This window comes from Alteromonas gracilis (assembly GCF_043642145.1).
In the GTDB taxonomy this organism is placed as follows: Bacteria; Pseudomonadota; Gammaproteobacteria; order Enterobacterales; family Alteromonadaceae; genus Alteromonas; species Alteromonas gracilis_B.
Genome location: NZ_JBHZRZ010000015.1, coordinates 1 through 57,671 on the forward strand (window position 1 = coordinate 1; position 57,671 = coordinate 57,671).

Sequence of the window (57,671 nt, forward strand, 5' to 3'; positions counted from 1 at the left end):
GTAAACGCCGCATTTAATGCCACATCCGTTGCACCATTTTTCGGGCTGTAACTTATCAATGAGCCGGTTTGTGTGTCAGTTTGAGTGCCTGTGGAGAAAGAAGTTGATAGTGCAGATTCAAGCAGATTACCACTAAGATCAGAAATACCGTCTACAACTAGGGTATAGACTGTCTCAGGCTCCAAGTTTAACTTAGGCTTTAAGGTTGCTGTGCGCAGGTCACTGCTATTGGTAAGGTCTACTGCAACAACTTCATCACCTTTAAAGAGTTTTATATTCTTAGTTGAATAGCTGTTTATCGCTTCATCAAACTTTATATTGAACTTGGCATTAACAGGTACAGATGTTTCTCCTTCATTAACACTGATACTATTGATCAGTGGAGCAACACCATCAGCATCAAACGCTGTAGTAAAATAGTAATTATGGTTAGACATGGAATTACCAAAGAGGTCTTTAATTCCACTTCTTAAATATATTCTGTGTTTCCTTCCTACAAGGAACGCCGCATTAGGGGTAAAAGTGATAGTTGTGCTATCGTCCTTAACATCTATTAACCCTTCGATACGTTCTCTTGTTGAGTTATCTTCGATATAGAAGCTATCATTGGTTACACTTTCCGGATCGATCCGTTCACTCATCACTACAGTTAATGCAATATTAACAGGAACATCTTTTGCGTTTTGAATTGGGTTAATATTGCTAACAGTCGGTCTAACTGTATCAACTGTATTTCCGGTTTCGAAATTAAACTTCTGTTCTTCTGCCAATGGGTTGCCCGCAGTGTCTTTTACAATACCGACAACAACCTCATGCAATGTGTAGTCTGCCATTAGTGCATCTGGCGTAAACAATACCTGCGTATCACCGCCAATTAACTTAACGTTACCCTGAACTGGTACACCACCGTCTCCGTATACACGAATAGAATTAGCGTCGATAGATTTACGCGATAGAGCCTCTGAAAAAGTTACGATAATAGCACTGTTTTCCGCGACCTCAGTTTGATCAGCTGTCGGCTCAGTTGCAATTATGGTAGGCGCAACAATATCGGGGTTTGCCGGGTCAGTGCCTGCTGCAACCTCATCACCGTCTTTTCTGCCATCGCCATCGGAATCCTGATTATTAGGGTTAATCCCACGCGCGACTTCTTCCCCGTCTGTCAGGTTATCCCCATCAGTGTCAGGGTTATTGGCATCCGTCATCCACGTACTAGCTTCTTCTTCATCACCGAGACCGTCACCGTCTTCATCATTTTGCACTTCAAGCGTAACGGTAACTGTTGTTGCACTATTAGAGCCCAGATCTGTAGCCACTGCTTTAACCGCAATATTTCCAACATCCTGAGGTACGGTGAATGGAACGGAGTATGGATAGGTTGTGTCTTGTGCAACGAGCAGATTATTGACATAAAAATCGACTTTGCCAACGGCAATGTCATCTTGTGCATCTGCAGTTAACGTTAACCTTGCACCTTCAACTGTAACGCCATCTGATGCAGGCTCAACGAGCGAGACCGTTGGAGATATTCCATTCGCATCATTTAGCTCTCTATATTGTGCGATAAACAGTTTCGTATCACCCGTCGCTTTGTAGTCTGAGCCCACAACAAATCTTTCTTCTGTAATAAAAGCATGGGTCGCGTTAAGCGCAATACCGGTACCTGCGTAATCACCTAAAGGAGAAAGGTTAATCGTATCCTGGAAGAAAGGCTCGTCAGGATTTTTAGTGTTCACATAGGCAACAACATTTGGGAATAATTGCTCAGCAAAGAAGGTAAAGCCATTTGTCACCGCAACATCGCGTGGAACAAAGGTCCTGTCTCCGCCCTTGAGCTCTAACATTCCAGCATCCGTAATCTTATAAATACGATAGCCAGTGCTGTATGCTGCAACATAAACATATTCATTACTAATTTCGACATCTTTAACTGTGCCGATATTGACAGAAGAAAGGTGTAAGGGCGCTGAAGGGTCTTCAATATCAAACAAAGATAAGGTTGTACCGCCCACTGCGACCATAAAGTTGTTTTCTACAGCAATCCCCTTTACATCAGTAAGGTGTTCAGTAGAACCAACTGCAAAAGGTTTGTTAGGATTCGCGACATTAAATATTTCGATTCCTGCAGAGCCATCAGCAACAAAAACGAAGTCACCTTTTACTGACAAGTCTTGTGCGATACCTGCAGTATCTGCTGTGGCAAGCAACGTAGGTTCGGTTACATCACTCACATCAACAACATGTAGCCCAGCTCCACCATCGGCAACAAATGCTAAGTCGCCTGCAACCTTAACGTCAATAGAGATGCCTTCGGTGTCCAATGCCCCGATTATCTCAGGATTAAAAGTATCTGCTGCATCCACAATTTGCAGTCCAGCGGCCCCAGCCGCAACAAATGCAAAGCTTTCTTTAAGATCGACGTTATTGGCGTAGCCAGGAATGGTTACTGTAGACTGAGCAACCGGGTCAAACTGAGTCACGGTCACATTAACAACAAAACTCTCATCACGGTTGGTCACCGTTATTCTAGTTTCACCCGATTGCCCTGCGAAAATCTCACCATCAGACGAGCCAAAATTGGCAATAGTAATATCATCTGTAGTATAGCGTGTGCCGCTAGATTGCTGTGTTAAATCTACAGAGGTGCCGTCAAGCATATAGCCCGTAACGGAAAGCTTGCCACTGGCTTCACCATCAATGGCATTATAAGTTAGGAATAAGTTCTCTGGGGATACCGTTATGAAATCAAGATAATCTGCTAAATCACCGCTTGATGAATCATTAGGATCTGAACCACCAGCTATTTCCAGCCCGTCAGAAATACCATCACCATCGGAATCAGCTAAAAGCGGATTGGTAATAATACCATTTGTTCCGCCAGTAAGTTCTTCCAAATCAGTAAGGCCATCACCATCTGTGTCGGCTTCAAAAATATTGGTACCCGCCTGATATTCCTCAAGCGCCGATAACCCATCGTTATCATGATCTTCTAACGCATCAATAGGGTCATTTGGATTAAGCCCAAGCGCACGTTCTGCATCATCCGGAATCCCGTCACCATCGAGATCACCGCCGATTTTGACCTCTACTCGACGGCTGGCTAGTACGCCGTCTTTCCGAGCACTGATTAGTGCAACACCGTTGGCTTTAGCTGTAACCAAACCATCTGGGCTAACAGTAGCAATATTCTCATTTGTACTAGAGTAGTTTGTACCTTTATCCCCTGCGGTTAAATCATCTACACTACTATCAGCAAAAAAGCCTGTGACAGTTAAAGGAAAGGTTTGTTCTGGATTGTTTAGAAGGAGCGTATCCGTTGTCGAGAAACTCAATGATACGGGGATAGGGTCCAATGTTTCAAATTTGATATCACCAACTTTTGTAATACCGTTACGTAACACATTAAAGTAATCACTTTGTCCAGAGACGGTGCGACCATCTTCCAATGTACAGGTCGCTCTCGCACGAATCTGTCCCATATTGGAAGGCACATTAGGTAACGCCCACCCACCATCTTCACTAACTTGGATAGTTCGGTTGAGTATATTAATTACGCACTTGTCGTCTAGCGTGACGGCTTGAGCTCCCGTTACTGCCAAAGGCAGAAAAAAGATTGTACTTAGTAGACGATAAGACCTAATTTTCATTTTATTTCCCTATTTAACCCTAGCACTGACTGCTCCTTTAGTGCTGGAGAACAAAAATCTTTTAACCGCAACTTTTAGAGCAACTTGTGGAAAGCCCTAACTTAAAAACACACAAAACTGCTCACTTATACTCAAAACAATTATTTGTCATATTTCATCTTGAAAACTAAAACATGAACTAGATAAAGAAAAACTACCCAAGAAATAAGGAAGCCAACAAGCAACATCGACATATGTTCCCAAATAATACTTTTGATAAAAATGGATTCTGACGAGTTATTCGGGTTTATGTATATTTCTATTGGTTCAGAAGTTACAAATTTTCTCTTTAGCTCATGCCCTATTTCAAGCATAAAGCCGTCGTCGTATGTTTCAGACCAAGTTACTTTGCTTCCGATATATTCTTTATCTCTGAATGTATACTTGTACTGAATGCGAGGCGTATATAGCGTATATTGACTTCGATTATCTCTCGTAGTTGTTGTAATCATTTCATCAATATATACATTTGTTAGCATCGCTTCATTGGGTAGCCAATTTATGGAAGAAATTGGGCCAGCTACTCCTTGAAATACTTTTATTGAGAATACGATTACAAATATTAGAGCTATTAAAGCGACAAAAAAGACACCCAATCTGGCTTTTCTGAGTTGTATACGGCTAACTTCTATAGTCATAGAAGCGCTCTATTTAATTTATTTGCTACAATATTGTTATAGAAGAACAGATATCCGTCTTCCCAATTCGAACCGTAAATCAACCTATTGGATTTTTTTGTCTCATCTATAGCAAAAGAAACAGCTTGAATTGGCTGAACACTGTTATCACTGATAAAAGGGCGAAAAATTACGAATCTGGTTGAATCACTATCTACATAACCTAGTAATTCTACTGATTGCCACTTATTCACTCGCGCTAAAAATGCATTTGAAGAAAAGATTATGCTTTGCACCATACCACCGCGATTCTCATTCATCATAACGCCATTTCCTTGTGGCTTAGCAGTGATTGACTTGACAAACTCTTCAACTGCAGCCTGATTTTCAGAGTCTACTTGATTGGACTCGTTTAAGAATTGACAAAAAGCAATCGTCTCTAAAGATTTGTAAATTGAGCAATCTTTTTTCCTGGAAACAGTCTGAGTTCCTTTGAATCGTTGCATTGCAAACTTAAAGTTAAATTCCTTCTTCTTACCTTGGTATAGTCCGCCCTCTGGATGTGAAACCGAGAATTCAATAGGCTTACTCTTGAATTTCAACTTGTCAGTCAGATCACCATTTAGACGTTTGGATTCTAAGTACGTCATCTTACTTAAATTCAGTAAGTCCGAAGCCTGAGAGTTGTCAGCGATAGCAAAAACCATGTAACACCTGATCTCACAAACAACCCGCTCCTGCCAGCTCATTGACTTGTTTTTTGCGTTGAAGAGCTTTACACCGAATACAGTAAAACTGTCCCACTGCTGTATGGAAGTAATTTGCACTCTGTTTAGTGTGGAATATTTTGTGAGGTTCAACTTATTTGTCGTTATCGCATTTTCAAACTTAGCTCTGCTGCCATCTTTATTTGTATAAAGTCTCGCTACCTGCTTTATTTTCTGCTCTTTCAACAGCCAATAGTAGTGAGATAGTAGATTCTGAGCGCTATCAAATCTTGCTTTACTTGACAGCTCCAGTTCAAAGCCCTTTCGCGTGGCTTCAATGTGTTGTGAGGCTGCAAACATCGACTCACCTTTGTGTGAGATAATGCTCCATTCTTTTCGTTCTGCGGCAATAGTTTGCTGTCCAAACGTAAAACCAAAAATTAAAAAAAGTACTAACTGCTTTATCTTCATTTTCATTCCTACAAGCAACTTCCGCCGTTTCCATCTGACACTTTAATTGGTTCTGGTTTATAATTGTACTCGAAATCGAAAAACAGGAACTTCACTTTTGCGCTTCCCTCAGCAAATAGCTCAACCGGTTTTATTTGCCATGCACATGACTTTGGCCCGGTGCAACTGTTCGAAGATGAGCTCACATTAGCCTCTACTTTAGCTCCACCCTTTATAGTTCCTGAAACCCCTTCTTCAACAGACCAGCAGTGATTATTGCTAGGCTTTTTCCTCGCTTCTCGACTATAGAAACTACAATGATATAACTCGTGATCAAAATCCCACTTTTGCATTGCAGCTTGTAGCAAACCATTCGCAGCGATTTCCCCACCTACAGCAACTTGAGCAGCAAATTCGTGACAGTTTTCATCATCTGGACATCCCAGTTTTTCTGTATACTCATACTTAGGTGAAGTGGCTCCCGTTACAGTCCCTCTCAACTCTGCATTAGCACCCACAATAAAACGCTCATCTCTATTGAAATAATGTTCGTATGACGGAAAAGGAAGTCTAGGCGTTGCAGCAGACGCAGTGGCTTTTATTTCTACGTCAACTGAATATTTATTTTGTATGACAGGCTCAGTCGTGACGCACGCGGTACAACAGGCTTCACCTTGCTCCATTGAACCTCCGCCAGTCACGTCAAGTGATAATGTGAATGGAGATACTTTTCGAAGCTTTTCTGAGCCACGATTTAGTACCGTTAAGAAATTTGTTATTTCGCCTGGAATTCCAACCTTGATAACTTCTTTATCTTTGCTCGCTTCACAGTGATTGCCACAAGAACCATCTTTACATGTATAACAGGCTGTATTCGTACCCGGTGTCCCACACGCTTTATCTTCTTTGCTTTCATCAGGTACTTTCTCACCATCAGAACACATAGCACATTTTTTATCTTCTTCTTTGATATCTCCATCATCAGGGACATCAAAAATTGGATTTTCCCCATCGCACCCTGGCTTTTTACAATCGTATTTCACATCTGCATTAACAGGAATATCGCTCGGATCTGGTTTGAAGCCCTTACACAACTGTGTTTTACAATCTTCTGGCGTCTGATTGGAAAGAGGTTTGTTATCCTGTGCTGGGTCTCTCACACATGAACTTCCTTGACACTTCTGACACTCTGGACAATTGTGAGCTGTGCCTGAACCGCCTGGTTGTGATCCACAGTGCCAGCCTGCTTTCACAACTCCCACACCAGGGTTAGATGAAACAACTGAACCATCTTCCGAAACTGTACCCAAGCCAATCGCTACGAATTCTTCCAAGTCGTGATCAAAAGAATACATTTCAACCTGTGCTCCTGGCGCATGCCCATCTACATTTGGTAGCGTTAATTTCGCAGCAGGAGAGAATGTCGCACCAACTGGCTGGATTGTTACGATAAATTGAGGTTGCATACCATTGGGCGGCGCCATTGGTACTTTTGAGGCGTTTACAGATGTAACTGAAACAATCCCTTCGCGCGAACCGTCTGGGAATGTCACTGAATCTTTTGCGATTTCCAGTTTAAATCCTGGGAAGTTATCAAGGGTAAGTACTACGTCTTCTTTACCCGCATAAACACCGTTATCTGTGTCTAGTTTGACCATGTAGACAGGGCCAGCAAGAGGGTTGTCCACACCTGACACGGTTACAACATGATAGCTTAATGTCGGGTACTCACCAAAAGCAGTCGTGGTCGAGCCATCAACGATTAAATGAACCGGTCCAACTGGCGCTTGAGTAATCGTGAACTGGCCTTGTTGATCAGTAAAGGCGGTTCTGTCTGTACCTTCTATACGAACCGTTACACCCGGTAAAGGCGTGTCCTGATTGTCCAGCACAACACCACTCACACTAGTGATTCCAGCGTCTGCTGGTACAAATGCTGTCGCAGAGAAACCCGCAAGTAAATCCATGCTCTCAGGGGAATCAATCAATACAGCTTCAACACGTTGGGCATCTATACCGGTGAGCGGGCCTAAAGTAAGTTGCGCCGACGCACGACCATCGCTGTCGGTCGAGGTTTCATAGCTGCTTTCTTCATTTTGAAAAACACCGTCGCCTTTAATCACATCAAATCGAACACGTGCTCCTTGCACTACATTGGCACCACTGTCTGTTACTGCAACAACAAACGGAGCTGGTAAGGTTTGTCCTACAACACCACGCTGATTATTACCTGAGTTTACGCTGATTTTGTCGCCTGTAACGCTGGTTGCTGACGCAGGGAAAATAACCTCGTTTTCAACGCCCACGACTTTAGCGCGAACCTTATGGTTAGCGACACCTGTGCGGTAGCCAACCTGAAATTCAGTGCGCGCCATACCTTCAGCGTCAGTCGTCGCAATGATAGCTCGACCGGATGTTTCTGGCGTGCTACCAACAATTCCCGCACCTTGCGTTACCCTGAAAACAACAGTTTCACCTGCGATTGGCGCATCAGAGCCATCAACCAATTTTACAATTAGTTGTTCAGGTAGTTTATTGCCGATTTGTGCAGTCTGGTTTTGGCCACTTACCAATACCAAGCGTTTTTCTGTTACGATTTTATAGACAACATTTTGGGATATAGATGCGCTGTTGCCGGATTCATCAATAGCGGTAACCGTAATAACATTTTCGCCCTCGTTTAACGGCACATCCGTTGCGGCATAGCTACGGTTAGACACGGTCGCTTTAATACCATTAACTTCAACCGATGCCTGCTCTTCGGAAACGGTGCCGCGAACAATATCATTAACTAGGCCAGTAACAGTAATTTTTTCACTATAAACTTCTTGTGCTTCCGTATGAGATTCGATTGTTACGTAAGGAGGGGTTAAGTCGAGTGATACTGAAATAGAATCGGTTATTTGCTCACCACTTGCATTGGTGGCTCGTGCTACGACGGTATTAAATCCTTCGCTTAGTTCAACATCGGCACTAAATTGTTTGCCATCATGAGCAATTACGGCACCATTTAATGTTAATTCCGCATTTTCCTGATTAATAGTACCCGTAACAGTTACTGGCGAGCTTCCAAAAGTGGATAACGTAGTAGGTGTTAGAATATCCACTTCCAGTGCAACTGGTTCCAGTGGTACCTGAACATAGGCAAAGCCCCTGATATCGAAACTACTGCGACCACCAACAATAGTGATGGGACCAACCGTCAGGCTTTGACCGACTGCCAAAACCTGATCTTCCGGAAGTGCTACAACATAGTCCAGTTCGCCTAACTTACCGTCAGCATTGCCTACCGTTATAGTAGCTGGCGTAAGCGATTCGATAACAAAGCGGATCGGGCCGTTTATCGGTTCATCACCATTGTTTGTGATTTGCGCAGTAACGGTAGCATCAGGTGAGCGCCTACTACGTATTGGGCTATTCCAGCTTACTTCTATTTTTGTATCTTTTACCCAACCATCTGAAGTCGTTTGCGCAGATACCTTACCTACGTTCACGAGTAAAGCAGCAACCGAACAAGCAAATATGAAAAGTAGTGACTTAACCGTGTTCAAACTTTTATCTCCCTGATAACTCGATCTTTTAAAAGAACGAGCGTCTTCCTTAAGAAGGGCCTAATTAGCCCCTATAATAAATTTGTTTTTTGTTTACGCCGACTTGCGACAGCGAGCTAACAGCGTGAGACCAACGAGAAACATGATGAAGGACTCGGGCTCCGGCACAGACACTGGGGTGTTATTGAAAGTAAAAAAGACATTGTCGACTGAGTAAGAACGATTAAACCCATCATCTTCATCGGCAAGTTCAAATGAAATGGCAATTTCTCTGCCTAACCAATCACTCATATCAAATAAGAAGGTTTCAGCTACGTTCCCAAGTGCAGGAATTTCAAACGCAGCGTCAAAGGTGACGTCGGCCGCATCATAAATTGCCAAAAACAGCGTATCACTGAAAGCAGAGCCGCCTAGCTCTGTTGGATCGAGAAGCGTACTTACTAGCGCTGCATCGACACTTAACATTGACACATTAGAAGCAACCATGATTGGAGAATCAAATAGGAAACTTCCATCATCGCCTTGTGTTAAGACGGCTGCAAACGGGTCAAAACTATCACCTGATGACAAGATAGCCTGACCGCCATTCTCTGTCACTGAACCAGTGAAACTCCCATCATTCCAGCCATTTAATCCTGATGAGAAATCACCATTATTAATTAGGGTCGCGCGTGCTACCGTGCTAAACGATAGAAGTTGCACAAGACAAAAAAGCACCATAAAGGCTTTAGTTACTTTACTACTTTTCATAAAACCGCATCCTTTCTATTATTATTTTTTCCCGTACAAACTACGACCAGCCTACACGAACACAGTTGTAAGTCATCAACCTTACAATCAAGTGCAAACCGCTGAAGTATAAGCCAAGTTTTAAAGAGTGTATATTTTTCATACCATTTTGAAAATGCTACAACTTTTACTTTTTCAAGTAAAGAATATTTTGTTCTTGTTGCAATTGTGTGAACAGAATAAACTTTCTCAAGAAGCATCTTCGCGTTAATGTACCGCCGTTTATCGAAAAACAAGGATTGTTGTGAAAAAAGCTCTGTCGAATAACAAAGTATTAACTACCTTTGGGCTAGCCAGTGTTGTCTGTTTGTCACTATATCTTATTGTTGTTTTTACTTTTTCAACATCCTCCAAGTCGTTAATTCCTAACAACTTTCAAACTGAACACACACCTGTACAGTTTGTAGAATCAGCCTTTGTAAAGGGTATCGTGTTCAAACATATTCATCGCACCGAAAAGCTATCAGGTATCAAAGATGCTTTGGGATCGGGTGTATGTGTAATAGATTTCAATCAAGATGGGTATGAAGACTTATTTATTGTAGGTGGCGAAGGCGTTACTCGTCGATATGGAAAAAAACATTGGTGGAACAACCCGACAGGTTCCAAGCTTTATCAGAATATCGCCGGACAGTATTTTACCGACGTCACCACATTAGCAGGTGAAGCACATTTACCTGGTGGATATGGCTGTGCTGTTGGCGATTTGAATGACGACGGATACCCAGAGCTAGCTTATGGAAAAACTAATGAACTGCTCCTGCTCACCAACCAAAATGGCATAACTTTTAGTCGGTCCACTATAGGTGAGATACCTAAACCTTACTGGCCGCTATCTATCACTATTTGGGATCACAATCAGGATGGCAAACAGGATATTCTCGTCGCAAACTTTTTAGATTATGAGAATGACATAAAGATAGGGAACCAGGAATACGGTTATGAAACCGATTCCCAATTTGATGCTAAAAATTACAATGGATTAAGAAATGCAATTTTGCTGAATAAGGGCGTCCAAACCAGCACATCCACTCCTCTATTCGAGACTCTACAACTATCAAGCTATGACCGAACTTTAAGTATCATCCCAAAACGAATGCTTACAGAAAATAAGTCTGCTTCAGCTGGCTACTATATTGCAAACGGCTCAGGTTCAAATTCAGACTTCATTGGTTTTGGCGACAACCAGTCAAGTGACCTTTTTACCAAACTGTTGAGTTTTAAGAAGTCCCCTAACGTTCAACTCAGTTCTATAAAGGTTGAAGACAAAACTGCATTGTTGTTCATCCCCTTTGGAGGGGGAAGCACTCAATTGCATTTTGTAGGAGAAAAAGTAAATAAGGACAGAGCTTGGCAATTATTTGCAACATCCGATAAGGACGCTTCAGTGCAAACTTGGGGGGCAATTGTTGAAGATTTAAATAATGATGGCAGTGATGACTTTATCATAGCAAAGGGCAACGCAGCTCCCCATATTGACACCCCTTATTTGCCTGTAGGAAATATAAATTCTGGAAGACTTCAAGTAGCCAATGGACAATTTGAGCCAACTTTGTTTTCCCAGTTTCCCACACTTAAACGTTCCTCCAGAGGGATTGCGTCTGCTGATTTTGACAACGATGGAAAACTTGATTATGTCGTAAACAATAACAATGGCGTGCTGTCACTGTATATGAATCACACTGACAACAACAATAATTGGATATCTTTCAACTGCCAGCCAATAAACCTCTGTAATCTAGTAGAATTTACGTTAAATGCTGAGTCAAACACGCAGTTAGCAACCAAAACCTTGGTTAAGCCTCAGCCCTTTCTGTCTTCAAGCCAACGTAGGGTACATTTCGGTCTAGGTCAATTTGATTCTGACGTATCGCTTAATGTGACAGGACCTGATAACAAATATATTTTTGAAAACTTAGCATTGAACAACGTTTATCAGTTGAATTTGACACTAGGTAAAATCGACCTTATCTCAAAAAAAACAAAGAGGCATACTGACTCAATTGAGGCCAGTCATTACAATTTGTTTGCGTATATAGATTTACCGTTGAATGAACTTATTCCCGCTTTATCGCAAACAATTGAGCCGTCGCTTAGCTCACTGCTGACATTTGCCAGACAATTAAACCATGATAAATTTGTAACCGTGAAAACTTCGCAGGCGAGGAGCCAGGAAGTCGTCACACTAATCAGTTGGTTATTCAACCAAATGCAGCGATTTCCGCCATCGCAGCAGCGTGCTGAACTCTATACCATGCTTATTGAGTTAATCAGCAAAACCGAAAGTGATTTGTTTGTCGAGCACTTGGATTACTTGATTCGTTCACTGCCAGAAACTCAATTTTGCCAACTAACAGATACCCTTAATTACTGGTTCTGGGAAGAAGAGGTGGCTCCCTTAAATAAGCCAGTACTTAAGTCTCAGTTGTTGCACCGCGCACTTAAAACGCCCTCTGAATCTGAGACCATTTGTGCACTTCACGCTTTGAGCGCAAGCGAAGACCCAACAATAGGCGCTTCGCTCATGTCATTTCTTCATCGGGAGCAACAGAATCAACACGCATCAAGCGCCCTGATTGCATCCGTCGTTAGAACGATTGGCTTTTTAAAGTACCGAAAAGCACTAGCCCCATTAACGCAGATCTGTTCCAACGTTTTCGAACCAGTACTTAAAGCCGAATGCGTAGTGACGTTGACCAAACTTAACGTAGAACGTGACAGGATAAAAACTATTGTTGAGCGGACTGAAAATGATGAGTTGGTATTCAGGCTTCATACTGACAGACTTACTTTACAAAACGTTTTTGGATCCCCTACGAGGACGGAATCAACCCCAGCTAAAATCTCCTGGGTCAACACCTATCTTAATTCGACACTGTTTAGCCATTTTTCCATTGCGCACACTATCGATATTCTCTCAGCAACAACAGAGCAGGATAAATTGAGAGCGATAAGTCAACTTAATCGGTTGCGCTCAGAAAAGGATATTGAACGTATTGCCTTAAAAATGAACCAACTCGGCCTGTCCCTGCCTGAAGATTACTCACGGTTACTACTGAAGCATTATCCTGACCAATCTTGGTTTATCCCTTTTTTAACTTCGCAAAGTTTAAAGTCCTTTTTCGAAAACCAAGATTTAAACCAGTACTCCCTAGCATTTCAATCAGCTTTATCGAAGGAATGTCGTATTCGCGCTTCTTTAACAGCGTATTGTGAGCATCGCTTTGAGCCAGACATGAAGCGCCTCAGAAGTGCTTTTAGTTCTATCTTGGAAGACAACCCTATGGCACTTAGTTACCTAATGCAATCCGACTCAAAAGTTAAAAAACGTGTAGTGATAAATCAATTGGCGCGTGCCGCGCGAGATACATCCAAAGAAGGATTAACAGGACAAAGCCCCCAGTTGACCAGAATTTTTGAGTTTTTGTATCTCCAACACAGTTACACTAATGTTTCTAATAATCAGGAAAATATTATTTGGGTTGATAGCTTTATCCGTTACGCGCAAACTAAAGGTTATGTACTTGATTCGCAGTGGCTCCAGCATTATGTGCTTACATTAAAAAAAGCTACTGACTCGCTGGCGCTTTGAGCACTTGGACGCTGACACTGTCTCGTGCAATATCTATAATTGGGTTGGTATCAACTGATTGTTTTAGGTTAACCCAATCTAAATACTTCTGGTTTAGTTTGCGAAACTTGAGTGTGGCTGAAATGGTAAGTGGTGATGTGGCCCAGTCTGGCACTGTGAGACCAAATTCTACGACGTCAGTAGAACCCGCAGGGATCACATTTACATAACTACGCCCAACCATATTGAACAAGTCGTGACGCCATACTTCTTTACCTTGTCTGTCGATTGCAATCTCTTTGTAAACAACCGTGTCTGCCCCTAGAGACCCGTCTGCTTGCAACTGACCACTGGAGGTGACAAGACGTTGTTGTCCGTCATATACCTTAAAGTCAATCCAAGCTTCATTTAAGTCTATGGTACCTCCGGGAAAACTATGCCCAACACCTTGATTCGTCAATAACACTTTGATTTTTTTGTGTTCTCCCCGATACATCGCAACCGGATATTTATGCTGATTTCTCAATTCAGCTTTAAGATACAGTGCGCTTTGTTTGGCCTGCTCATCTTCGGGAGGCTCAATCGATAACTGAATTTTGTCTTGTTGCAGGAACTCTTTAGTCATTTCAAATAATGTTTCATTGTCGAAATGTTTCGCCAACATCACGTTGGCACCGACAAAGTAGTGAGAACGTACTTTTCCTGCGCCATCGGCTGCGATGTCGTCAGCCTTTATCATCGGCATGTGGCAGTCCTGGCATTGTTTGTTTTGTGGATGGGAAAATCTCGGTTCCTTAGGCGAATTAAACTTACTGTTTGACCAAGCTAGAAATTCGTCCTGCATTTTTACCCAGCCCCAATTATTCATGGATTTATCCATAAACTGAGTATGACATGAACTGCAAAATTGCGAATCTTGTAGCAACGGAGATAAAAGATCCTTCGCATGACGCTGTGGAACCAACTTGAGCGCCTGTTGATGTAAAAAATTAAGAGGCCAAACATCCACGTTGGCAAACAGATACGATTCTCTGGGGGAAAAATGATAACTTGCCACCCCTTCTGAACCAGTTAAGTGATTCACACCATGACATGACATGCAGCTGATCCCTTCTTTGTTTGCAACAGTGTTGGGCTTACCTCCATGGCTGCCACCCGGTGTTAACTGTCCGGTTAACAAAGCCACTGGTGCGTGACACCCCTCACAATATCTGGTTGCTGCAATGCCCTTAGATTCCGTCAGCAAATTCACATTTCGCACGTAAGTGGGGTCATCCGCCGCATGCCTGTGCGTAGAAGACATCCATTGTTCACCTATCCCTTTATGACATTCAATACATTTTGCAGATTCTGCAATATGCCTTCGTTGTATAAAAGTACCACTTTCGGTCATAGTTAGGCTGGGTAAGAAAGGACCGTCACCATAAGCATAAAGGTAATCGTCCACCGTATTATTTGGGTAGTTATTTTGAATTAGGTAGTTGCCAGCCAATAGGGTAATGGTGATAGCACACATTGCCCCTACTCCAACTAAAATAGGTCTGATTATTTTATTAGAAAGCGTAACAAACCCGGACGGAACGCTTGAACGTCTGTTTCTCGGAAAAGTTACGTAATGCCATATTACATGCACCACTAATAGGAGAAGCGTTAGTATTGCACACAGTATGTGACTGTCGAGCAACCAGGCTTGTTTTTTTAATACTCCGGTAAAACTGATCAGGACACCGGTTAATGCGAGATAGCAGGTTGCAAGAAATAAAATAACGCCAAGAATGATTGAGCCAGTGCGTCGAAAACCCACCGTTCGTTTAAAATGTTTATAGGAGTAAAAGAAGAAAATGGCGCCAAATACATAACCCACAAACAGGTGCACAAGGGCTAGTGCCTGACGAAGCCCCCCCCAATTAAGGTTCAGCGCATAAGAAGAAAAACCACTAACAACGAGAATTAAGAAGAGGGCGATAAAGCCATGTAATAGAGAAATTTCCTGTTTGTGTTTTTCTTGTATTCCCATTACGGCACGTCCGTGTTACTTCTTGCCTTGTTTATTGACTTTGGAAATATATCAAGGGGAGTTTAGAACAGCCAGCTTTAATTAATTTTATAGTTATGGCAACTTGAAGTCTGTAAATGGACAACAATAACATTAACCTTTTGGTAAACAGTCTAAGCGCGCCTTTGTAATAAAGGCGCTTAAGCAAAAATACTTTGAACGGACTAATAGCTACAAATTTTCTTCTGCAAAACTCGCAAGTCGGCTTCTAACCACACCGTCTAGGTTAATGGTGGCACTGCCTGAGAAGTCTTTAAACTTCTCGACAAGGTAAGTTAAGCCCGAAGTCACCGCGCTCAAATAGTTACTGTCAATTTGCGCCAAGTTTCCTCCCACAATGAGCTTAGTACCTTCACCACAACGGGTAATAATGGTTTTAAGCTGTGACGCGGTGAGGTTCTGTGACTCATCCAAAATAACAATGGCATTTTGAATACTTCGGCCTCGCATGAAATTGACCGATTTATACTGAATGTTGGCTTTTTCCATGATGTAATTCATGGAACCTTTGGTGTTTTCGTCGTGCTTGTGAAGCACTTCTAGTGAGTCAGTAATTGCAGCCAACCAAGGCAGCATTTTTTCTTCTTCCGTTCCCGGCAAAAAGCCTATCGATTCGGCAATTTCAGGCGTACTTCGTGTGACAATGATTTTGTCATACATATTGCGCTCGACTACCATTTCAAGAGCAGCTGCGAGCGCGAGCAGTGTTTTACCGCTACCCGCTGGGCCAGTAAGAATAACCATATCAATATGCGGGTCAAGCAATGCATGTAGTGCCATGGCTTGGCCAATGTTTTTAGGCGTAATACCCCATGCGTGACGCCCCATTAACCTATCGTAGCCTAAGTCCAGTACTTCCAAATGGTCTTCAGTAATCTCCTCTACTAAGCCAGCGAATTCCTTAGATTCATCAAGTAAGAACTCGTTTACATAAGCTTCTGGCAACATAGATTTAGGAATTGTATGAATGGTATCGCGCCCCTCAGTGCGACTGTCCACACTTTTAACGCTGTCCCAAAAATTGCCCTCAAAGGTATGAAAGCCTCGTGATAGATACTTAATGTCTGTAATTAGTTGGTCGGTACGATAATCTTCAACATGAGCTAGGCCCGCCCCTTTCGCCTTAAGACGCATGTTTAAGTCTTTGGTTACCAACACCACTTTTTGCGGCGCAAACGTTTTTTGCAAATGCAGCGCTACGTTAATGATTCGATTGTCATTTTCGTTGCTGGTAAACACTTGCTGAGCCTCAACCAAATTGAGGTCGGCAAAAATAGACAGGCTTCCTGTAGGTGCTGTTTGGCCTGCACCTAGTCCATCCATAGATACACCAGCAAGCATGTCTTCTGGTGTTGCATCGTGGAGTAAATCCTCCATGGCCCGAATGGATACCCGCGCATCACGCGCCACGTCTTTTTTACTGTCTTTGATATAGTCGAGCTCTTCCAATACGGTCATTGGAATAACCACGTCGTGTTCTTTAAAGGAGAGAAAAGCGTGAGGTTCGTGCAGCAGAATGTTGGTATCGAGGACGTAAATCTTTGTATCGGTAGAATTTTTTCTTGGCATCCTTCACTCCGGTAAATAAAGCTAAGTTAGGCGCATTGTTCTTTTATGAACACACACTAACAAGCCACAGTTACGGTTGTAGGAGAATGCCGCTCGAAACAGGACTTCTTCCCCTACTCGCGTCGACTGAGAAGCAGTACTACACTTTCTGCCTCGAGCGTTCGTCAGTTAATTTAGCGAACCCTTAATTCCACCATAATCCAGTTTTTGAGATTTAGCACTGTTTTTCTCTTTTTTATTTTTGGCGAAATTGAAGGTTAAACGCGTAGCCACACTCCATTTATATGAGTTAAAAAAACTGCTGGAGAACTTAACGTATCACTCGATGAATACTTCGCCTCGTCGCCAATACCGTGAATTTTCATGTGCCGGAATAGTTATCTACTACACTTGCTAGTACTAGCAACAGAATCAAAATCAGAAACAGATTGGATAATCAGGCTATGGCGAGTGTATTAATCGTTGAGGATGAACCTCTTAGCAGCATGAGTTTAGAAATAGAGCTAACCTCGGTAGGCTATATCTGTGTCGGTATCGCAACCTCAGAGCAAGAAGCCGTCGCACTTTTTACAGCGCTACAGCCAGACATTATTTTAATGGATATTAACCTCGAGGAAGGAGGTTCAGGGATAGAGGCAGCGAAACAAATTAATGCCCTTAGGAAAATTCCAATCGTTTTCGTTACCGCTTATGCAAGTGACGACATTATTCGTCAAACTGGCTTCACTTACCCTTACGGCTATGTCGTTAAGCCTTACAACATTCGAGAGGTGAAAGCTGTCATTGAGACCGCGCTTAAGCGTTACGAATTCGAATTGGAAACAATCAAGTCTCAAGCAAAACTGAGCATTGCGATAAAAGCAGCTGAAGTGGGGGTATGGGAATTAGACGACCAGTCAAATATGTTAAATATCAGTGGTATCGAGCATCTAAAGCGTTATTTTTCTAATGATGGCCAACTCAAATTAAACGACTTTCTCAACCTTATTGTTGAAGACGACCGCGATGCGATAGCCAATATATTACAATCTGGTACACCACTTAATCAGAAAGTCAGGCTCAAGGAGCCTGACGGAGAAAAGATCAGCGCTGAAAGTACACGCTGGCTTGAGGTGTACATCGGTGACACCAAGCTTGAAGACGAGCATGTAAAAATTGGCGCGATTAGAGACGTCACTCAGCTTCAAGAAAACATGCAAAGTATGGCGCTTTCAGAGTCCATTTTTCACAATATGCGAGAAGGTGTTGCATTGGTTGACGAGGATACCGTCATCCATAAAACCAACACTGCAATGTGTGATGCAACGGGTTACACGCATAGTGAATTGACTAATAGCCGGTTTACTAACCTAATTGACAGCGAAAGGTTTGACGACTTTGCAGTCGAAATGAAGAACCTGGTTGAAGAGCAGTTTGAGTCTACGGTAAGACGTAAAAACGGCACGTTTTTTCACGCGTTGATTAGCATTAAAAGTGTTGAACTTTCAGAACAAAATAACCGATTTGTTGTTATTGTGACTGACATAACCGAGATAAAGAATGCCAATGCACGCTTAACAGAACTGGCCTATAAAGATGAATTAACAGGGCTTTACAATCGCTCGTTCATGAACCGTATACTTGCCTCTCCTGAAAACTACTTCAAACAGAAAGAGTTCTCTCTAATTTTCATTGACCTAGACTCGTTTAAACTTATCAATGATAACCTAGGACACCTTGCAGGCGATAAAGTACTTCAACTATTTTCACAACGACTCAGCCAAGCCATGCGCTCTTCTGACTTTGTTATAAGACATGGCGGTGATGAGTTTTTGGCGCTAGTAAACGGTCATGTTACAAACAATGCCATTCAACAAATTGTAAAAAAAATAAACCAGACGTTAGCCACCCCTTTTGAAATTGAGTCAGAAACCCTGACACTAACGTGCAGCATTGGCATTGCATTTTGTCAAAATGGTGAAGACATTCATGACTTGCTTCGCCACGCTGATATTGCAATGTATGAAGCTAAACGAGATGGGAAGAATAGCTACCGAATTTTTGACCCTCTCTACGCAGAAAAAGTCCGTTATCAATTATTTTTGGAACAAGGGCTTAGAGCCGCGATTGATCAAAAAGCGTTGGAAGTTTGGTTTCAGCCTATTGTAGACATGCATTCCAATATCGTCTCTTATGAAGCGCTATGTCGCTGGCACGATGAAGCATCGGGCTTCATATCTCCTGAAGAGTTTATTCCCATCGCAGAACGCTCTTGGCTAATTTACCCCTTAGGCTTGTTTGTTTTCGAAAAAGCCTGTGAATTTATAAAAGCAGTGCGCGAGACGGGCGCGGTATGTAGGGTCAACGTCAACCTGTCAGCCAAACAAGTTTCAAATGTGTCCTTGTCTAAAATATTCTGTGAATTGTTGTGCAAACATAAAGTCTCTCCCCATTGGGTTACGCTTGAAGTTACCGAGAGCACGTTAATAAAAAACGGCAATGAGCATATACTCATGTCGCTCAAAGAGTTAGGGTTTGGTATCGCTTTAGACGACTTCGGTAATGGCTATTCAAATCTCTCTCGCTTGCGCGAATTCCCCATCGACATCATCAAGCTTGATAAAAGCTTAATTCAAGGGCGCTTTACTGATCAAAGCATGAGAATAGTTACCGATGCGGTTCAAGATATGTGCCTGGCACTTGGGTATACGTTGACCGTTGAAGGCGTAGAAACGCGGCATCAATATGAACACTTTGCGCAATCAGATAAGGTGCTTCAACAGGGGTACTTTCACGGGAAACCTCTACCTGCTGAGGAAATTCTAGGTGCGTTAAATGGCAGCAATAATTTGTCCAAATAACGATATTGAGACAAAAATACGGTCTAACGAGCACTTCTCGCTAGGCCCGTTTCCCTTTAAATGGGAAAGTTAGTGTAAGCATAAAAATATTTGTTTTCTCTATCGTCAAACTACCTCTGAGCTGCTTAGTAAAGCTTTCAATAAGTTTGTTACCAAGCGATTGGCTTTCAAAAAATGCTTGAGGCTCTATACCTGGCCCATTATCTCCCACCCACAGTTTTATCTCTTGGCCCGCTAACGTTAACCCCACATAAAGCTCTAAAGGATCGCTCTCCGTTTGACCGTACTTTAAACTATTGGTTATCAGTTCAGTGACCGTAAACCCTAACGGCACCATAACTTTAACATCTAGCCATATAGGTTGTTCAGGCAAATCAAAATGTATCTTTTGGATTAACGGCGTGTCAGCTACCTGCCCAATGCTGTCCTGTAACAAACCAACAAGCTTTTGAATATAAACACCTACGTTGACGCCTGAGATATCTTCGCTTTCATACAGCAATTGGTGAACAAGAGCCATTGCTCTTACTCGCTGTTGGCACATTAGAAAGTGACGGGAAGTTTGCGCATCGACATACCTACTTTGTAGATTAAGAAGGCTTGATATTACCTGTAAGTTATTTTTGACCCGATGATGAACCTCATTTAGCAAAATGGTTTTTTCGCTGAGTAATTCAGATAGCTTAGCGTTACTTTTCGCAAGTTCCGATAAGTCGCTAATTGTCGCCAAATAGCTTTTGTCTTTTTGTTCAAACAAAGAGATGCCCAACTCAACAGGAATTACGCGACCGTCGCAACGCACTAGGCCTACTTGGGCATTTTCTTTACCTGATGGGTTCTCAGTCACCATCTCCGTTAACAAAGACGCATCTTTTTGCTCAAACCAATCAAAGAACGATGGAGCGTAGCATCTGTCCTCTTCACTGGAGCCAACGTAATAATGCGCCCGTGCATTTACGAATTTGACGGCTCCACTTTCTTCGAAAATAACTAACCCACCAGTCGTTTTGTTAACGACTTCGCGAAAGCGTCGTTCGCTCTCTCTTAGCTGGCTCTCCACCAGCGCTCGCGCTGAGATATCTATTGCTGATGGAATTAAATTGATAATTTGACCATCTTGGTCTGTAAGAGGCGCAATCATAAAATCGATTGGCATTCTTCCATTTTCATCAACGCGAATTTCAATATCGAACCTTACTGTTCTGCCTTCTCGTGCCTCAGCTACAGCGCTTTTTACCTTGTCTTGCACTGCGTTGTCATAAGCCCACCAATAGCAGTCCCAAAACTTTTTCTGATAAACATCTTCGAAGCGGATTCCTGCAGCCTCTAAAGGTGCTTTATTTGCGTCCACAAGCGTGCCATCAACGGTCAACACCCCTACAAATGCAAATAAATTATCTAAAACACTTTTTAGGTAGTACTTACTTTGTGCTAAACGTAACTTATGCTCTTCAAGCTCGGTAATTTCGTTGGCATTTATCAGAACGACATAGCCTCCATCAAGAGGTAACGCTTTGTAGTCAACTTGCCACAGACGCACTTTGTCGCTGCTTCTTGTTTTCCCTTCAACGCGAATATTTAACTTATCTTTTCCTGTTGAAAGCACATTATCAATTAAGCCACATACTTCATCAGCTAATTCAGGTACCACATCCATGATGGTTTTTCCGACAGTGTCGGTTATCGATACGCCGTTTATCTCGGCTAACGAACTATTTAAAACAAGGTAGCGATATTCACTATCGACAATTGCAACGCCGCCAGGCAGCTTTTCAATTAAACTCGTAAGTAATTCTCGATTAACCCAAGCCATACTTTCTTTCCTTTTAACGAATGTAAAGTGTAGTTAGGCCGGATCAAGTTGCAAAAAATAAGTATTTATAAATTGCTTATCTATACCAATTAAACGCTTATTGAAGTGGTGCCCTCTTAAAAAGGTAGGCTAATTAAACGCTTATTTTCATATCCTATACTTATAACGTGGTGTACTGACAAACGCTATCAACCACACCCCTTACTTAGCAAAAACGTTAGTCTAAGATAGTCTAGTATTAATGACTTATTACAATGCAATGCGTACAATACCGCCCCCCGAAAAATAGGTTGGTGATTTATGAGTTCAGATAGTCAATTTTCAGTTGGTCAGCGTTGGTTAAGCAACACCGAAATAGAGTTGGGACTAGGTGCCATTATTGGTATCGATTTCCGTTCGGTAGAAGTGCTGTATCCGGCAACAGGCGATGCGCGAAAGTACACCAAACAAGACGCGCCGCTGACGAGACTTATTTTTGAAATTGGCGAAACGGTCAAGAGCCAAGACGGCTGGGAAATGACCATTACTGAAAAAGAAGAGAGCCAGGGCCTATTCATATATCACGGGCTGCGCGAAGACACCAAGGCACAAGCACGTTTACCTGAAACCATGCTAGACAGCCACATTCGCTTAAACCAACCTGAAAAGCGCTTGTTCAGTCAACAACTCGACAATCCAAAGTGGTTTGATTTGCGCGAGCGCGCTCTTGATCATCAGTACGATTACTTGCGCTCTAGCACTATTGGGCTAGCTGGCGCTCGCATTTCACTTATCCCACACCAACTGCACATTGCCTCAGAGGTTGGTACCAGACACGCCCCACGTGTACTGCTTGCCGATGAGGTCGGTCTAGGTAAAACTATTGAAGCGGCGCTGATCATTCACCAGCAGCTAAAAACGGGTCGTGCTGAGCGCGTGCTTATTTTGGTACCAGATTCGTTGGTTCACCAGTGGTTAGTTGAAATGCTTCGCCGTGTTAATCTTCCCTTCGCTATTTACGACGAAAGCCGTTGCGAGGCTTTAGAGGAAAGCGAAGCGTCTGATGCTGGCGCAGTGAATCCGTTTGAAAACGATCAGTTAGTGCTTTGCAGCATCGACTTTTTAAGCAACAGTGAAAAGCGACAGCAACAAATTCAAAGCGCAAGTTGGGATTTAATGGTTGTTGATGAAGCACACCACCTCGCATGGTCTAGCGAAGCGCCGTCTGCCGAGTACCTTTGTGTAGAAGCACTTGCTAACCAAACGCCTGGCGTACTACTTCTTACCGCAACCCCTGACCAATTAGGCCATGAAAGTCACTTTGCACGCCTTCGTTTGCTCGATCCGGCCCGCTTTCACAGCTACGGCGCGTTTTTGGAAGAAGAATCGAAATATGGTCAGCTGGCCGATGCTGTAGCCCCACTGCTTTCTGACGCAATTCCTAACGCTAAACAACGCAGTAAATTGGCTGAATTCGCACCTGACGTTATGGAACATGCTGGCGACTTGAGTACTTCTGAAAATCGCCATGCTTTGTTGCACCAACTTATCGACTGCCACGGCACAGGTCGTATGCTGTTTAGAAATCGCCGAGCCAATATTGAAGGTTTCCCAGAACGTAAGCTGAGCGCCTACGAACTGGCATTACCAGAGGTTTACTCTGACGCAATAAACGGGGGTGACTTAACGTATTCACTGTATCCGGAGCGTATGGCGAGCGTGGTAAACAGCTGGACAAAGCACGACCCTCGCGTTGCATGGTTACTTGATTTTATGCAAAGCGTGAAGCCAGAAAAAATTCTGCTTATTTGTGCCAGCGCCCGCACTGCACAAGAGCTTGGTGAAGTAATTAGAACGCAAACCGGTATTCGTCACAGTGTCTTCCACGAAGGGATGAGTATTGTTGAGCGCGATAAGGCAGCACATTACTTTGCCGATGAAGAAGACGGAGCACAAATTCTCTTATGTAGTGAAATTGGCAGTGAAGGGCGCAACTTCCAGTTTGCTCATCATTTGGTGTTGTTCGATTTACCAATTACGCCAGACCTACTAGAGCAACGCATTGGTCGTCTTGACCGGATTGGTCAAACCCAAACCGTACAAATTCACGTGCCTTATTTAGCTAAAACGGCTCAGCACGTGTTACTAGACTGGTATCACGAAGGCCTTAATGCCTTTGAAAAAACCTGCCCAACTGGCTCTGGTGTGTTTGACGATGTGAAGCCACTGCTTATTGGTGCGTGTTTACACCCAAATGATATGAGCGCACGCGACGAGCTTATAAACATGAGCATTACACTCAATAGCCAGCTTGTAGCACAGCTTGAAGCGGGTCGCGATCGTCTGCTAGAGCTGAATGCATCTGGCGAAGGCCGTGTTGAGCAACTGCTGGAAGATATTGTAACCCTAGACAGCGAACAATATTTATCGCGCTTTATGGGCCGCGTATTTGACGCAATTGGCGTGCAGCAAGACGAAAAAGGTAACGATTGCTTCATTCTAATGCCAACCGAGTCAATGGTCAGTCAGCTTCCTGGCCTTGATCCGGAAGGCATGACGGTAACTTATAAGCGCCGTGTTGCCACCACGCTAGAAAATGTTCAGTTTTTAAGTTGGGATCACCCACTTGTGCATACGGCGATAGATGTCGTGCTAACCGACGTGCATGGTAAAAGCAGCATGGGCTTTATTGCAGAGCCTTCTTTACCTAAGGGCGCTTACTGGATAGAAGCGTTGTTTGTGCTGCACGCGCAAGCGCCTAAAACCCTTCAGTTGGGCCGCTTCTTGCCGCATACACCAGTGCGTGTATGTTTAGATGCGCAGGGCAACGCATCGGATTTGAGTTTTGATGTTAAGCGCAAAATTGGCCGTAAAATTTCAGCTCAGCTTTTAAAAGCATTGCAACAGCCGCTAGAACTTGCCATCGAGAAAGCCCGTAAACTGGCTCACCAACAGGCTAATCAAAAGCAGCACGATGCTCTAAATACCATGCACAGCACGTTAAACGAGGAGATCCAACGCTTGCGCGACCTTCAAAAACGTAATCCAGCCGTGCGAGACAGCGAGATTGAATTTATTGAAACACAAATGAACGCGCTCGATAAAGTCATTCAAGAAGCCGATGTTCAGCTAGATGCGCTGCGCATTGTGGTGAACAATCCTTAGGGGCGAAACGCTCACTTTTAGCTGTAAGTGATTATTGGAGTGACGAGCAAATAATGGCAAACCCGAGCTTTGTTTATAATCCGCCCATGAACCCTTATCTTGATATTCTTTATCAAGATGAGGACATGGTAGTTGCGCATAAGCCCAGCGGGCTATTGAGCGTTCCAGGTAAAGCCTTAGAACACCGAGATTCTCTGATAAGCCGCGTTAACAGTGTGTACCCGACAGCAACAGTAGTTCACAGGCTAGATATGGCAACCTCCGGTATTTTAGTACTGGCCCTTAATAAAAATAGCCACCGCCATATTTCTAAACAGTTCGAGTTACGCCAAACCAAAAAGCGTTATTTTGCTCGGGTACACGGCCATTTAACGCAAGATACAGGCGAAGTAAACCTTCCCCTCATTTGCGACTGGCCTAATAGGCCGAAACAAATGGTTGACGTTGAGCGCGGAAAAAAAGCAGTCACTCACTTTAACGTGATAGAGCGTGCATTCGATGAAAAAGGCTTGCCCTTCTCTTTGGTTGCCCTTCACCCTATTACGGGTCGCTCTCATCAACTGCGAGTACATATGCTTGCTTTAGGACACCCTATTTTGGGAGATAGACTGTATGCCCATGACGAGGCACTCGCCATGGCTCCTCGCCTGCAACTTCATGCAGAGAGCTTGAGTTTTATACATCCAACTCATGGACATTGGCAGCATTTCCAAATCCCAATTCCTTTTAGCCAGTACCACCCCGACGCACTTTCAAAATCGATTGATTAGTATTTTGGTGCCTTCATTTTAAATCGGCCAACGACTATAGTTTTTAGTCAGACCGCCGATAGCATGTTCAGAACATGTTTATTTTGATTATTTTGGAACTGGCAACGCGAGCAGCGCCAATATTTTAGTGAAGGCTATCCATTCTGTTATGCAAAGGCTCACGCTTCTTTTTTTATTTGCTGTCATTGCGTTACTGCTTCCCACGCCAGCAAACTGTGACTTTTTCACAGATGTAAGAAATGCCTATCTACCCGGAGAGGTAAAGCCTTTAATGGTGGGGGAGCAGGAAACTCCTATTATTGAAGTTAAAGCTCACATACCTTTAGCTTTGGGTGTAGCCATAATTCTCACTGAACCGTTTCCGTCTAGTTTGACACTTGACCAAGGACATAGCCTTGCCAACATGCTGGCGGAAAAAGGCTGGAATGTAGTGATAAGCCCCATCAACCTATCTGCTAATGTAGGTACTCAGCCTGACAATACAGAAAGCGCTGAATCCATGGCGACACCCATTGAAGTAAATATCCACCCGAGAAGTAATCAACTATCGCAATATGCAAACTTTAATGAGACGACAACAGCTCTATCATTGCATCTTAATGCATTGAACAATTATTTACAGGACCGGGAGGGCTATCGAATGGTTCTCGCTCAGGGGATGCTTGCTGCAAGTTACTTATCTGCCGTACAACAGCAGCCCCAACTTCACCCTGATAACTTTGTTGCAATTTCGCCTTATTGGCCAGAGGAAGCAACCAACACATCTGTCATAGAATACATCGCGCAATCTGATTTCCCAGTGCTAGACCTCTCATTAACTGGTTTCAACGACTGGGCAAATATCACCGCCTCCAAACGCAAGATTAGTTCAAAAAATGCACTAAAAATGCACTATAGACAAATAATTATCCCCAATAATTTATTAGCCTTTAGTATAACAGGCTTAGAAAAAACACCACACATTCAAATGGTTGCAAATAGCACTATTGGATGGACTCGTCATCTTGGCTGGTAATTATTCAAATTTCGCACTACGCTAAATTGGTATTTCAAGCATTAAATAAAACTTGAATCTCAAAAATTATCCGTGCCTTTTTAACACAGTTGCTTTGTTATGAACTATAATACTTTTAGCAGATATATACGGTTGAGTTACTTGTGAATGTTCAAGATTTCGTAGATAACAAGGCGAAACAGCTGTGTTTCTATATAAGAGCATTTTGGCAAGGAGAGATTCCTATCGAGGAGCTCGAACTATTCTTTTGGGATAGTATGGAAGAGTGGGGGCAACTCGGTCACACACTAACACAGCCTTACACGCAAAAGGAGCGGGTGTTCTGGCATTTACTTCATCAAGTGCACTACTGGAATGAAGATAAACTGATTTCCGATAAGTTTCTTGTAGATGAATTAACGAACTGTGTGAACTACTTAGAAGGTCTGGGGCTTTGTCCGCTCGACTGTGTTGGTATTCGCCCTTAAAAATTCATTTGCTGTAACGCTGTTTACTCGTCACTTCTTCTTAAAAAGTCAGGTAGCATCATTGTTATCCACCTCTTTCGCACTTTGCCTCTTTTTATAAAAGGTTACATAAAGCTTTATTGCTAAACAGATAAGTTCATGGCTCAATATGCTTTTGAATTCTTGCCATAGGCCGCAGTTTTGCTTACCGCTTTAAAAACGTTTAACGACAAACGCTACCTCAGCATTTTTCTTTTTGGTATTTCCAGTGGATTTCCATGGATCATGATTGGTTCAGTATTGTCTGCTTGGTTAAAGGATGAGGGCTTGTCACGTTCTGCCATTGGTTTATTCGGCATCATCTTCGCAACCTACTCCTTTAATTTTTTGTGGTCTCCCCTTGTAGACAAGCTAAAGCCTCCCTTTTTAGGCCAGCGAAGAGGCTGGATTTTCTCTATGCAAGGCATCATTTTGCTGATGTGCTTAGCCATGTCTCAACTTACTGCGGACCACGACTTATTCTATGTAGCGTTAGTGGGGCTACTTATTGCCATTGCATCGGCCACACAAGACATCGCTATTGATGGCTTTCGCATTGACTGTATTGCACAAGACGACAAAGACGGCATGTCGGCAGCATCATCGGTTGCGACCGCTGGTTGGTGGACAGGTTATGGTGGCCTTGGCGCCATTCCGTTTTTTCTCGCAGATTTAACGTCTTGGACGTGGCCTAATATTTACCTGATGCTAGGCGCCATCATGGCGCTGCTTATGTGTACTACCTGCTTTGCCAACGAGCCTCAAATTGATAGAGACAGCTTGCTTGAACAAATAACAAAGGCAGACTCAGCCAGTTCACCGCTTGTTTATTGGATAAAAACCACCCTCATTACGCCATTTGCGGAATTTTTTAATAGGAACGGCGTAAAGTTAGCGGCGTCATTTTTATTGTTTATCTTTCTTTTTAAAATTGGCGAAGCTTTTTTGGGCCGCATGAGCATTGTTTTTTACAAAGAAGTGGGCTTTTCAAACAGTGACATTGCCACTTATTCTAAGCTTCTTAACTGGTGGGTAACCATTGTATTTTCTCTCATTGGTGGTGTGGTGAACATTCGCTACGGTATTTACCGCGGACTTATGGTTGCAGGTATCGCTATGGCCGCCTCTAACCTTCTTTTTGCACTTATCGCACAAACAGGGCCATCTACATCACTACTGGCTGTAACCGTCATTGTTGATGGTTTTACGGGCGCATGGAGTACCGTTGCTATGGTCGCTTTCATTTCCCTTTTGTGTAATCGTGCTTTTAGTGCAACACAATATGCGCTTATGGCATCACTAAGCGTTGCGGGAAGGACACTGGTCGCTTCAAGCAGCGGGTACATGGTCGACAGCCTTCAAGGCAACTGGAGCTTATTTTTCATTCTCACCGCTGTTATGGTGATCCCAAGCCTTTGCTTTTTACATTTAATTCGACACCATATCAAACGAGTAGAGGCGGCTTAATTTAATTTTACTTCCTTGCAAGTTAGCGTTAGTTGCCTACCTTTAAGGTAGACATCTCTACAATAATGAACTTGCAAGGAAGAACGTTGAGCTCAGCCAAGGTTAGTCAGTCTAAGCGCAAATCTATCATTAACTCTCGAAATATTACGTTTTCGAAAGTCAATGTGACTGCGTTGTTGATTGCAGCGATAACCACAGCACTATTGCTGCACTTTTTGGGAAAACAACAAACCTATATAACGGCACTTAAAGCGCAAAGCCAATTAGAAGACAGCATTCTTGTCTCAGAAAACCGTATAAGACAATTCCAATCGCGGTCGAAAAGTGAAACCGCGGCTAATGGCACACCGTTTTCAACTCTCAAGCTTGTAATGCAAGTCTCTTATCAAGAAATTACCGAGTATTTGCTTGACGACCTGAACACCAAAACGCCTCCAAAAATCTTATCTGAAGAAGACTTTGTAAGTGCAAAGGAAAGCCTAAATAGGAACTCTACCCGCCATACCGCAAAAACGACGCGAAGCTTACTGTTCACACTTATTGAACTTCCACCTGAGGTTGCTGCTCAGTTCATCATAGAAGGGTTTAGCCTTTTGCCAATGGTCCAAGCAATGCAAGGGGAAGAAAGCGCACTATTGCTTCGTATTCAAAACGTTCGACATCACATACTTTTAACCACAATATTTGGAGCTACTGCCTTATTGCTTTGGTATCTCATTGCATGGCTTATCTGTAAAAGTAATTCAGGCAAACCGCTGCCCAAATTTAACAAGTCAAAGCTTAGAGTTGCTGTTGCCGAAGATAAAAGAGACCTTCGAAATAAAGAGTTCTTGCAGCTAATTAGCCATGAATTTAGAGCTCCTATAAGCGCAATAATAAGTGCGCTTGAATTGATACCCAATATGGAAGACCAGCAGGCTAGATTGATTCAACAGGCAGAGCAATCAAGCTATCGATTGCTAAACCTTACAAACAATCTCACCGATATACTCAATAACAACACAGAAGATGACTTACAGTACGCAGAGGTTGATTTGATCAGCTTACTTGACGAATGCATCTCTCCTTTCTCAGTAAGGGTTAAAGACAAGAAAGTTGAATTTAATATGCATTGCAGCCATAGCGTTCCACACTTCGCGGAAACCGACCCTGTCGCCTTAACTAAAGTTCTCAGCAATATCCTTGATAACGCGGTGAAATTTACGTCCAGTGGTTTGATAGACATAACCGTAACTACGTTGGTAAAAAACCAAGGCATATTTCTTGTCATCATTATAAGTGATACGGGTATTGGCATTGACGAGACAACGCAAAATAAAATGTTTGACCGCTTTTATCGGGGCGAGCATGCCATAGGACATAGGTTTCCTGGCGCAGGTATTGGCTTGTCCGTCGCTAAACGCAGTATTGACAAACTCGGCGGCTCCTTGCAGGTCACCAGCACTGTCGGTGTAGGTTCAGAATTCAAAATATTACTGCCAATTAAACCTGTGGATGAAATACCGGTTAAAGCGTCATCACCGTCTAATGCAAAATTTGCTGTCGTTGATGACTTAGAAATCTCAAGACTACATTTACAGTCGATCATTACAAAAGAAGGGTTTAGCGCTCGAACTTTTTCTTCTGGTGCCAACCTATTGAATGTTCACGAGGAAATTCTTCAGTTTTCCGGCATTATTGCCGACCTATACATGCCAGGTATGAACGGCATTGAGTTAGTCAAAACGCTACAGGCCATATTTGGAGAACGCACGCCGCCCGTGATCGTACTATCTGCAACTCCAGACGTCGCTAATATAATCGCGAGCAGTGAATTACCTATTTATCAAAGCTTTGTAAAACCCATTGACCGACACCGGTTTATTGATGCACTTCACCACTTAACCTCTAGCAAGTCAAAAGCTGTTGTGCCTACCAAAAAAGCCACGGTCTTAGTCGTAGAAGACGAGCCAATAAATGCTGAAATGGTGGAGTATATGCTTAAGAGTATGGGCCATGAGGTTGTAGTTAGCTACACGGGGGATGACGCCATCAGCAGAATAAATGAGCGTCCGTTTGACTGCGTACTGCTTGATATTAACCTACCTGACATAAACGGGCTAGAAGTGGCTAAGATTATGAAAGAGGGTCACCCCACTATTCCAATTGTTGCCCTTACCGCAAATTCCCATCGAGATGACAAAGAAGCATCATTACGTTCGGGAATTCGCTATCACTTGGTTAAGCCTGTTACGTATCAAGAGCTTAAAAACACATTGCAGCTAGCAATCTAGTTGATCATCGCAGATGTCACTTAACCTTGGTGATAAAGGCGATATTGATTGCGGCCGTTTTCTTTTGCTTCGTAAAGAGCCTGATCGGCACATTCTAGCCAAGCCATAGCGCCTTTGAACTGAGGAGAAAACTGCGCAAGACCAAGACTTACGGTGAAACTTATCGACTCTCCTTCATGCTCAACTATCAAACGCTGAGCAAGCTGACGAATACGTTCAGCAACAATCGTCGAGCTATCAATAGAAGAGTCATTAAGAATGATTGCGAACTCTTCTCCGCCATATCGCCCAGCAAGATCAGTTTCACGCACACAGCGCTTAATAAGTGCTGCCAACATTTTAATTACTTTATCGCCAGCTTGGTGACCATATGTGTCGTTAATTCTTTTAAAGTGGTCGATGTCTAACATCAAAGCAGTGCTAGGCTTTTCCCTGCGCACACAAAGCTTATACATTTCATCGAAGCGCTCTTGCCAATAGCGGCGGTTATATAGCCCAGTAAGCCCGTCTACACGACTCGCGGTTTTAAGCTCTTCGTTAAGATGGTTCATACCTAGCTTACCCAAAGCTTGCTCAGTCACGTCATACACGAGCATACAAAATCGTTCTACATTCCCATTTTTGTCAATAACTGGAAACATAGTTACGTTTTGGTACATAAATTCAGCTTCGCATGTCACTGGGCGATTACAGCCAAATTTAAATAAATAAGGGCGCTGCTCCCAAATAATAAACACAGGGCTTTTTAGATTAAACACAGGGTCTACTTTCGTTCTAAGCCACTGCTCTTCTATTTCTGGAAAATGAGAAAAAAGGCTATCACCAATGATATCATTCGCCTTCTTTGCCCCGTGATTTTCAAGAAACTTATTCCATACCTGCACCTTGAAGTTGCGATCAAGCACAACAATACCAACCTCGATTGAGTCGAGGAGCTCGGCAGGTACGTGGGAAGTATTTACCATCGCGCTATGATCCAGCGTATCGGTTGATGCATTCATAGACTGTCCTTGTCGCCGTCGTTGAGGAGTCGAGAATAAATATGATTCATGGCATCGCCGGGAAATAGCAGCAGCAAGTCAAAGGAGATATCACGCGCTTTGATTGCGTAGCCTATTTCAATGGCCATTAGTTTTCCCCAACGGTGAACATTGTCGCTTAACAGTGTTGAAAGGCCTTGGTGCTGCCCTAGCAGAACTGGGTGGGTATGACTAAACGCCACATTCAGCTGCTCTGACAAACCATTTAAACATGCGCCTATCAGAATGTTAGACACATCCATAAGCGCTTCTAGCGCTAGCTTATCAGACGAATCGGACGGCGGGTACTTCAACAGCTCTACTATGTTCTGAGAATTGGTATCGTTGAAAATAACAAGCGCCTCTCCGCTTATTCCTTCACTGATAAACCCCTTTGAAACTGCTGATACACTCTCGTTGCGATTTATTTCGGCTACAGCCATTGATAGCTCGTTGCTTTCTATGGCGTTGACGTTTGGTATAGGTAGGTCAATAAACTCGCCAAGCAGTTGAGCCAAATTCTCGCCTGCTCGACCCATGGCTATGTTCACCATTTCACGACAGGCATCTAGTTTATCTTCTGTAGACGTTAAGCTTTCTGACGAGGGTGTTTTGCTAGGATAATTTACTTGCGCTTTCTGCAGGCTGGCACCAGATGCATGGCTTTCACCACTATAGATACCGTAAGACGACAATATGTGACTTAACTTTTCATTGTCGATAGGCTTTCTAATAAAGTCTAACGCTCCCATCGCGAGCATTTTTTCTCTTGCTTTTGGCTGAACGTCTCCCGATACCACAACAACCATACACGGAAGATCGTGTTGTCGGATAGCCTCCATGGTTTGATAACCATCCATTACCGGCATGTTTAAGTCGAGAAATACGACATCGCCCTTACCTTCGCGAATTAACGCGATGGCCTGCTCACCGTTTTCAGCAAAGGAAACATCTACATCCCACCCATCAGGTAAACTTCGCGCCATTTGCCGCCTTGCGAAACCTGAGTCGTCGCAAATTAATATAGGTGTACTCATAGCAGCGCCCTATATTGCAACAGGAGCTTTAATGTGTGGATGTGACTGGTAGTTTTTAAGCGTAAAGTCGTCGAAGGAAAACCCAAAAATATCTTTCACTTCTGGATTAATTTCCATTGTTGGACGCGCAAACGGCTCACGACTAAGCTGCAGCTCTACCTGCTCTAAGTGGTTAGAATAAAGATGAGCATCACCTAATGTATGAATAAAATCACCTGGCTCTAGGTCACATACTTGAGCCATCATCATTGTCAGTAGTGCATAGCTGGCAATGTTAAAAGGCACGCCAAGAAATATGTCGCCACTGCGCTGATACAGTTGACAACTTAGCTTGCCGTCTAGTACATAGAATTGAAAAAGCGTATGACAAGGAGGCAGTGCCTGCTTGCCCATTGCCGCGTTTTCTTTCGGAGAATAGTTCGTGTCTGGCAGTACCGCAGGGTTCCAACCGCTAACGATAAGGCGGCGTGAATCTGGGTTGGTTTTTATCTGCTCTACCACTTCGGCAATTTGATCTACCGATGTGCCATCGCCGCGTTCCCAACTGCGCCACTGATGACCATAAACAGGACCTAGCTCACCTTCTTCGGTGGCCCACTCATCCCAAATACTTACACCATGCTCTTTCAAATAAGCAATGTTCGTTTCGCCTTTAAGAAACCAAAGTAGTTCGTGAATAATTGATTTAAGGTGACACTTTTTCGTCGTCACCAGAGGGAATCCTTCCTGTAGATTAAAACGCATCTGATAGCCAAATACACTTAGCGTACCTGTGCCAGTTCGATCTTCCTTTTTCACACCCGTATCACGTACATGGCGCATTAATGCGAGATATTCTTTCATCGTTATTCTTATATTTTTTGTTGTTCAACACGGTTTTTTCCACGCGTATATGCGTAGACTAATAATCCTATTCCTAAAGCTATCATAGGTAAACAAAGAAGTTGTCCTTGGCTTAGTCCCATTTGGTATAAGCCAATGTGGGCATCGGGTTCTCTGAAATATTCGATGATAAAACGGAAGCTACCGTAGCCAAGTAAAAATACACCGCTCACGGCACCTACAGGACGTTTTTTGGCGGAATATAACCACAGAATGATAAATAGCAACACGCCCTCTAGCGCAAACTCATAAAGCTGTGATGGATGACGTGGGATGTTGCCCGCATTAGGAAAAATGACAGCCCAAGGCACATCGGTACTACGCCCCCAAAGCTCTGCGTTGAGGAAGTTGCCTATGCGCCCAGCCCCTAAGCCAATGGGTACAAGCGGTGCAACGAAATCGCCAAGGCGTAAGAACGTGGTTTTCATACATCTAGCTCGCCAATACAGCGCAGCCAACACGCCTAACAAGCCGCCATGGAAAGACATACCACCAGCCCAAATTTTAAATAAATACAAGGGGTCGTCTAGGAATAGGCCAAATTGATAAAACAATACGTAGCCAATGCGACCGCCCAAAATCACGCCTACAAAGCTCCAAAAAAGTAGGTCGCTTAACTGCTCGCGGCTCCAACTGGTTTGCGATAAACGCTTTTGCGCCAACAAATAAGCGGCAATAAAGCCCACTAGATACATTAAGCCATACCAGCGAACGCTTAACGGGCCTACACTGAAGATAACGGGGTCGATACTGGGGAATACCAGGTAACTGCTCTGTTCCATTACTTTATTCAATTCCTAAAATCATTCTTATACTTACCAACACTAGCAAGCATGCCAACATTGCTTTTAACACACGAACATTTACTCGCTGTCCAAGCTTTGCACCGATATTAGCGGTAAACATGGAGGTAGCCACGATACCAGCTGTGGCGGGCAAATACACATAGCCTAAACTGTGTTTTGGTGTGTCTGTCGCATTCCAGCCCGCCAAAACGAAACTAATTGTGCCGAAAACGGCAATAACAATGCCGCAAAAAGCAGCACAGCCAATTGCCGCGCGTACATTAACACGAAACCATACCAAAGCGGGTACAAGCAATGCGCCCCCGCCTATTCCCATCAATGCGCTAAGCAGGCCTGCTGCTGCGCCAACGGCTGACAACGTCCCTTTAGATGCTTCATTCTCTGACGCTTTTTGCTTGCCAAATATCATTTGAAGGGCAATTAATATTACTAAAACCGCAAACACGTCCTTCAATAATTCACCCGATATATGACTGGCCACTTGCGCGCCAGCAAAAGCACCAAACGCAATCCCAATACCCGTGTAAAGCACGACGCGTCGCTTTATATTACCTAATCGGTAATGGGCAAAAGCCGACGACATGCCAGTAAATATAATGGTCGATAAAGAGGTAGCGATGGCTACGGGCATGACGGTTTCGGTTGTCATTCCCATAAAATGAATGAGCAAATACGACAATGCAGGAACGATAATAAGCCCACCGCCGATGCCTAACATCCCCGCCAGTACACCTACAACAGAGCCTAAAAGCAGGCAACTTATTATCACTACTGAAAACGGTTCCATGTATTAAGCACCTGCTCGGATAAGGCCTCCTAGGCCTTTGGTTTCAAGGTATTGATTCAAGTGCACAAAGACTTCTTCTTGGCTCACAGAAGTTAACGCCAAAGACAATAACTGCTTACATTCATCCAGTGTTACCTTTCGCAACAGCCAATTTATCTTTCTTAAGTTAAATCCGTTCATACTAAGGCGTCGATAACCCATGCCCATCAGCAGCAGCGCCCCAGCAGGTTCACCAGCTATTTCACCGCATATGGTCACAGGCACTTGGTTTTGATTGGCTTTTTGCACGACATCGTACAATGCGCCTAACACCGCTGGGTGATAGCTATTGTACAAGCTCGCGACCCGCGTGTTATTTCTATCTACCGCCAGTAGGTACTGGGTTAAATCGTTGCTACCCACCGAGAAAAAGTCTACGTGTTTAGCCAGCTGTGGCAGTTGATAAAGGACCGACGGGACTTCAAGCATGATACCCAACTTAGGCTTATTTAAAGTCTTCCCCGCCTCTGCTACTTCATCGGAAATTTCATAATACGCCTGATTAATCAGTCGCTTCGACTCTTGCACTTCAGCAACAGTAGAAATCATGGGCAGCATAATTTGCAAGTTACTAAGGCCAACGCTTGCTCGAAGCATGGCGCGAACTTGAACCAAGAAAATCTCTGGATGATCAAGAGTAAGGCGTATACCTCGCCATCCAAGAAATGGATTTTCTTCTTTAATTGGGAAGTAAGGTAACGGCTTATCTCCGCCAACATCAAGGGTGCGCATGGTAATAGGCAATGAAGGCGCGGCTTCTAGCACTTTACGGTACAAGGTCACCTGTTCTTGCTCAGACGGAAAGCGTTCGCGAAGCATAAACGGTATTTCCGTGCGATAAAGCCCTATTCCAGCCCCCATTTGTTCAGCGTTAAGCTCTGTCTCGGCAGAAAGCCCAGCGTTGATGTACAAGGACATTCTGCATCCATCAACACTTTCACACGGTTTATCAGCTTCAGCATCGATTTTTTCTGCTATAGCAGATTCTTCTTCAATAAGCTGAATGAACTCGGTTTTAATATTGCGTTCAGGCGAAATAATCACTTCGCCTGAGTAACCGTCTAATAGAATTTCTTTATCTTCAAGTAGCGCTGGCGTTACGCTTTGGCACCCCATAACAGCAGGAACGCCCATGGCCCTTGCAAGTATTGCTGCATGAGAGTTATTCGACCCGCGAATAGAGATAATGCCTTTCAATTTACCTTTGGGAAATTCAGCCAACATAGGGGCCGACACTTCATCTGCAACCAGTATGCTCGCTTCGGTAATAGCTTTGTCGGCCGCTTTCTGTCCGTTCGCTTCAAACAAGATATTGGCAAGAATACGATCTGACAAATCGACGATGTCAATGGCACGCTCTTGCATGTAAGGGTCGTCCATTGCCTGAAAACGTGCGGCGTAACTGTCTACCACCATTTTCAAAGACGACGCTGCATCCCAGCCTTGACGAATCTTTTCTTCAACTTCGCGCCCAAGGCTGTTTGCATCGAGAAGGTGGTGATACAGCTGAAATATTGATTTAACGTCGTCGGGTATGCCGTCATCTAAACGTTTAGATAACTCATCGACATGGCCTCGCGTCACTTCTACGCCTTTGCGATACAGCTGTATTTGATCTTGCGGAGACTGAGTACGTTTTACTACCCAATTTTTCAGATTAATTGACTTATCAGGGGATACCCCTTTGCCAATCGCTAACCCTGGAGACCCAGCTATACCTCGAACGTTTTTTTGTCGGGCAATATTCTCTGGTGAACTTGAAAGGGTTAATGCGCCACGAATGTCTGCGTTTGTTATTTCCAGTGCAAGCTGGGCGGCTAAGGTAACAAGGAAAGCTTCTTCGTCTTCGCTGAAGCGGCGCATTTCTGCTTGTTGGAGTGTAATAACGCCAAGAACACGCCTTTGGTTGATAATAGGCGTGCCTAAAAAAGCGTAGTAATTTTCTTCTTGAACTTCAGGGTAATGTTTAAATCGAGGGTGGCGATGCGCATTAACAATATTAAGGGGTTCTTCTCGCTGACCCACTAAGCCAATAAGGCCCTCAGAAAACCCAATACGCACTTGTTCTACAGCATCAGGGTGAAGACCGTCTGTCGCTTTTAGAATAAACTCTTGAGTGTCGTAATCGGCAAGATAAATAGAGCAGGAATCAACGTCTAATGTTTGTTTAACGCGAGAGGCAAGCCTAAACAATGCAGTATCAAGTGCAGGAATTTGATTCATTTCCTGTACGATACGTTTTAACGTAGTTAACATTGTGCCTTGCTGGCTTTGAGGGCTCACCGGCTTTTCCTTGTTTACTCGCAGTTTGCTCGCTGCTTACTTTCCCACATCACTGCTACCTGGCACACCCTCACCCACGCCTACGCTTTTTACCGCGCTTGTGTGGCGCAGTATTTTGGCGCTGTTGAGGCCGATGCTGGGCAGACAAAACCACAGGCGAGAACTCTTTCATTACTCGTCTGTATACATCGCGCTTAAACGATACAACGTTTCGTATGGGATACCAGTAACTGACCCACCGCCAGTCATCAAATTCAGGATGACCCGTTTTTAATACATTAACGTCTCGCTCGTTGCAATCAAGCTGCAACAAGAACCACTTTTGTTTTTGCCCTATACATACAGGGTTGCTACCTTGGCGAATTAAACGCTTAGGCAGTTTATATCTAAGCCAGTTACGGGTAACACTTAAAATAGTGACATCTTTCGGTGTCAGCCCTACTTCTTCGTGAAGCTCGCGGTACATAGCTTGTTCAGCAGATTCCCCTTCATCAATTCCGCCTTGAGGGAACTGCCATGAATGTTGACCATAACGTCTTGCCCAAAATACTTGACCCATTTTGTTGCAAATCACTATGCCCACATTCGCACGGAATCCATCGGCATCTATCACATAGACTCCCGGGCACACTATACTGTTATATGTTTTCATTCTTCCATAAACTATGCTCCAATCATAGTTTTATTGTTCACTCTTACTTTTCAGTCAGGAAAATAACAACTCTTATGCAACCACCGCAGTCTCCTCCTTCTTCGCCTGACGCTCTATTGTCACGCTGTTACGCTATTGCAGGGCTGACGCTGGGCGAGCTTGCTGAAATGGCAAATGTGGCCATTCCCGCAAACTTACAGCGTCATAAAGGGTGGCCGGGAATGCTTATTGAAAAGTGGCTAGGTGCAAGTGCAGGTTCTAAACCGCAGCAAGATTTTCCAGAGCTGGGTATAGAGCTAAAGACTGTTCCTATCGACGCGCAGTTTGCACCTCTAGAAACTACCTATGTGTGCTTTGCACCGCTACTTATGCAGCCTGGCATAACGTGGGAAACCTCTAACGTGCGTAATAAATTACAGCAGGTATTATGGTTACCCATCGAGGGAGATCGTGACATTGTTCTGGCGCATAGGCGTGTAGCCACCGGCTTTTTTTGGCGACCATCGCCTGAAGAGGACGACACATTGCGCCGCGACTGGGAAGAATTGACCGAGCAAATTGTTACTGGCAATGTTGAGTCTATTACCTCAAGGCAGGGAGAGGCACTGCATATTCGCCCCAAAGCTGCGAACGGCAAGGTGCTTACTGAAGCGCTAGGCCCTGAAGGTCAGCGTATCAAAACTCGTCCAAGGGGGTTTTACTTGCGCAAAACCTTCACTCACCAAATATTACTCAACGCGTTTGGTCGTTAGGCGACGTCTTTTAACACGTCATCAGCAGTTGATACATCGAAGAGTAAAAGGGTGTTATGTCACGACTTTCGAGGTGTGTTATTTAAATGCTTAATCAGGTAATCGCTTAAGAACTTTTCTGAATTTATGCCCATTCGCTTTGCAACGGCTTCAAGCTTAACGTCGCTACGCAGCAACACGTTTTTCGCATACTCAAGGCGATAGTGGAAAATGAAGCGTCTAAAATTCTTCTTTTCAGTTAACTGTAAAGCAATAGCCAGTGATGTGGGGTCGATATCTGCACCTTTGCAAAATTCGCTCAAGGTTAGATAGCGTGTTTTATACGCTTTCGATTCTATGGTGTAGCGCTCAGCTTTAGAAATTATGCTGCTGATTTCATAAGGCGTGGCTTTACCTTTGTCTAATAGCTCATAGTCAAGCGGTGACGGAGATGTAGTGCGGATTGTAGTTAACGAAAATAGCACAACTAATATAGCGGTTCCCAACATTAAATGATGGAACCCTTCCCAAAACGGAACCGGAAAAAAACCGAACGTTGCAGCAGTAACCAGCAAGATACTCATAAATGCCACGCCCACTAAGCTGCCCATAACACCAGCAAGTCTAGGCATTTTTAATTTTTTAATATCAACGGCCTGCTCAGGAAGATGCCTGTGGTACATCTGAATGTGCTCGGTAATAAGAATACCAATAAGCAGCACGCTAAACCCGGCTAATAACGAAGCAATATAGGCCGGCCACAGCAATAACGGGTCGCCATGAGGTGAAGATACGAACCACTGCTGTTTCTCAGTAGCGGGAATCAGTAATATAGAAAGTTGGAAGAAGCCGGTAACAACTGTTGGCCACCACAAGCGCTTTCTGGACGTTGGTTGAGCGAAAAGCATGGGCTTAATTGCGCGATAACAGCAGGTCATCGCTATTACTGCAAACACTTCTGACAGCCCGTATATACTTGCCATTTCTGTGGCGTTAGCAATGCGCAACCATTCATCTAACATAAAAAGTGGCCAACACAAGAAAGCTGCCATCAACCAACGCGTGCTGTTTAGATTCATTTTTCGCACAAACAGTCGACCAACGCCAAGCAGGTATAAACCCACTAATGCGTAAAGAAAGTAATCGTAGTTAGCTGAGGTCATCAGTGTCCTCCGTCCATGAGATTCGGTTTGCCATCGCCATGCTTAACCATTAAAGAATTACCAATAAACATCACGTTGCATAGCGACGGTGCGCGTTCGCTCCATTATGCGAATAAGTGTACTAAGTTTTTCTGCGGTCCATTTGCGCACTTCCTCTTGAGAGTCCACTTCGGCGTCCTCAATCGACTGCTTTAGCATTAACAATGCGTTTAACTCATCAATGCCTGTGAGTAAGTCTAGCCATGGCGCACGAAAATTACCTCGCTCTTCAACAAATAAGTCGCCGAGTAAAAAGCCACTCCATAGCGTTTGTCGAAGCATAACTTCTACAGCACTGTAGTTTACGGGCCCCATTGTTTTATTCAGCGGCATGCTCTGTTGAACCGTTTGCCAGCCTTGCGACAGCCAGCCCTTGGCATGATCTAGCACAGGGTGGTCAAATCCCGTCGCCACTTTTTGCCAAGGCTTGTTTTGAATAAGGCTTATAGCGTGCAGTTTTATGTCGGTGGCGTCGTTATCAAAAAATAACTTTGCAGGCTCATGAGCCTGCATTAACCCCGTTTGACGCCCTTGTAAGTAGCTAACAACCGCAGGGTGCTTACTTAAGGTTTTATTAAACATGCTCTTTTTAGACAACAAATAGCGAAGGCTTTGCAAATCATCCTGCCACCCCCATTTTTGAGCATGAGCAACTAACTTCTTGTGAAGCGCCAATAGCTCAGGGCACTGAAGAACAGGAAGGTAAAGCGAGACACTTTGAAGCAATAAACGCACGCTTTTAGCTACTTCAGCGAGCATCTTAATCGAACCACTCTCACAAAAAACATGCTCATGATGTTGCCAGTGAGCCAGAGCGGTTTGCACAGCTCGGCTGAATGCTTCTTCTGTGGTAGTGGTATCTTCAAGCGCTAAAAAGTCTGGCAGGTGACGAATCTTTGCATTAAAACCGTGTAGAAGCTGATAACCTTGCGCCGCCTTAGACACATCGCTAAGCCTCACTGGCATGTTGTCGTTTATCAATACTGCTAGCGCAAACAGACTGTTAATGTCGCCCGACATTAATTCAAGTTCTATTTCATTGATTGGAGATTTGGCTTTATCCGTGCTTGCTTCGCCGCAGTCTAAAACGATCTCAACAACACTTTCATCGATAGCAACCACATAAGCGTTACGTGTAAAATGCGTACTAAACTGTTTGGAAAGGCTGGCATTTTTTGTGACGATATCCCAGTCTTGTGGCCAGACATTGGCCTCGAACAGCGTTAAATCTGGCCTTGGGTTATCAAGACTAACATTGTACTCCATACGCTTGTGCAAGCCGCCACTCACCACACCGTTGGTTTTCAGCGTCTGCTCATATTCGCCATTACAACCACGAACCCGAAACCCCATTTTATTATTTTGAAAATCGAGCTTATCGGTGTCGTAATAGTCGTTCTCCAAGCGCATTTCGCGATGAGAGTTAACTTGAATACGTTTTTTTTCGAAAAGTGGGAGAACCCGTTGAGTAAACGCTTGATGAGCGTTGTCACCAGTTACAAATTTTAATTCTATTTCAGACATGGTTGCGCTAGGCACAGCTTATTATGCTGACACCTTACCTTTGTCGTTTACTTTTCGCAATGTTGGTTCGCTTTTAAAAGACGCCAGTGTAAAAGCTGCTGAACTTTTCTGTCCATTTTTACAGCAAAGGTAAAAAGCCGCTAGTCAAAAGTGGAACAAACTTGCCTTTATTGCAGTCAACCAATACCATCTTCACGTTTTAAATTCTAAAATTGGACTTCATATGATTCGAAAGTGGTTAGCAGCAGCCCTTATCGCGTGCTCTTTTCAAGCATTTTCGCTACAAGATACCGCTGATTTAGAAGCATCTTCGTCACATTATATAAGAGACGACTTGTTTATCTTTATGCATACCGGGCCAGGTCGTAATTACCGTATTCTAGGTTCAATAGAAGCCGGCACGCCTATTACGGTAATTTCTAGAAATAACGACGCTGAATTTACACAAATATCTGACAATGATGGACGAGACGGTTGGGTAGAAAGTCGTTTCGTTTCTAGCACCATGTCGCAAGCAGAGCAGCTTCCCATTATTAGTGAGAAACTTGCCGAGAGCCAAAGTGCCCTTCAGGCTGCGCAATCAGAAAACGCAAGACTTCGCCAGCAGCTTAACGATGCTCGCCAACAAGTGTCTAGGCTGACAACATCAAGTGAAGAGCAGACATCAGAAATTGCGCAGCTAACTGCTAAAGTGGAAAGCGCAAATAAAGACGAGCTAGTGACATGGTTCACCCGCGGCGGTTTAGTGGCAGGCGTGGGTATTCTACTTGGGGTGATGCTGACTTACCTTCCAAAGCGTAAGCGCAGAAATAGCGAGTGGATGTAATTAGCGAAGGCAAAAACCTACGTTATTAAGCTTAATTCCGTTGATTGGTTTAGGTGTTAACTCATTACACTGCCAGCCATAATAAATAAAAAGGCCAGCTTCACTTTGAAGCTGGCCTTTTACTATTTGTCTAGCTATGCATTGTGCAGAAGCACTTATTCATCATCTTCAACAAGGGTCATCAACGACGTATTACCACCTGATGCCGTTGTATCAATGCTAATGGTTTTTTCCGTCATCAAACGTTGAATAAGGTTGTCATTATATTCAGCGGTAATTACCGGCAAGATAGCACCTTCACGGGAAGACAACATCGCCGTAATACGTGCCGTTCGCTCTGTACTTGAGTCAACCACTACGCCCGACAAGTCTTCATCCATCAACAAGGTATCTAAATGGGCAAGACGTGCCACTTGGAACAAGCCTTTCGGCGCCCCCGTCGACTCGAACTTGTTTTGAATTTCTACGGCTTCCTCATAGAAAATTTCAGACACCACTGACACGACAGGGTTACCAGTAGATAGCGCAGTCACAATAGACAGCAACCAATATTCAAAGGTTACTTCTTTATCGGCGAAACATACTAGGATTCCGCGCGGCTCAAGGTAAAGCTTGTTCGACTCTCCTGTTGGGCCAGGCAAAGTGTGTGGTTTAGCTAACTTACGCTCTATGCTGGTTAGCTGCTGTCGAGCCGTCGCCAGCGTGCGGTTTAAATCGTCAGCTAATTCGTCAACGATATCAACCTTAGCAATTTTAGCCAGCAGCTGACGTACCATTGATATACGATCGTTCAATGGCGTATGTCGCCACTGCACTTCTACGGCTTTGGCTTTGTCCATCATCACGTGCGCACGCTCGGCAATCTTTTCATCACCTACAAGCGCTGAATCGGTGCCGTCAACATCGTCGATGTGCGATGGCTTAGGCGTGGCACGCTCCATCATTAAGCGCGGCAAATAGTTCGGGCCACCCGCTTTAGGGCCAGTACCAGAAAGGCCGCGACCACCAAACGGCTGTACGCCCACGATAGCTCCAATCATGTTTCGGTTAATATAAACGTTACCTGCACGACTTTTCGCCGCAAGTTCGTTCGCACGCTCTTCAATACGCGAGTGAATGCCCATGGTTAGGCCATAACCTGTGCCATTGATTTGTTCAAGCACGTTATCAAGTTCTTTCGACTTAAAGCGAATAACATGAACCACAGGGCCAAATACTTCTTTTTCAAGTACATCGATGTTCTTGATTTCATATAGTGTAGGAGCGAAGAATGTACCGTTTTCAAAGCCCGCTGGCATTTCATTGCGATACAGTAGCTTCGCATTATCTTTCATGTATTTCTTGTGATCGGTCAGGCTCTTAAGCGCTTTTTCATCAATGACGGGGCCAACATCGGTTGCAAGTTGAGTTGGATCACCCACCGTCAACTCTTTCATCGCGCCAATCAACATGTCGATAAGATCATCGGCAATGTCTTCTTGCACGAAAAGTACACGTAGCGCAGAGCAGCGTTGGCCTGCACTTTGGAAGCCCGAGTGAATCACATCGTCAACCACCTGCTCTGGCAGTGCCGTTGAGTCCACAATCATGCAGTTTTGGCCGCCTGTTTCTGCAATAAGTGGCACCTGCTCACCGCCTCGCTCTGCAAGAACTTGCGAAATAAGCGTACCCGTTTGCGTTGAACCTGTGAACATAACCGCTTTAATGCGCTCGTCTGGCAGCAGGGTTTCGCCTACTTCTTTACCCGGTGATACAATTAATTTTAATGCGTCTTCAGGTAAACCTACTGACTGCATAATGTCTACCGCGCGCTGTGCAATAATGCTGGTTTGCTCAGCTGGCTTAGCAATAACCGTATTGCCTGTTACCAGTGCGGCAGCAACTTGGCCTAAGAAGATGGCCAATGGGAAGTTCCACGGGCTGATACACAGCACCACACCGCGAGGAAGTAAACGCTGATCTTCAGCCAACTCTTCGGCTCGCACCGCATAGTAACGACAGAAATCAACCGCTTCGCGCACTTCATCAATACTATCTTGAGCAACTTTACCCGCTTCACGCATACAAATAGCGATGAGCTCAGCCATATGACGTTCAAGTGCATCAGCCGTGCGATTTAGAATTTCAGCTCGCTCGCTTACTTCTCTTTTCGACCACGCTTCAAACCCAGCTTCCGCTTCATCTAGTGCCTTGCGCATATCATCAGGCGTTGCGTAATGATGGTAACCCACTACATCATTGTGATTGGTTGGGCTAAGTACTGGTGTAGCGCCCTCTGGCACGTCACCTTGCACTTTGTAATATTCCTGCCAACGTTCTAGCTCATGCTTAAGCGCGTTTACAGCGTTAGTATCTGTTAGGTCTAAACCACGTGAGTTATCACGCTCTGGCGCATATAGCCCGCGCGGCGTTTTAATTAGTTTGTTGTAACGCACTTTTAGGCGCTGAGTTTTCTCTACGGGGTCTTCAAGCAAAGACTCTACTGGCTTTTCATCATCTACAATCGCGTTAACAAACGACGAGTTCGCTCCGTTTTCAAGTAGTCGACGTACAAGGTAGGCCAACAAGTCTTCGTGTTCACCAACAGGCGCATAAACACGGCACTGAATTTTATCTTGCGTTACGACTTGATCGTATAACGTATCGCCCATGCCATGTAGACACTGGAATTCAAAACCTTCTTTGTCGTCACCCGCAAGCTCCACAATTACTGACGCCGTGTAGGCATTGTGCGTGGCAAACTGTGGGTAAATGGTATCGCGGTACTCAAGCAATCGATTGGCACACGCGTGATATGACACATCGGTTGATGACTTGCGAGTAAATACAGGAAACTCTTCAAGCCCGGCTTGTTGGGTTAATTTAATTTCGGTATCCCAGTATGCACCTTTCACCAAGCGCACCATCAGTGGGCGACCAACCTCTAGAGTAAGTTCACGCAAATGTTCAATCACGTGAATAGCGCGTTTTTGATAAGCCTGAACGGCTAGGCCAAAACCAGTCCAACCGCTTAAGTCATCATCGCGAAATACCGCTTCAATGATATCTAAAGAAAGCTCTAAACGGTCTGCCTCCTCAGCATCTACCGTTAAACCAATATCGTATTCTTTCGCCATCATGCACAGCGCTTTTAAACGCGGTGGAATGTCCTGCATGGCGCGTTCTCTGTGAGAAAACTCGAAACGAGGGTGAATAGCTGAAAGCTTCACAGATATGCCCGGCGAGCGCTTCGGCCCGCGTCCGTTTGCCGCTTTACCGATAACCTTTATGGCCTTAACGTAAGCATCGTAGTAGCGGTCGGCATCACGCATTGTACGCGCACCTTCGCCCAGCATATCGTAAGAGTAAACATACCCTTTTGTTTCTTTGTCTTTCGCACGCTCTACCGCATCTTCAATGGTTTCGCCCATAACGAACTGACGCCCCATAACACGCATAGCAATGTTCATTGCGCGTCGAATAACAGGTTCGCCCAAACGGCCAAGGGTTTGCTTTAATAAACCAAACTGCTCTTTCTTGCGCTTGTCGGCATAATTCACCATGTTGCCAGTAAACAATAATCCCCACGCTGAGGCGTTTACAAACAGCGAATCAGAGTTCCCCAAATGAGGCGTCCACTGGCCTTTTGATAACTTGTCGCGAATTAATTCGTCTTGTGTAGCGCGGTCAGGTACACGCAACAAAGCTTCAGCTAAGCACATCAATACAACGCCTTCGGCGGTTGACAGCGAATATTCATTTAACAGTGCGTCAACGCCACCATGCCCCTCTTGCTCGCGGCGAATCTGAAGCACCATCTTTCGAGCGCGCTCCCATGCACGGCTACGAGCACGAGGGTTAACCTCGGCGATGGGAAGAATTTGGTCTACGGCCACCGACTCACTAATGCGATAGTAGTCTCGAATGCGCTGGCGTAGGGGTGATGTTGTATGAAGTGAATCGTTAATGAGCATTGCAACCCTTTCATAGAAATAGCTGTAATTAAAAAGCGTTCCCGCCGTGTCTGTCTGCTCACGGTTACATGGAAGCGGCTAAAAAACAAGCAAAGTCGTAACCCTGCTTTAACACGTCGTTCTTCTTTTAACTTTATACTTTTGGATGAAGATCACGATAGCGTCATATTTGCGCGGATGGTAGCACACAAAAATGCCCTGCCAAGCCCCCACCAACAAAGTTTTTGTGAATCTCTGTCAAGCTATGTATTCAGTGCGTTATATTGCATTTTCAATACCGTGTTATGTACTAAGCTCTCAGTTATTAAGCTTGGGCGCGAATTCGTGCGTGTAGAAGAATTACTTTGAGTGCATTACACTCAGCAGAGGGGCTGTTAGTAAATTTCTTCAATGAAACTAAGATGCCTTCTAAAGACGTTGTGACTGAAGCGCGGTAAGTCGTAGGCGCATTAAATATCAAGGAGTTGAAAATGAGCGGTAGTTCAAAGGGTAAGACTATTCTGCTAGGGGTTGTCGGTGTTTTTGTGTTGCTTTTTTTGGTGTATTTCTTATTCGCCAATTCCATAATCAAATCTATTCTAGAGTCGAAGCTTGGCGAGTCGTATGGCGCTGAAGTGAATATCGACGAATTCGACCACTCTTTATTCCCTACCACGGTAACCCTTAAAGGAATTGCTCTAACCAACCCTACTAAGCCGACGCACAACCAAGTATTTGTTGGCGAAGCCAATGCAGATGTTGCGCTAAAACCATTGCTTGATGACCAAGTTATCGTAAATAACCTTAATTTATTAGAAGTACAGTTTGATACACAGCGCCCATCAGAAGGTGAAGTATACCGCGTACCAGAGCGCTCACTGTCGTTTGATGAAATAAAAACAAAGGCAAAAGAAGCCGTACCTACAGTTGATGAATTACTTGCTCGAAACCCTCTAAAAACAGCGGCTGCCATTGAAAACGCTAAAGAAGCCTACGCCACCTATGGTGAGGGGCTGAAAGACGATTATCAGTCGCTTCCAGATAAAGAGAGAATTGAATACTACAAAACGCAAGTCGCCCAGCTGAAAGAAACAAACTACAAAGACCCTCAAGCGTTAGTACAAGCGAAATCGGCGTTTGATAAATTAAAAGAAGAAATGCAGGCAGATCGAGCCCTCATTAGCAACTTCACTGAAAAGGCAAGCGACGCGAAAAAAGCGCTAAGTGAAAGTGTAGAAGCACTTAAGAAGGCACCGCAAGAAGATTATGCACTGCTTAAAGGTGTTATTGCAGGTGATCAAGCTGCGCTTTCTCAAGTGACCTATTTCGTGTTTGGTGACAAAGCTGCCGAATATACTGAGTATTTGATGGCTGCCATGCAAATTGTAATGCCGCTGATCCAAGGTGAAGAAAAAAGCGAAGCACCTGCTGACGTGCCTTCTATTCTTGTGAGAGAAGCTAATGTTTCGGTGCTTTGGAAAAACGAATCGATAGTGAGCAAGTGGAATAACATCACCAACGTTCACGAAGTGTTTGGTAATCCAACTACTTTCACTATTGAAGCCGCCGGTGATTTATTAAAATCGTTTACATCTAGCGGCGAGTTCTGGATTGACGGTGACGGTGTTGATGCAAGCCAAGTTTGGCAGCTAGCAGGCGTAAACATGTCTGGCATTTCTTTAAGTGGCAACGAGACTCTTAATGCCGTGCTAAAAACAGCACTTATGAAGACAAACGGGTCGATGAAAGTCACTGACAATATACTAACAGGTGCGGGTGAGGTTGATCTTCAGCAACTTGTAATGGAAGCAACGGGTAGTAGTGACATTACCAATGCCATTGCCCAAGCACTTCAAACCTTAAACAGTTTAAATATGACGATGCTACTTGATGGTACTCTGGCTAACCCTAACTTTAATATAAAGTCCGATCTTGATAACAAACTTGCAAGGGCTGCTATTTCTCAACTGACTGCGAGCCAGCAAGACAAACTTGATGAACTAAATAGCAAACTGAACAGCATGATAAGCAACCAACAATTTGTGCTGTCTGGTGAGCTGGTTGATGTAAACAGTATGCTTAGCGCGGCGCAAGGTGACAGCGCTGCGCTAGAGGAACTGCTTAAAGCTCAGCTGAGCAACGTTGTTGAGCAACAAAAAAGCAAATTGTTAGATAAATTGAAAGGAAAATTAGGTCAAGGTGAGTAAAGCGCCTTTGACTCGGCGCAGCTTCACGGCATAATAAGACGCAGCAGAGGCGCATGGCCTCTGCTTTTTTCCGTTCAACCATATTGTCAGGTGAATCTGTGTTGCAAGGTAAGTGGCTTCCCATTGTATTGTTAGTACTACTAGGTCTATTGCAATACAGACTGTGGTTTGGAAAAAATAGCATTCCCGATTATTTCAGCCGAAAACAAGAAGTTCACTCGCAAGCCCTTCAAAACGCCAATCTGGCACAGCGTAATGCGTTACTCAAAGCCGACATCAACGATTTAAAAATTGGTTTAGAGGCTATTGAAGAAAGAGCGCGAAACGAACTGGGCCTGATAAAGAAGGGAGAAACCTTTTACCGTATTTTACCCGCAGACTCTAAGTGAAGAAAATGACATCGCCTCGCGTTGTTGCGGTAGTTCCCGCAGCCGGAGTTGGCAGCCGAATGCAAGCTGACCGCCCCAAGCAATACCTCACCCTAAATGGTAAAACCATTCTTGAACACACGATTGACGCATTACTCAACCACCCACTTGTTGATGAAGTAGTTGTTGCAATTAGCCCAGATGACGCCTATTTCGATGAATACGGCTTGCGCAACAAACCTATTCGAGTTGTTGATGGTGGTAACGAGCGAGCCGATAGCGTACTAAACGGCATTATGTCTCTAGGTGAAAATGACTGGGCACTGGTGCACGATGCGGCAAGGCCTTGCATTGAAGAAAGCGACATTTCGGCACTGCTAGAAGTTATGCATAGTACAGAGGTTTCTGGGGGCATTTTGGCAACCCCGGTTCGCGACACCATGAAGCGGGTTAAGCCAGCAACGAATGTGATTTCTCACACCGAAGACAGAGAGGGCTTATGGCACGCCCTAACGCCTCAACTTTTTCCTGCTTCTTTATTAAAACGCGCCCTTCACGACGGCTTGGCGCAAGGCGCAGTTATCACTGATGAAGCGTCGGCTATGGAGCTTGCAGGCCACAGCGTTGCTATGGTTAACGGAAGTCTGGCAAATATAAAAATAACTCATCCAGCCGACCTCCCTCTGGCAGAATTCTATCTTAAGCAAAAATTTAGCGCACAAGGCTATAACCCACAAAGCTATAGCGCAAACAATCATAAGGCTCAATCATAATGCGAATTGGACACGGTTTTGATGTACACAAATTTGGCGGTGAAGGCCCAATTATTATTGGTGGAGTGAGCATCGACTACGAACAGGGGCTTATAGCGCACTCTGATGGCGATGTATTGCTTCACGCATTGTGCGACGCCATGTTAGGTGCCGCTGCATTGGGTGATATAGGTAAACACTTTCCAGACACAGATGACGCCTATTCAGGTGCAGACAGCCGCGTGCTGCTGCGTCAAGTGGTTAATGTGGTGAAAGAAAAAGGCTACAAGCTAAGTAATGCGGATATGACCATAGTGGCACAAGCGCCTAAAATGGCGCCGCATATTAGCGCAATGCGAGAGATTATTGCGCAAGACTGCAATGTGGGTTTGGACGACATTAACGTAAAAGCCACGACTACCGAAAAGCTGGGATACACCGGACGCAAAGAAGGTATCGCTTCTCACGCCGTCGTACTATTGGAAAAACTATGAAGCCTTTAAATACCGACCACTGGCAATACTATTTCGCAAAACCTGTTTCGACTGGCATATTTAAGTTCCAAGCTGACGACTTCCAAGTTGTAGAGGATTTGGGCTATTTGCCGTGCGGCGAAGGCGAACACCAATTCGTATTCATTGAAAAAACCAACAACAACACGGCATTTGTTGCAGAGCAACTTGCCCGCTTTGTTAATCTTCCTCTACGTCAAATTACCTATGCGGGTCGTAAAGACAAATACGCCGTCACTCAGCAATGGTTTGGTATTCACGCACCGGGCAAGCCAGAATTCGACTTTAGTAATTTCGAGCTAGAGGGCGTTAAAGTTCTTAAACAAATGCGTCACAACAAAAAGTTGCGTACAGGGCAGCTCAAAGGTAACCACTTCACTATTACCTTACGACAAGTCCTGCACCCCGAGGCCATTGAAGAACGCCTTCAAGAAATTGAAAAACACGGCGTGCCCAATTATTACGGCGAACAACGCTTTGGCGTAATGCGTTTAAACGATATGGGTGAAGTGCAGCGCGGCGGGAACCTTGTTATGGCTGAACGCATGGTGAACGGCGAAACCATTAGACACCGCAACAAACGCTCAATGGCGCTCTCGGCACTGCGTAGCTGGCTGTTTAATGAAATGCTTTCTGCGCGACTAGAGAATGGCTCATTCGACACCGTCATGCAAGGTGATGCACTTGTGCTTAGTGGCTCAAATAGCTTTTTTGTAAATAGCGGAGCAAAACATTCCGACGAGCAACAAGACGCCCAACAACGTTTCGATGCGAAAGATGTGTGTCCATCTGCACCGCTTTGGGGTAAAGGCGAGCTGGTAACCCAAACCGATTCGTTAGCGCTAGAGCAATCTGTAGCGCAGCAAAACAGCGAAGTTGTCGACTTTTTGAGCCAATGTGGCTTTGAGCAAGAGCGCCGAGCGATAAAAATTTGGCCTTCACAGCTTGAATGGCAGAGTAAGGGTGATACATTTACTATCTCGTTTGCGCTTCCTAGCGGCTGCTTTGCAACCTCAGTCCTTAGAGAGTGCGTGGAGACCTTATCCCCAATAAACAGGGTTTAATTAGTATTGAGATAGCGTGGCGCGCAACGAATTAAACCTCGCGTGGCTGTGAATAAGAATAAAGGAAAATACGCAACATCATGAGAGCTTCTAGAAAAGGAGACGCGTTAGCACAACTGCTTTACAACGAGGGAATACGTTCACAAGCAGTATTGAACGCCATTGCTGGTACGCCAAGGGAGAGTTTTCTACCCGACGCACTGAAACATAAGGCCTATCAAAATACGGCATTGCCGATAGGCCAAGGGCAAACTATTTCGCAGCCTTACATCGTTGCGAAAATGACTGAGCTTTTACTGGATAGCCCAAATAAACCTGAGAAAGTACTCGAAATAGGCACTGGCTCTGGGTACCAAACGGCCATTCTTGCGCAGCTTTTTGCAAAAGTGTTCAGTGTAGAGCGTATTAAATCGTTACAGTTTCAAGCGAAGCGCCGAATGAATCAGCTCGACCTTCACAATATTGCAATGAAACACGGCGATGGTTGGAAAGGCTGGGCGTCTAAAGGGCCTTATGATGCCATTATCGTTACCGCAGCGGCAGCAAGTCTTCCTCAAGACTTATGCGATCAGCTTAAAGAAGGTGGACGACTTATTATTCCCGTGGGTAACGAGCAACAATCGTTACTGTGCATTGATAGGATAGAAGGTGAACTACAAACCTCGACCATCGAGTCGGTGCGGTTTGTTCCCCTTGTAGCAGGAGAGCTAATGTGAAGCTTTTTGAGTCATGTTATGACATGGCATTACGCTGGGCGAGGCATCGCCACGCAACAAAATATTTAAGTGGTTTAAGCTTCTCAGAGTCGGTGTTTTTCCCAATACCACCAGACGTAATGCTTGCCCCAATGGCGATGTCACAGCCAAACAAAGCATGGCAATTCGCTTTCATTACCACTATTGCCTCTATTTTGGGTGGCATAGCCGGATATTGGCTTGGTTACTTCGCTTTCGACGCTTGGTTAGCACCACTCATTGAAAGCTGGGGTTACACGCATAAAATTGATACTGCCATGCAGTGGTTTAGCGAATATGGCGTGTGGGTGGTGTTCCTTGCTGGGTTTTCGCCCATTCCTTATAAGATTTTTACGGTAAGCGCGGGTTTCTTACAAATGGCTTTCTTACCCTTTGTTTTAGCTTCAGCTGTGGGTAGAGGTGCTCGCTTTTTCTTGGTTGCAGGGCTTATGCGCTGGGGCGGAGCCGCTATGGAGCAAAAGCTAAGGCAGTATGTAGAAGCTATTGGCTGGGGTGTTGTTGCTATTGCAGTTATCGCTTATTTGCTATTGCGATGACATGCACAAATACTCACTTTACTTAGGCTTTTTCTTATTTATATGTTTATTGGTTTCAGGCTGTGCAGGTCGAACTGCCCCTGCCCCAGTCATATTACTCAATAGCCAAGTTTCAGAGGGTAATGAAGAGTACACAGATAAAACATATCAAGTGCAGCGCGGTGACACCCTATATGCGGTGGCGTGGTACACCGGAAAAGACTACCGCGACTTGGCAAAATACAACAATCTGTCAGCCCCTTATGTCATTTTCCCTGGTCAAGTTTTACACGTCAGCCCTCCCACCAGTATAGCTTCTACCCACAAGAAGCCTAAGGCACAGACTGATCGGTCAACACCTCTGACCAGATCAAAAGTAGACAAAAGTTTGGTTGACCGCAAAAAAACACAGGCGTATGTTAAAAGTGAAAAAGTTGTTAATCCACAAAATGTTACAACCGTCAAGAAGCCGTCGAAAAGCGTCAAAAAACCGACACAAAAGGGCTTTCCTGACAAGGTGAAAAAGTGGGTTTGGCCCGCAGAAGGTAACGTTGTTGATACTTTCAGTAAGTCGGAGTCGGGCAACAAAGGAATTGATATCGCTGGCGCTAGGGGCAATAAAGTTGTAGCGGCAGCTGATGGAAAAGTTGTTTACTCGGGTAATGCACTAAGGGGCTACGGTAATCTGGTCATTATTAAACACACAGATACCTTCTTAAGTGCTTATGCCTACAACGACCGCATTTTAGTTAAAGAGCGTGAATGGGTGTCGGCAGGGCAACAAATAGCAACCATGGGTGACAGCGGCACAAATTCGGTAAAACTTCACTTTGAAGTTAGGTATAGAGGGAAATCCTTAGACCCTATGAAATACCTGCCAACACTAAGATAAAAAATATAAATAACAATAAAAAAAGACAAAGGAGAAACGTCATAAGGTAAACCTTGTAGCAGGAGATTCATTATGGGTAAGTCAAACAAAGCCTTGGAATCAAAACCGCAAGATGACTTAGAAGTCATCGATATGCCAGCTGACATGAAAGCTGACGAAACCTTAGTTAACGACGCTGAACTGGAAAATGACGACGCTATTTTCAGTCAGGATGACCAACCTAAAAACCTAGATGCCACTCAGCTTTATTTGGGTGAGATTGGGTTTTCACCACTGCTAACCGCAGAAGAAGAAGTTTATTTTGCGCGCCGCTCACTGAAAGGCTGCGAAGCCTCTCGCAAACGTATGATTGTAAGCAACCTTCGTCTTGTTGTTAAGATTGCTCGCCGTTATAACAATCGTGGATTAGCACTTCTAGATTTAATTGAAGAAGGCAATTTGGGCCTAATTCGCGCTGTAGAAAAGTTTGATCCTGAACGTGGGTTCCGCTTTTCGACCTATGCCACATGGTGGATTCGCCAAACGATTGAACGCGCCATAATGAACCAAACGCGTACTATTCGCCTGCCGATTCATGTGGTGAAAGAGCTTAACGTTTACTTACGTGCTTCCCGTGAACTTTCACAAAAGCTTGACCATGAGCCTACTGCAGAAGAAATAGCAATGGCGCTTGATAAGCCGGTGGAAGATGTCACTAAGATGCTACGTTTAAATGAGCGTATTACGTCTGTCGATACACCTATTGGCGGAGAAAACGATAAAGCCCTGCTTGACATTATTGCTGATGAAAAAGAGTTTAGCCCTGAAGAGAGCTTGCAAGACACAGATATTAAAGCAAATATTGTGACTTGGCTTGAAGAGCTTAACCCTAAACAGCGCGAAGTACTTGCACGCCGCTTTGGTTTAATGGGTTATGAGCCTTCCACCTTAGAAGATGTTGGTGCTGAAATTGGTCTAACTCGTGAGCGTGTTCGCCAAATTCAAGTTGAAGCGCTACGTCGACTACGTGATATGTTGGGGCATCAAGGTCTTTCACTGGAAAACCTTTTTGACCAAATGAAATAGCACAAAGCTAACGGTAATAAATAAAAGCCAAAATGCCAGTGTTGTGCAGCTCTTCCATTAGAGCTTTACAACATTGGCATTTTTTATTGACCGGACAAAGCATTGCACAGTTAAAGGGCTGGTGTTATCGCCAGCGCTTGTAAACTAAACCCGTACGTTAGATATTATTCGCTCTTAACGAGAGTTACGAAGGTATAAGCGTGAGGGTTCTTCTCATCAGCGCTGTGCGCTTCGCGAGACACTTCTTTCCAATTTGCAGCGGCTTCATAATCTGGGAATTGAGTATCGCCTTCAACTTCAAGGTCGATATTGGTGAGATATAAAGTGTCAGCTTTATCTAAGAACGATTGATAAATAGTTCCGCCGCCAATAATCATTATCTCATCATTATCGCCCTGCCCTTTGCTCAGCGCTTTTGCTACCTCGTACGCCGATTCTGGCGAATCGACTACCGTAGCATCAGATAAGCTATAGTCTGCATTGCTTGTAATAACGATATTTGGTCTGCCCGGTAACGCTCTGCCAATAGACTCATAGGTTTTACGGCCCATTATCACTGCTTTACCCAGCGTAGTGGCTTTAAAATGTTTAAGATCAGCCGGCAAATGCCAAGGCATGTCATTGTCTGCGCCTATCACACGGTTGTTTGCCATCGCGGCAATCATCGATAACTTCATATACTGTCACCCTCGTTTTTAGGCTAGCAATATTACCGTATTCCCCATAGAAATTGGGCATAAATTTATGCAAGTCTTCACGGTTTGAACCGTATGACTCTGCCCTTGCCCTAGCGCTCAATGTGTATACGAAATTGCTCTAACTGTTTTTTCACTTTAACTTCCAGCGCTTTCAGGTCTTCGCTCGATTGAGAAATATGCTGAGCAGAAGCTGAAACCTCGCTAGCGTTTTCATCAATGCTATGAATACTTTCATTTAGTTCATTAACAACAATGCTTTGCTGTTCGGCGGCTGTTGCTATCATGGTGTTTAAATTTGATATAGATGATACTGAAGACGATATTTCTTTTAACGCTTTCGATGCCTCTTGGGCTTTATCCACCAGATCTGACGCTCGCTGCTTATTTTCGGTAATGCTTCGCACCGACTTTTCAACACCATGCTGCACCTTCGACACAGAATCCTCTATCTCTTTTGTGGAATCTTGCGTACGCTGTGCAAGAGAACGAACTTCGTCGGCCACGACCGCAAATCCTCTTCCCTGCTCACCCGCGCGTGCCGCTTCTATTGCTGCATTTAACGCTAACAAATTTGTTTGCTCAGCAATGCTTTTTATTACATCAACCATAGATGCAATGTCATGGCTGCTGGTGTGAAGGCTTTCAATGATTGTCGCCGATTCCGATAACTCTGAGTCAAGATGATTGACACTGCTAAGCGTTTCATCAATTTTCCGATGACCCGATGAAGCTTGTGTATCGGCGGCACTTGCACTTTCAGAAGCTCTCTCAGCATTTTGTGCTACATCGGTTACGGTACTAGAAAGCTGGTTTACGGCAGAAGCCACATTTGCCGTCTCAATCGCTTGTTTATTTGAATAGCCCTGGCTGTCTTCTATTAGTACCGACATCTTATCTGTTGCGCCAGAGAGCACCTCGAATGCCTTTGTAATATCGCCTATCAATCGCTCTAGTTTAATTACAAACGCGTTGATGCTCTTTGCCTGCTGTCCTATTTCATCATCCCCAAATACCGGTAAGCGCTGGGTTAAATTGTTGTCTCGCTCCATCTTGTGCAGAACGGAGCGCGCAGACAAAATGGGCACCGTGATCTTACGAGCTAACCACCATGTAACAATTGCCCCAAGAATTAAGCTACAAAGCCAAAGCGAAATAGCAATATATCGAGTGTGAACTAATGAAGCATTAGCGCTTGCACCTTGCTGATTCATCGAATCAAACACGCTATTACTTAGTTCGTTAGTTATACGCGCCGCTTTTGGCCCGTTAACATCAAGAATGGTGTTTATCGCTTCATTACGCTCGTAGATTACTTTAACTACACGCTCAAACCCTTGTCGATAAGTTTCTATATCCTGCTGCGTTTGAGCCAACAGTGCTTTCTGGTCGCCTTGTTCACCGCTAGACAACAGTTCTTCAATGTTTTGCTGCGCTCTTGCAAGTTCTGCTCGCACACGCTGTGCAGACGGTTCATCATTGGTATTCAAGAATTTAAAAACGTAGATACGTGCTAGTAGGAGGGCGCGTAAACCATTACTCGAATAATAAGTGGTGTTATTGTTTCCAGCGTCGAAGGCTTTATTGATGGCTTGGGTGAGGCTTTTTTCGATTTTAGGACCGTTAACATTAAGGATATTAGTAACAATATCGTGCCGTGTGTTCATTTTAGGAATAACGGTATTATAAAACGCATAGTTATACTGTTCATCCAGCTCATCTAACTCATTTAACAATGCCACTCTTTTTGGGTTAGAAAAATCGGCTCGGGCTTTTTTCCTCATCTCGATTAATTGCGATGCTGATGCGTCAAAGGCTTCTACTGCGCCTTGCTGAGAGGTACGTACGTATTGTTTTACTGCGATGCGCTTTAGCAATAAGAATTCAGAGATTCGATTGGCCGTGCTGGCATCTGGCGCGAGGTCTTCGGTAATACCTTTAATGCCCCTTTCCACCGAGCTTAAATTTAAAAATATCACCGCAACTAGCAGTGATAACAGAATCAAAATGGCTACGGGTGAAGCAAACACTTTGTAGCGTATGGGCAAGTTGTTAATTACAGAGGCTTTACTACTCATTCATACATCCTCTTTCGCCAATGTGGTGAATACATCTAACATTCATACCAAAATACTGCCAGCTAGGCTGGTAATAGTTTATAGGCAGAAATGGTAATAATTAGGTATAGCTAATGTGCGTGACATATCAAGCAGGGCGAAGTATACAGTATGTTTTTTGAGCTAAAATTAGCTTTAAGTATAAAGATAGTCGTTGAAGCTACGGGCTTAGCTAATAAATGAAACTGCGATAAATGTTCAATGAT

General features: G+C 44.1%; 39 protein-coding genes. 19 read left to right on the forward strand and 20 right to left on the reverse strand.

Annotation, left to right across the window (positions count from 1 at the left end; genetic code table 11):
* The 5 genes from ACHUFN_RS18780 to ACHUFN_RS18800 all read right to left on the reverse strand — a co-directional run.
* Positions 1-3,647 (reverse strand): Ig-like domain-containing protein (locus ACHUFN_RS18780; RefSeq protein WP_394224268.1); only part of this gene is annotated, 3,647 nt, incomplete at its 3' end.
* Positions 3,648-3,787: 140 nt separating this feature from the next.
* Positions 3,788-4,324 (reverse strand): DUF3592 domain-containing protein, encoded by a 537-nt coding sequence (locus tag ACHUFN_RS18785; RefSeq protein ID WP_394224269.1) that lies wholly within the window; start codon positions 4,322-4,324, stop codon positions 3,788-3,790.
* Positions 4,321-5,481 (reverse strand): hypothetical protein, encoded by a 1,161-nt coding sequence (locus ACHUFN_RS18790; protein ID WP_394224270.1) that lies wholly within the window; start codon positions 5,479-5,481, stop codon positions 4,321-4,323. The genes ACHUFN_RS18785 and ACHUFN_RS18790 overlap by 4 nt, the downstream gene beginning before the upstream one ends.
* Positions 5,482-5,489: 8 nt before the next feature.
* Positions 5,490-9,011, reverse strand: a complete 3,522-nt coding sequence (locus tag ACHUFN_RS18795; protein ID WP_394224271.1) for a carboxypeptidase-like regulatory domain-containing protein — start codon at positions 9,009-9,011, stop codon at positions 5,490-5,492.
* 93 nt (positions 9,012-9,104) lie between these two features.
* Positions 9,105-9,761, reverse strand: a complete 657-nt coding sequence (locus tag ACHUFN_RS18800) for a PEP-CTERM sorting domain-containing protein (protein ID WP_394224272.1) — start codon at positions 9,759-9,761, stop codon at positions 9,105-9,107.
* Positions 9,762-10,044: 283 nt separating this feature from the next.
* Here ACHUFN_RS18800 and ACHUFN_RS18805 point away from each other — a divergent pair, with 283 nt between their 5' ends.
* On the forward strand, positions 10,045-13,392 hold the full coding sequence (locus tag ACHUFN_RS18805; protein ID WP_394224273.1) for a CRTAC1 family protein: 3,348 nt from the start codon (positions 10,045-10,047) through the stop codon (positions 13,390-13,392).
* Here ACHUFN_RS18805 and ACHUFN_RS18810 read toward each other — a convergent pair.
* Complete coding sequence (locus ACHUFN_RS18810; protein WP_394224274.1) at positions 13,370-15,388, reverse strand: multiheme c-type cytochrome; 2,019 nt, start codon at positions 15,386-15,388, stop codon at positions 13,370-13,372. The genes ACHUFN_RS18805 and ACHUFN_RS18810 overlap by 23 nt on opposite strands.
* Before the next feature lie 210 nt (positions 15,389-15,598).
* Positions 15,599-16,996: a PhoH family protein gene (locus ACHUFN_RS18815; protein WP_394224275.1), complete on the reverse strand. Its 1,398-nt coding sequence runs from the start codon at positions 16,994-16,996 to the stop codon at positions 15,599-15,601.
* 443 nt (positions 16,997-17,439) lie between these two features.
* Here ACHUFN_RS18815 and ACHUFN_RS18820 point away from each other — a divergent pair, with 443 nt between their 5' ends.
* Positions 17,440-19,836, forward strand: coding sequence for a two-component system response regulator (locus ACHUFN_RS18820; RefSeq protein WP_394224276.1), 2,397 nt, complete (start codon positions 17,440-17,442; stop codon positions 19,834-19,836).
* A gap of 40 nt (positions 19,837-19,876) precedes the next feature.
* Here the strand turns inward: ACHUFN_RS18820 and ACHUFN_RS18825 are convergent, their stop codons facing one another.
* Positions 19,877-21,649 (reverse strand): histidine kinase dimerization/phosphoacceptor domain -containing protein, encoded by a 1,773-nt coding sequence (locus ACHUFN_RS18825; protein ID WP_394224277.1) that lies wholly within the window; start codon positions 21,647-21,649, stop codon positions 19,877-19,879.
* 300 nt (positions 21,650-21,949) lie between these two features.
* Here ACHUFN_RS18825 and rapA point away from each other — a divergent pair, with 300 nt between their 5' ends.
* From rapA to ACHUFN_RS18855, 6 genes are all read left to right on the forward strand, one after another.
* Positions 21,950-24,793 (forward strand): RNA polymerase-associated protein RapA, encoded by a 2,844-nt coding sequence (rapA, locus tag ACHUFN_RS18830; protein ID WP_394224278.1) that lies wholly within the window; start codon positions 21,950-21,952, stop codon positions 24,791-24,793.
* Positions 24,794-24,846: 53 nt separating this feature from the next.
* Positions 24,847-25,563 carry a bifunctional tRNA pseudouridine(32) synthase/23S rRNA pseudouridine(746) synthase RluA gene (gene rluA, locus ACHUFN_RS18835; RefSeq protein ID WP_394224279.1) on the forward strand — a complete coding sequence of 239 codons (717 nt, stop codon included), beginning with the start codon at positions 24,847-24,849 and terminating at the stop codon, positions 25,561-25,563.
* A 148-nt stretch (positions 25,564-25,711) separates the two neighbouring features.
* Positions 25,712-26,578: a DUF3530 family protein gene (locus ACHUFN_RS18840; protein ID WP_394224280.1), complete on the forward strand. Its 867-nt coding sequence runs from the start codon at positions 25,712-25,714 to the stop codon at positions 26,576-26,578.
* A gap of 143 nt (positions 26,579-26,721) precedes the next feature.
* The gene (locus tag ACHUFN_RS18845) at positions 26,722-27,045 is read left to right on the forward strand and encodes a hypothetical protein (RefSeq protein ID WP_394224281.1); all 324 of its coding nucleotides are present in this window, start codon (positions 26,722-26,724) and stop codon (positions 27,043-27,045) included.
* 180 nt (positions 27,046-27,225) lie between these two features.
* Positions 27,226-28,530: an AmpG family muropeptide MFS transporter gene (locus ACHUFN_RS18850; protein WP_394224282.1), complete on the forward strand. Its 1,305-nt coding sequence runs from the start codon at positions 27,226-27,228 to the stop codon at positions 28,528-28,530.
* Between the two features lie 86 nt (positions 28,531-28,616).
* Positions 28,617-30,803 carry a hybrid sensor histidine kinase/response regulator gene (locus ACHUFN_RS18855; protein ID WP_394224283.1) on the forward strand — a complete coding sequence of 729 codons (2,187 nt, stop codon included), beginning with the start codon at positions 28,617-28,619 and terminating at the stop codon, positions 30,801-30,803.
* A gap of 20 nt (positions 30,804-30,823) precedes the next feature.
* Here the strand turns inward: ACHUFN_RS18855 and ACHUFN_RS18860 are convergent, their stop codons facing one another.
* From ACHUFN_RS18860 to rppH, 7 genes are all read right to left on the reverse strand, one after another.
* Positions 30,824-31,804 (reverse strand): sensor domain-containing diguanylate cyclase, encoded by a 981-nt coding sequence (locus tag ACHUFN_RS18860; RefSeq protein WP_394224284.1) that lies wholly within the window; start codon positions 31,802-31,804, stop codon positions 30,824-30,826.
* On the reverse strand, positions 31,801-32,859 hold the full coding sequence (locus ACHUFN_RS18865) for a response regulator (RefSeq protein WP_394224285.1): 1,059 nt from the start codon (positions 32,857-32,859) through the stop codon (positions 31,801-31,803). The genes ACHUFN_RS18860 and ACHUFN_RS18865 overlap by 4 nt, the downstream gene beginning before the upstream one ends.
* Before the next feature lie 9 nt (positions 32,860-32,868).
* Entirely contained in the window at positions 32,869-33,702 is an 834-nt protein-coding gene (locus ACHUFN_RS18870) for a thymidylate synthase (RefSeq protein WP_394224286.1), read from the reverse strand.
* An 8-nt stretch (positions 33,703-33,710) separates the two neighbouring features.
* The gene (lgt, locus tag ACHUFN_RS18875) at positions 33,711-34,523 is read right to left on the reverse strand and encodes a prolipoprotein diacylglyceryl transferase (RefSeq protein WP_394224287.1); all 813 of its coding nucleotides are present in this window, start codon (positions 34,521-34,523) and stop codon (positions 33,711-33,713) included.
* Between the two features lie 4 nt (positions 34,524-34,527).
* Positions 34,528-35,334 (reverse strand): sulfite exporter TauE/SafE family protein, encoded by an 807-nt coding sequence (locus tag ACHUFN_RS18880; protein ID WP_394224288.1) that lies wholly within the window; start codon positions 35,332-35,334, stop codon positions 34,528-34,530.
* Between the two features lie 3 nt (positions 35,335-35,337).
* Positions 35,338-37,629, reverse strand: coding sequence for a phosphoenolpyruvate--protein phosphotransferase (gene ptsP, locus ACHUFN_RS18885; RefSeq protein WP_394224311.1), 2,292 nt, complete (start codon positions 37,627-37,629; stop codon positions 35,338-35,340).
* Between the two features lie 97 nt (positions 37,630-37,726).
* A complete protein-coding gene (gene rppH, locus ACHUFN_RS18890) occupies positions 37,727-38,269 on the reverse strand; it encodes an RNA pyrophosphohydrolase (protein WP_394224289.1) in 543 nt (180 codons plus the stop codon).
* A gap of 113 nt (positions 38,270-38,382) precedes the next feature.
* On the opposite strand from rppH, the gene mutH reads away from it, so the two are divergent.
* Positions 38,383-39,060 carry a DNA mismatch repair endonuclease MutH gene (gene mutH / locus ACHUFN_RS18895; protein WP_394224290.1) on the forward strand — a complete coding sequence of 226 codons (678 nt, stop codon included), beginning with the start codon at positions 38,383-38,385 and terminating at the stop codon, positions 39,058-39,060.
* 59 nt (positions 39,061-39,119) lie between these two features.
* Here mutH and ACHUFN_RS18900 read toward each other — a convergent pair whose 3' ends face one another.
* The gene (locus ACHUFN_RS18900) at positions 39,120-40,202 is read right to left on the reverse strand and encodes a helix-turn-helix domain-containing protein (protein WP_394224291.1); all 1,083 of its coding nucleotides are present in this window, start codon (positions 40,200-40,202) and stop codon (positions 39,120-39,122) included.
* Positions 40,203-40,259: 57 nt separating this feature from the next.
* Positions 40,260-41,765: a CYTH domain-containing protein gene (locus tag ACHUFN_RS18905; protein WP_394224292.1), complete on the reverse strand. Its 1,506-nt coding sequence runs from the start codon at positions 41,763-41,765 to the stop codon at positions 40,260-40,262.
* A gap of 223 nt (positions 41,766-41,988) precedes the next feature.
* Between ACHUFN_RS18905 and ACHUFN_RS18910 the strand changes: the two genes are divergently transcribed.
* Positions 41,989-42,591 (forward strand): TIGR04211 family SH3 domain-containing protein, encoded by a 603-nt coding sequence (locus tag ACHUFN_RS18910; RefSeq protein ID WP_394224293.1) that lies wholly within the window; start codon positions 41,989-41,991, stop codon positions 42,589-42,591.
* A gap of 155 nt (positions 42,592-42,746) precedes the next feature.
* Here ACHUFN_RS18910 and putA read toward each other — a convergent pair whose 3' ends face one another.
* Positions 42,747-46,544, reverse strand: coding sequence for a bifunctional proline dehydrogenase/L-glutamate gamma-semialdehyde dehydrogenase PutA (gene putA, locus ACHUFN_RS18915; RefSeq protein ID WP_394224294.1), 3,798 nt, complete (start codon positions 46,542-46,544; stop codon positions 42,747-42,749).
* Positions 46,545-47,014: 470 nt separating this feature from the next.
* Between putA and ACHUFN_RS18920 the strand changes: the two genes are divergently transcribed.
* The 9 genes from ACHUFN_RS18920 (at position 47,015) to rpoS (ending at position 54,653) form a co-directional block, all read left to right on the forward strand.
* Positions 47,015-48,730, forward strand: a complete 1,716-nt coding sequence (locus ACHUFN_RS18920) for a TIGR03545 family protein (RefSeq protein WP_394224295.1) — start codon at positions 47,015-47,017, stop codon at positions 48,728-48,730.
* Between the two features lie 98 nt (positions 48,731-48,828).
* Positions 48,829-49,119: a cell division protein FtsB gene (ftsB, locus tag ACHUFN_RS18925; protein ID WP_394224312.1), complete on the forward strand. Its 291-nt coding sequence runs from the start codon at positions 48,829-48,831 to the stop codon at positions 49,117-49,119.
* Positions 49,120-49,124: 5 nt separating this feature from the next.
* The gene (gene ispD / locus ACHUFN_RS18930) at positions 49,125-49,871 is read left to right on the forward strand and encodes a 2-C-methyl-D-erythritol 4-phosphate cytidylyltransferase (protein ID WP_394224296.1); all 747 of its coding nucleotides are present in this window, start codon (positions 49,125-49,127) and stop codon (positions 49,869-49,871) included.
* Positions 49,871-50,344 (forward strand): 2-C-methyl-D-erythritol 2,4-cyclodiphosphate synthase, encoded by a 474-nt coding sequence (gene ispF / locus ACHUFN_RS18935; protein ID WP_394224297.1) that lies wholly within the window; start codon positions 49,871-49,873, stop codon positions 50,342-50,344. Before ispD ends, ispF begins: the two co-directional genes overlap by 1 nt.
* Positions 50,341-51,426: a tRNA pseudouridine(13) synthase TruD gene (truD, locus tag ACHUFN_RS18940; protein ID WP_394224298.1), complete on the forward strand. Its 1,086-nt coding sequence runs from the start codon at positions 50,341-50,343 to the stop codon at positions 51,424-51,426. The genes ispF and truD overlap by 4 nt, the downstream gene beginning before the upstream one ends.
* Positions 51,427-51,506: 80 nt before the next feature.
* Positions 51,507-52,142, forward strand: coding sequence for a protein-L-isoaspartate(D-aspartate) O-methyltransferase (locus ACHUFN_RS18945; protein WP_394224299.1), 636 nt, complete (start codon positions 51,507-51,509; stop codon positions 52,140-52,142).
* The gene (locus tag ACHUFN_RS18950; RefSeq protein WP_394224300.1) at positions 52,139-52,717 is read left to right on the forward strand and encodes a YqaA family protein; all 579 of its coding nucleotides are present in this window, start codon (positions 52,139-52,141) and stop codon (positions 52,715-52,717) included. Before ACHUFN_RS18945 ends, ACHUFN_RS18950 begins: the two co-directional genes overlap by 4 nt.
* Before the next feature lies 1 nt (position 52,718).
* Positions 52,719-53,588, forward strand: a complete 870-nt coding sequence (locus ACHUFN_RS18955) for a peptidoglycan DD-metalloendopeptidase family protein (protein ID WP_394224313.1) — start codon at positions 52,719-52,721, stop codon at positions 53,586-53,588.
* A gap of 72 nt (positions 53,589-53,660) precedes the next feature.
* Complete coding sequence (gene rpoS, locus ACHUFN_RS18960) at positions 53,661-54,653, forward strand: RNA polymerase sigma factor RpoS (RefSeq protein ID WP_394224301.1); 993 nt, start codon at positions 53,661-53,663, stop codon at positions 54,651-54,653.
* 164 nt (positions 54,654-54,817) lie between these two features.
* Here rpoS and folA read toward each other — a convergent pair whose 3' ends face one another.
* Positions 54,818-55,318 carry a type 3 dihydrofolate reductase gene (folA, locus tag ACHUFN_RS18965; protein ID WP_394224314.1) on the reverse strand — a complete coding sequence of 167 codons (501 nt, stop codon included), beginning with the start codon at positions 55,316-55,318 and terminating at the stop codon, positions 54,818-54,820.
* A gap of 122 nt (positions 55,319-55,440) precedes the next feature.
* Positions 55,441-57,426 carry a methyl-accepting chemotaxis protein gene (locus tag ACHUFN_RS18970; protein WP_394224302.1) on the reverse strand — a complete coding sequence of 662 codons (1,986 nt, stop codon included), beginning with the start codon at positions 57,424-57,426 and terminating at the stop codon, positions 55,441-55,443.
* Positions 57,427-57,671 lie beyond the last annotated feature (245 nt).

Coding starts and splice junctions, on each gene's coding strand:
- ACHUFN_RS18785 (WP_394224269.1), bottom strand. CDS start 4,324: ATGACTATAGAAGTTAGCCGTATACAACTCAGAAAAGCCAGATTGGGT.
- ACHUFN_RS18790 (WP_394224270.1), bottom strand. CDS start 5,481: ATGAAGATAAAGCAGTTAGTACTTTTTTTAATTTTTGGTTTTACGTTT.
- ACHUFN_RS18800 (WP_394224272.1), bottom strand. CDS start 9,761: ATGAAAAGTAGTAAAGTAACTAAAGCCTTTATGGTGCTTTTTTGTCTT.
- ACHUFN_RS18810 (WP_394224274.1), bottom strand. CDS start 15,388: ATGGGAATACAAGAAAAACACAAACAGGAAATTTCTCTATTACATGGC.
- ACHUFN_RS18815 (WP_394224275.1), bottom strand. CDS start 16,996: ATGCCAAGAAAAAATTCTACCGATACAAAGATTTACGTCCTCGATACC.
- ACHUFN_RS18820 (WP_394224276.1), top strand. CDS start 17,440: ATGGCGAGTGTATTAATCGTTGAGGATGAACCTCTTAGCAGCATGAGT.
- ACHUFN_RS18825 (WP_394224277.1), bottom strand. CDS start 21,649: ATGGCTTGGGTTAATCGAGAATTACTTACGAGTTTAATTGAAAAGCTG.
- rapA (WP_394224278.1), top strand. CDS start 21,950: ATGAGTTCAGATAGTCAATTTTCAGTTGGTCAGCGTTGGTTAAGCAAC.
- rluA (WP_394224279.1), top strand. CDS start 24,847: ATGGCAAACCCGAGCTTTGTTTATAATCCGCCCATGAACCCTTATCTT.
- ACHUFN_RS18840 (WP_394224280.1), top strand. CDS start 25,712: ATGCAAAGGCTCACGCTTCTTTTTTTATTTGCTGTCATTGCGTTACTG.
- ACHUFN_RS18860 (WP_394224284.1), bottom strand. CDS start 31,804: ATGAATGCATCAACCGATACGCTGGATCATAGCGCGATGGTAAATACT.
- ACHUFN_RS18865 (WP_394224285.1), bottom strand. CDS start 32,859: ATGAGTACACCTATATTAATTTGCGACGACTCAGGTTTCGCAAGGCGG.
- ACHUFN_RS18870 (WP_394224286.1), bottom strand. CDS start 33,702: ATGAAAGAATATCTCGCATTAATGCGCCATGTACGTGATACGGGTGTG.
- lgt (WP_394224287.1), bottom strand. CDS start 34,523: ATGGAACAGAGCAGTTACCTGGTATTCCCCAGTATCGACCCCGTTATC.
- ACHUFN_RS18880 (WP_394224288.1), bottom strand. CDS start 35,334: ATGGAACCGTTTTCAGTAGTGATAATAAGTTGCCTGCTTTTAGGCTCT.
- ptsP (WP_394224311.1), bottom strand. CDS start 37,629: ATGTTAACTACGTTAAAACGTATCGTACAGGAAATGAATCAAATTCCT.
- mutH (WP_394224290.1), top strand. CDS start 38,383: ATGCAACCACCGCAGTCTCCTCCTTCTTCGCCTGACGCTCTATTGTCA.
- ACHUFN_RS18900 (WP_394224291.1), bottom strand. CDS start 40,202: ATGACCTCAGCTAACTACGATTACTTTCTTTACGCATTAGTGGGTTTA.
- ACHUFN_RS18905 (WP_394224292.1), bottom strand. CDS start 41,765: ATGTCTGAAATAGAATTAAAATTTGTAACTGGTGACAACGCTCATCAA.
- ACHUFN_RS18910 (WP_394224293.1), top strand. CDS start 41,989: ATGATTCGAAAGTGGTTAGCAGCAGCCCTTATCGCGTGCTCTTTTCAA.
- putA (WP_394224294.1), bottom strand. CDS start 46,544: ATGCTCATTAACGATTCACTTCATACAACATCACCCCTACGCCAGCGC.
- ACHUFN_RS18920 (WP_394224295.1), top strand. CDS start 47,015: ATGAGCGGTAGTTCAAAGGGTAAGACTATTCTGCTAGGGGTTGTCGGT.
- ispD (WP_394224296.1), top strand. CDS start 49,125: ATGACATCGCCTCGCGTTGTTGCGGTAGTTCCCGCAGCCGGAGTTGGC.
- ispF (WP_394224297.1), top strand. CDS start 49,871: ATGCGAATTGGACACGGTTTTGATGTACACAAATTTGGCGGTGAAGGC.
- truD (WP_394224298.1), top strand. CDS start 50,341: ATGAAGCCTTTAAATACCGACCACTGGCAATACTATTTCGCAAAACCT.
- ACHUFN_RS18945 (WP_394224299.1), top strand. CDS start 51,507: ATGAGAGCTTCTAGAAAAGGAGACGCGTTAGCACAACTGCTTTACAAC.
- ACHUFN_RS18955 (WP_394224313.1), top strand. CDS start 52,719: ATGCACAAATACTCACTTTACTTAGGCTTTTTCTTATTTATATGTTTA.
- rpoS (WP_394224301.1), top strand. CDS start 53,661: ATGGGTAAGTCAAACAAAGCCTTGGAATCAAAACCGCAAGATGACTTA.
- folA (WP_394224314.1), bottom strand. CDS start 55,318: ATGATTGCCGCGATGGCAAACAACCGTGTGATAGGCGCAGACAATGAC.
- ACHUFN_RS18970 (WP_394224302.1), bottom strand. CDS start 57,426: ATGAGTAGTAAAGCCTCTGTAATTAACAACTTGCCCATACGCTACAAA.